The 57671-nt window shown below is 39.4% G+C and carries 48 protein-coding genes; 30 read left to right on the forward strand and 18 right to left on the reverse strand.

What is annotated here, in order from left to right:
* Window positions 1-106: 106 nt before the first annotated feature.
* From panD to HWV58_RS03495, 3 genes are all read left to right on the forward strand, one after another.
* Window positions 107-457, forward strand: a complete 351-nt coding sequence (panD, locus tag HWV58_RS03485) for an aspartate 1-decarboxylase (RefSeq protein ID WP_029274491.1) — start codon at window positions 107-109, stop codon at window positions 455-457.
* Between the two features lie 3 nt (window positions 458-460).
* Complete coding sequence (locus HWV58_RS03490) at window positions 461-1432, forward strand: lysylphosphatidylglycerol synthase transmembrane domain-containing protein (protein WP_175632768.1); 972 nt, start codon at window positions 461-463, stop codon at window positions 1430-1432.
* A 270-nt stretch (window positions 1433-1702) separates the two neighbouring features.
* Window positions 1703-2842, forward strand: a complete 1140-nt coding sequence (locus HWV58_RS03495; RefSeq protein WP_166208354.1) for an acyl-CoA dehydrogenase — start codon at window positions 1703-1705, stop codon at window positions 2840-2842.
* Window positions 2843-2902: 60 nt separating this feature from the next.
* On the opposite strand, the gene HWV58_RS03500 is transcribed toward HWV58_RS03495, so the two are convergent.
* Window positions 2903-3247 (reverse strand): phage holin family protein, encoded by a 345-nt coding sequence (locus HWV58_RS03500; RefSeq protein ID WP_175632769.1) that lies wholly within the window; start codon window positions 3245-3247, stop codon window positions 2903-2905.
* Window positions 3248-3265: 18 nt separating this feature from the next.
* Between HWV58_RS03500 and HWV58_RS03505 the strand changes: the two genes are divergently transcribed.
* From HWV58_RS03505 to HWV58_RS03525, 5 genes are all read left to right on the forward strand, one after another.
* Complete coding sequence (locus tag HWV58_RS03505) at window positions 3266-3697, forward strand: hypothetical protein (RefSeq protein WP_175632770.1); 432 nt, start codon at window positions 3266-3268, stop codon at window positions 3695-3697.
* Window positions 3698-3818: 121 nt separating this feature from the next.
* Window positions 3819-4283 carry a ribosome assembly cofactor RimP gene (gene rimP, locus HWV58_RS03510; RefSeq protein WP_175632771.1) on the forward strand — a complete coding sequence of 155 codons (465 nt, stop codon included), beginning with the start codon at window positions 3819-3821 and terminating at the stop codon, window positions 4281-4283.
* Window positions 4284-4285: 2 nt separating this feature from the next.
* On the forward strand, window positions 4286-5530 hold the full coding sequence (gene nusA / locus HWV58_RS03515) for a transcription termination factor NusA (RefSeq protein WP_124558172.1): 1245 nt from the start codon (window positions 4286-4288) through the stop codon (window positions 5528-5530).
* Between the two features lie 60 nt (window positions 5531-5590).
* The gene (gene infB / locus HWV58_RS03520) at window positions 5591-8671 is read left to right on the forward strand and encodes a translation initiation factor IF-2 (protein WP_175632772.1); all 3081 of its coding nucleotides are present in this window, start codon (window positions 5591-5593) and stop codon (window positions 8669-8671) included.
* A gap of 342 nt (window positions 8672-9013) precedes the next feature.
* Window positions 9014-10102 (forward strand): acyltransferase family protein, encoded by a 1089-nt coding sequence (locus HWV58_RS03525; RefSeq protein WP_175632773.1) that lies wholly within the window; start codon window positions 9014-9016, stop codon window positions 10100-10102.
* A 1-nt stretch (window position 10103) separates the two neighbouring features.
* On the opposite strand, the gene HWV58_RS03530 is transcribed toward HWV58_RS03525, so the two are convergent.
* Window positions 10104-11111 carry a glycosyltransferase family 2 protein gene (locus HWV58_RS03530; RefSeq protein ID WP_175632774.1) on the reverse strand — a complete coding sequence of 336 codons (1008 nt, stop codon included), beginning with the start codon at window positions 11109-11111 and terminating at the stop codon, window positions 10104-10106.
* A 272-nt stretch (window positions 11112-11383) separates the two neighbouring features.
* Here HWV58_RS03530 and HWV58_RS03535 point away from each other — a divergent pair, with 272 nt between their 5' ends.
* Window positions 11384-12367 carry a glycosyltransferase family 4 protein gene (locus HWV58_RS03535; RefSeq protein WP_175632775.1) on the forward strand — a complete coding sequence of 328 codons (984 nt, stop codon included), beginning with the start codon at window positions 11384-11386 and terminating at the stop codon, window positions 12365-12367.
* A 48-nt stretch (window positions 12368-12415) separates the two neighbouring features.
* Here HWV58_RS03535 and HWV58_RS03540 read toward each other — a convergent pair whose 3' ends face one another.
* The 7 genes from HWV58_RS03540 to HWV58_RS03570 form a co-directional block, all read right to left on the reverse strand.
* The gene (locus HWV58_RS03540; RefSeq protein WP_175632776.1) at window positions 12416-13534 is read right to left on the reverse strand and encodes a glycosyltransferase WbsX family protein; all 1119 of its coding nucleotides are present in this window, start codon (window positions 13532-13534) and stop codon (window positions 12416-12418) included.
* Between the two features lie 12 nt (window positions 13535-13546).
* Window positions 13547-14443: a glycosyltransferase gene (locus HWV58_RS03545; RefSeq protein ID WP_175632777.1), complete on the reverse strand. Its 897-nt coding sequence runs from the start codon at window positions 14441-14443 to the stop codon at window positions 13547-13549.
* Between the two features lie 14 nt (window positions 14444-14457).
* Window positions 14458-15465, reverse strand: coding sequence for a hypothetical protein (locus HWV58_RS03550; RefSeq protein ID WP_175632778.1), 1008 nt, complete (start codon window positions 15463-15465; stop codon window positions 14458-14460).
* Window positions 15458-16291, reverse strand: a complete 834-nt coding sequence (locus HWV58_RS03555; RefSeq protein ID WP_175632779.1) for an acyl esterase — start codon at window positions 16289-16291, stop codon at window positions 15458-15460. Before HWV58_RS03555 ends, HWV58_RS03550 begins: the two co-directional genes overlap by 8 nt.
* A gap of 4 nt (window positions 16292-16295) precedes the next feature.
* Complete coding sequence (locus tag HWV58_RS03560; protein WP_175632780.1) at window positions 16296-18116, reverse strand: ABC transporter ATP-binding protein; 1821 nt, start codon at window positions 18114-18116, stop codon at window positions 16296-16298.
* 131 nt (window positions 18117-18247) lie between these two features.
* Window positions 18248-19234, reverse strand: a complete 987-nt coding sequence (locus HWV58_RS03565) for a glycosyltransferase family 2 protein (protein WP_175632781.1) — start codon at window positions 19232-19234, stop codon at window positions 18248-18250.
* Window positions 19235-20113 carry a glycosyltransferase family protein gene (locus tag HWV58_RS03570; protein ID WP_175632782.1) on the reverse strand — a complete coding sequence of 293 codons (879 nt, stop codon included), beginning with the start codon at window positions 20111-20113 and terminating at the stop codon, window positions 19235-19237. It lies immediately after the preceding gene.
* Window positions 20114-20182: 69 nt separating this feature from the next.
* On the opposite strand from HWV58_RS03570, the gene meaB reads away from it, so the two are divergent.
* A complete protein-coding gene (gene meaB / locus HWV58_RS03575; protein ID WP_175632783.1) occupies window positions 20183-21079 on the forward strand; it encodes a methylmalonyl Co-A mutase-associated GTPase MeaB in 897 nt (298 codons plus the stop codon).
* Window positions 21080-21119: 40 nt separating this feature from the next.
* Here the strand turns inward: meaB and HWV58_RS03580 are convergent, their stop codons facing one another.
* Window positions 21120-22409, reverse strand: coding sequence for an aminopeptidase P family protein (locus HWV58_RS03580; RefSeq protein WP_175632784.1), 1290 nt, complete (start codon window positions 22407-22409; stop codon window positions 21120-21122).
* Window positions 22410-22580: 171 nt separating this feature from the next.
* Between HWV58_RS03580 and HWV58_RS03585 the strand changes: the two genes are divergently transcribed.
* The 8 genes from HWV58_RS03585 to HWV58_RS03615 all read left to right on the forward strand — a co-directional run bounded on the left by HWV58_RS03585 (window position 22581) and on the right by HWV58_RS03615 (window position 34693).
* Window positions 22581-23921, forward strand: coding sequence for an OmpA family protein (locus tag HWV58_RS03585; RefSeq protein WP_175632785.1), 1341 nt, complete (start codon window positions 22581-22583; stop codon window positions 23919-23921).
* A 98-nt stretch (window positions 23922-24019) separates the two neighbouring features.
* Complete coding sequence (locus HWV58_RS24565; protein ID WP_317174766.1) at window positions 24020-24157, forward strand: DUF6728 family protein; 138 nt, start codon at window positions 24020-24022, stop codon at window positions 24155-24157.
* 14 nt (window positions 24158-24171) lie between these two features.
* Window positions 24172-24552 carry a RidA family protein gene (locus HWV58_RS03590; RefSeq protein ID WP_175632786.1) on the forward strand — a complete coding sequence of 127 codons (381 nt, stop codon included), beginning with the start codon at window positions 24172-24174 and terminating at the stop codon, window positions 24550-24552.
* A 2-nt stretch (window positions 24553-24554) separates the two neighbouring features.
* Entirely contained in the window at window positions 24555-25457 is a 903-nt protein-coding gene (locus HWV58_RS03595) for an EamA family transporter (RefSeq protein ID WP_175632787.1), read from the forward strand.
* Window positions 25458-25463: 6 nt separating this feature from the next.
* The gene (gene recG / locus HWV58_RS03600) at window positions 25464-27569 is read left to right on the forward strand and encodes an ATP-dependent DNA helicase RecG (protein ID WP_175632788.1); all 2106 of its coding nucleotides are present in this window, start codon (window positions 25464-25466) and stop codon (window positions 27567-27569) included.
* A gap of 498 nt (window positions 27570-28067) precedes the next feature.
* Window positions 28068-31328, forward strand: a complete 3261-nt coding sequence (locus tag HWV58_RS03605; RefSeq protein ID WP_217706945.1) for a SusC/RagA family TonB-linked outer membrane protein — start codon at window positions 28068-28070, stop codon at window positions 31326-31328.
* A 39-nt stretch (window positions 31329-31367) separates the two neighbouring features.
* Complete coding sequence (locus HWV58_RS03610) at window positions 31368-33251, forward strand: RagB/SusD family nutrient uptake outer membrane protein (protein WP_175632789.1); 1884 nt, start codon at window positions 31368-31370, stop codon at window positions 33249-33251.
* A gap of 155 nt (window positions 33252-33406) precedes the next feature.
* Window positions 33407-34693 carry an MFS transporter gene (locus tag HWV58_RS03615; RefSeq protein WP_175632790.1) on the forward strand — a complete coding sequence of 429 codons (1287 nt, stop codon included), beginning with the start codon at window positions 33407-33409 and terminating at the stop codon, window positions 34691-34693.
* A 521-nt stretch (window positions 34694-35214) separates the two neighbouring features.
* Here the strand turns inward: HWV58_RS03615 and HWV58_RS24465 are convergent.
* The 5 genes from HWV58_RS24465 to HWV58_RS03640 all read right to left on the reverse strand — a co-directional run bounded on the left by HWV58_RS24465 (window position 35215) and on the right by HWV58_RS03640 (window position 45324).
* Window positions 35215-35430 carry a PLDc N-terminal domain-containing protein gene (locus HWV58_RS24465; RefSeq protein WP_175632791.1) on the reverse strand — a complete coding sequence of 72 codons (216 nt, stop codon included), beginning with the start codon at window positions 35428-35430 and terminating at the stop codon, window positions 35215-35217.
* Window positions 35431-35448: 18 nt separating this feature from the next.
* Window positions 35449-37200, reverse strand: coding sequence for an ABC transporter ATP-binding protein (locus tag HWV58_RS03625; RefSeq protein WP_175632792.1), 1752 nt, complete (start codon window positions 37198-37200; stop codon window positions 35449-35451).
* A 101-nt stretch (window positions 37201-37301) separates the two neighbouring features.
* On the reverse strand, window positions 37302-40505 hold the full coding sequence (locus tag HWV58_RS03630) for a TonB-dependent receptor (protein WP_175632793.1): 3204 nt from the start codon (window positions 40503-40505) through the stop codon (window positions 37302-37304).
* A 492-nt stretch (window positions 40506-40997) separates the two neighbouring features.
* Complete coding sequence (locus tag HWV58_RS03635; RefSeq protein WP_175632794.1) at window positions 40998-42314, reverse strand: amidohydrolase family protein; 1317 nt, start codon at window positions 42312-42314, stop codon at window positions 40998-41000.
* A complete protein-coding gene (locus tag HWV58_RS03640) occupies window positions 42304-45324 on the reverse strand; it encodes an amidohydrolase family protein (protein WP_175632795.1) in 3021 nt (1006 codons plus the stop codon). Before HWV58_RS03640 ends, HWV58_RS03635 begins: the two co-directional genes overlap by 11 nt.
* Window positions 45325-45436: 112 nt before the next feature.
* On the opposite strand from HWV58_RS03640, the gene HWV58_RS03645 reads away from it, so the two are divergent.
* From HWV58_RS03645 to HWV58_RS03690, 10 genes are all read left to right on the forward strand, one after another.
* The gene (locus HWV58_RS03645; protein WP_175632796.1) at window positions 45437-45880 is read left to right on the forward strand and encodes a cytochrome B; all 444 of its coding nucleotides are present in this window, start codon (window positions 45437-45439) and stop codon (window positions 45878-45880) included.
* Window positions 45881-46671: 791 nt separating this feature from the next.
* Window positions 46672-48069 (forward strand): anthranilate synthase component I family protein, encoded by a 1398-nt coding sequence (locus HWV58_RS03650; protein ID WP_175632797.1) that lies wholly within the window; start codon window positions 46672-46674, stop codon window positions 48067-48069.
* A gap of 11 nt (window positions 48070-48080) precedes the next feature.
* Window positions 48081-48389 (forward strand): isochorismate lyase, encoded by a 309-nt coding sequence (locus HWV58_RS03655; protein WP_175632798.1) that lies wholly within the window; start codon window positions 48081-48083, stop codon window positions 48387-48389.
* Window positions 48376-48954, forward strand: a complete 579-nt coding sequence (locus HWV58_RS03660) for an anthranilate synthase component II (RefSeq protein ID WP_175632799.1) — start codon at window positions 48376-48378, stop codon at window positions 48952-48954. Before HWV58_RS03655 ends, HWV58_RS03660 begins: the two co-directional genes overlap by 14 nt.
* A 213-nt stretch (window positions 48955-49167) precedes the next feature.
* A complete protein-coding gene (gene trpC / locus HWV58_RS03665) occupies window positions 49168-49950 on the forward strand; it encodes an indole-3-glycerol phosphate synthase TrpC (RefSeq protein ID WP_175632800.1) in 783 nt (260 codons plus the stop codon).
* Window positions 49951-50041: 91 nt separating this feature from the next.
* Complete coding sequence (gene hflX, locus HWV58_RS03670) at window positions 50042-51232, forward strand: GTPase HflX (RefSeq protein ID WP_175632801.1); 1191 nt, start codon at window positions 50042-50044, stop codon at window positions 51230-51232.
* A gap of 100 nt (window positions 51233-51332) precedes the next feature.
* Window positions 51333-51710, forward strand: a complete 378-nt coding sequence (gene rbfA, locus HWV58_RS03675; protein WP_039472670.1) for a 30S ribosome-binding factor RbfA — start codon at window positions 51333-51335, stop codon at window positions 51708-51710.
* Window positions 51711-51716: 6 nt separating this feature from the next.
* The gene (gene trhA / locus HWV58_RS03680) at window positions 51717-52346 is read left to right on the forward strand and encodes a PAQR family membrane homeostasis protein TrhA (RefSeq protein ID WP_175632802.1); all 630 of its coding nucleotides are present in this window, start codon (window positions 51717-51719) and stop codon (window positions 52344-52346) included.
* 8 nt (window positions 52347-52354) lie between these two features.
* Complete coding sequence (locus tag HWV58_RS03685; protein ID WP_175632803.1) at window positions 52355-53041, forward strand: peptidoglycan DD-metalloendopeptidase family protein; 687 nt, start codon at window positions 52355-52357, stop codon at window positions 53039-53041.
* Between the two features lie 340 nt (window positions 53042-53381).
* On the forward strand, window positions 53382-54035 hold the full coding sequence (locus HWV58_RS03690) for an energy transducer TonB (protein ID WP_175632804.1): 654 nt from the start codon (window positions 53382-53384) through the stop codon (window positions 54033-54035).
* An 11-nt stretch (window positions 54036-54046) separates the two neighbouring features.
* Here HWV58_RS03690 and HWV58_RS03695 read toward each other — a convergent pair whose 3' ends face one another.
* Window positions 54047-54481 (reverse strand): energy transducer TonB, encoded by a 435-nt coding sequence (locus tag HWV58_RS03695; RefSeq protein WP_175632805.1) that lies wholly within the window; start codon window positions 54479-54481, stop codon window positions 54047-54049.
* 61 nt (window positions 54482-54542) lie between these two features.
* Between HWV58_RS03695 and HWV58_RS03700 the strand changes: the two genes are divergently transcribed.
* Window positions 54543-54935: a hypothetical protein gene (locus HWV58_RS03700; protein WP_175632806.1), complete on the forward strand. Its 393-nt coding sequence runs from the start codon at window positions 54543-54545 to the stop codon at window positions 54933-54935.
* Here the strand turns inward: HWV58_RS03700 and HWV58_RS03705 are convergent.
* Entirely contained in the window at window positions 54922-55788 is an 867-nt protein-coding gene (locus tag HWV58_RS03705) for a diacylglycerol/lipid kinase family protein (RefSeq protein WP_175632807.1), read from the reverse strand. The two genes, HWV58_RS03700 and HWV58_RS03705, sit on opposite strands and share 14 nt — an antisense overlap.
* 57 nt (window positions 55789-55845) lie before the next feature.
* On the opposite strand from HWV58_RS03705, the gene HWV58_RS03710 reads away from it, so the two are divergent.
* Window positions 55846-56820 (forward strand): App1 family protein, encoded by a 975-nt coding sequence (locus HWV58_RS03710; RefSeq protein WP_175632808.1) that lies wholly within the window; start codon window positions 55846-55848, stop codon window positions 56818-56820.
* 387 nt (window positions 56821-57207) lie between these two features.
* Here the strand turns inward: HWV58_RS03710 and HWV58_RS03715 are convergent, their stop codons facing one another.
* Window positions 57208-57576, reverse strand: a complete 369-nt coding sequence (locus tag HWV58_RS03715; protein WP_039472680.1) for a YccF domain-containing protein — start codon at window positions 57574-57576, stop codon at window positions 57208-57210.
* Window positions 57577-57671: the final 95 nt, after the last annotated feature.

Raw genomic sequence — 57671 nt, forward strand, 5'->3', positions numbered from 1 at the left:
CATTTTCCATACTACATCATCCATAATCTATCATCCATTTCCCATATTACATGGTACTTACATTTTACATTTTTTTCATCCAGTGCTTTATTACTAACTTTGCCGAATGGTTATCACAATATTAAAATCGAAAATACACCGTGTTAGGGTAACACAGGCCGAATTAAACTATGTAGGCAGTATTACGATAGATGAAGATTTGATGGATGCAGCTAACATTATTGCTAATGAAAAGGTGCAGATTGTAAATAATAATAATGGTGCCCGTTTTGAAACTTATGTAATAAAAGGCGAGCGTGGTACCGGAACTATCTGTTTAAATGGTGCAACAGCACGTTTGGCACAACTTGGCGACATTCTTATTATCATGTCGTATGGTTCATTGCCAATAGAGGAAGCTAAAAAATATAATCCTATATTGGTGTTCCCTGACGATAACAATCATTTGCTAAAATAAATTGTGACCTTCGACCTTAAAACAGCGCTAAAATATATCATCCTGTTTTTAATAGGAGTGGGCGTTTTATATTTAGCGTTTCGGGGTCAGGATTTAGGTAAAATCTGGGAAGAAATAAAAGAGGCAGATTTCTTTTGGGTAATCGTTTCTTCCTTTGCTGTATGGATAGCCCACGTTTTACGCGCCTTGCGTTGGCAAATGCTTTACCGCTCCATACAATATAATGTTGGTTTCTGGAATGCTTACCACGCCGTAATTATTGGTTATCTGGCTAATCTGGCTTTGCCCCGTTTCGGCGAAATTGGTCGCTGCTCTGTTATAAATAAGGCCGAAAAAGTACCGATGTTCGCATCGATAGGTACTGTAATTACCGAGCGGCTTTTTGATGTGCTGGTACTTTTGCTTACCAGTATGGCCATGCTGGTTTTTCAATACGATATTGTTTCTGATTTTTTATACGATACACTTTATCTCAATCTGGTTAAAAAATTAAGCGCCATCAATTATTTGTGGCTGCTTGCAATTGGCATTGCAATTGTTTTATTAATTGTAATTGCCATTTATTTGCTGCGTCAGAAATTCAGTCAGAAATTTCTACGGATTTTTGTGAGCCTTCGCCAGGGTTTTGGCTCATATAGTAAGTTAAAGCAAAAGGGCTTATTTTTAAGTTATACCCTGGGCATATGGGTTTTTTATTCGCTATCTATGTATTTTGCCTTTTCGTCTATTCCGGCAACATCTGGCTTACACTTTAATGCCGCATTTACCGCAATTGTATTTTCTGGTTTCGCTATGGCAGCTCCAATTCAGGGTGGTATTGGTGTTTTTCATTGGGTGGTTGCGCAAGCGCTGGTATTATATGGTGTATTGTTTAAGGATGGTTTGGCTTACGCTACAATTATACATTCCTCGCAGGTATTGCTTATACTTATTCTGGGCAGTTTAAGTTTAACAAAAGTTGTATTGAAAAAATAATTGTTAATTAGGCTGTAAGGCATTAACTATACTCTATCCATACTTAGGCTATGCTTTAGCCATACTTTAACTATGCTTATACTTATCTGAATTTTATCAGGCTCGAAGAGTGCATTATGGTGTTAGTATTATTTATAGCATGATCGTTAGAACAAATTAGCCTGCTCGACCTGAGGTTAAATATTTTTCAAAATAAAATACTATGCAGCCATAGTATTTTTAATCTATAAATCATACATTTGATTTACTAACCTTTTATACATAATTGTTATGCATTTTGAATTAAGTGAAGAACAGATCATGATACAGCAGGCTGCGCGCGATTTTGCACAGCATGAATTAAAACCCGGTGTTATTGAAAGAGACGAGCATCAGAAATTTCCGGCCGAGCAGGTGAAGAAATTGGGGGAGCTCGGCTTTCTGGGGATGATGGTTGATCCGAAATACAATGGTAGCGGTTTAGATGCCATTTCCTATGTTTTAGTAATGGAAGAGCTGTCTAAAATAGATGCTTCGGCTTCTGTTGTTGTTTCGGTAAATAACTCGCTGGTATGTTACGGTTTAGAGGCTTATGGAAGTGAAGCACAAAAGGAGAAATATTTAAAGCCACTTGCTGCCGGCGAAAAAATCGGGGCTTTCTGTCTGTCAGAACCAGAAGCCGGATCTGATGCCACTTCACAGCGCACCACAGCCGAAGATAAAGGCGATTACTATTTACTTAACGGTACCAAAAACTGGATTACCAATGGCAGTACGGCTTCAACTTATCTGGTTATTGCACAAACTCATCCCGAATTAAGACATAAAGGAATAAATGCCTTTATTGTTGAAAAAGGAATGGAGGGCTTTACGGTTGGGCCAAAAGAAAATAAACTGGGGATTCGTGGGTCTGATACACATTCTTTAATGTTTAACGATGTTAAAGTACCCAAAGAAAACAGGATTGGGGAAGATGGCTTTGGTTTTACCTTTGCCATGAAAACCCTCGAAGGCGGGCGTATTGGTATTGCAGCCCAGGCCCTGGGTATTGCGCAAGGTGCTTTTGAACTGGCTACGCAATATGCGAAAGAGCGCAAAACCTTCGGTAAACCGATTTCTGAGCACCAGGCAATTGCTTTTAAGCTGGCCGATATGGCCACGCAGATTGAAGCCGCACGTTTATTAGTGTATAAGGCGGCCTGGTTAAAAAGCCAGGGACTTCCGTACACGCAGGCAGGTTCGATGGCTAAATTATATGCTTCAAAAGTGGCTATGGATGTAACCATAGAGGCGGTGCAGGTACACGGCGGTTATGGTTTTGTAAAAGAATACCATGTAGAACGTTTAATGCGCGACGCAAAGATTACCCAGATTTACGAAGGAACATCTGAAATACAGAAGATGGTGATCTCGAGAGAGGTGATTAGGTAGTTTAAAGTGATCAATTTTCAGTTGGCAGTTCGAATTGCAAACCGCCAACTGAAAACTAAACTAGTCTTTCTCTCCTACTATAGCGCCGAAAATAGCTTTCAATAGTGCTACAATTATAGCCAGGAAGGCGGCGGCGATAAAGCCTGAGGTATTAAATGAGGTCATCATGTTATCAACCAGTAACACCATTAACACGGTGATGATAAACGAAACCAGGCCCAGGGTTAGGAAATTAACCGGAAAAGTTAATAACCTTAAAATAAATCCAATGGTGGCGTTGGCCAGCGCAATTAAAATAGAGGCAATAATAGCACTGCCATAGCTATCGATATGGACTCCCGGTACTATTCTGGCGCCGATAAAAAAAGCCAGTCCTGTTAAAAGGATTTCGATAATAAATCTCATAATTGTCTATTTTTGTGAATGTTAAAATGCTTCCCTAAATATTTAGTCTTGTTTATTGTCGCTTTTTTGGCGATTTCCTGTTCAAATACAAACAACAGGCCAATTATTCAGTTTTCTGCCGATAGTACTTCAATAATAATTAAAAATATTGATGAGGCCAGCCTTTTTCAGGTTAAAAATGCCCATAAAGACAGTTCCAATACATTTAATCTGGTTACAGTGTTGCTTAAGCCAGAGGAGCTGGATAGTGTACAAGACGAACTTGAGGTGCCCGGAAAGATTAACATTGCCGGCGATTCGCTTGTTTTTAACCCCGATAGCTCATTTGTTAAGGGTAAAACTTATGTGGTAGAAAGTTATATCGGCGTAAAATTCGCTACCGTGGGCAATCTGATCTCAGGTAATGCAAAACAGAACTTACAGGCACAGCGACAAACACTTAGGCGGTAATAATCAGCATAATAATTGCTGCAGGTGTTTGATTTTTTCTAAAAAATTACTACATTTGCATCGTAATCGAAGAAAAGAGAAGGGGACAGTGTCCCCTTTTTCTATGAAATCAGGTTAAAATATGCAGGTAGAAAAGAGAGTTGCAGCCCTCGTAGAGGAAAAAATTGCAGATCGTCCGGAGTTGTTTCTGGTTGATGTGAAAATGTTGCCAAACAACAAATTAATTATCCATGTTGATGGCGACGAAGGCATTAGCATACAGGATTGCGTGGCCATTAGCAGGCACGTTGGTTTTCATCTCGAAGAAGAAAACGCAATAGAGCAGGCTTATAATTTAGAAGTTTCTTCGCCAGGTGTTGGCGAGCCTTTAAAGCTTGTTCGCCAATACAGCAAAAATGTTGGACGTACTTTAGGCATCAAGTTAAAAGATGGTCTGAAAAAAGAAGGTAAACTGCTTGCGGTTACAGAAAATGATTTGCTGATTGAAGAATCGGTAAAAGAAAAAGGGAAAAAGGCGGTAGCGGTTCAAACAACTGTTCCGTTTAATGATATATTAGAAACAAGTGTGTTAATTTCATTTAAGTAAGAATGAGTACTACAACAATTAATTTGATCGACTCTTTTCAAGAGTTCAAAGATTTCAAAAATATAGATCGCCCTACGGTGATCAGTGTGCTGGAAGAGGTTTTTCGTAGCATGTTGCGTAAGAAATACGGAACAGACGAAAACTGTGACGTAATTGTGAACCCGGATAACGGGGATTTGGAGATCTGGAGAACAAGAAAAGTAATGGAAGATGGCTTTTCTGAAGATGATGATTTAGAAATCGAACTTGCTGATGTACACAAACTTGATCCAACCTTAGAAGTTGGCGATGATTATATCGAGCAGATTACTCTCGAAAGCTTCGGTCGCAGAGCAATTTTAGCGGCACGCCAAACACTCGTTTCTAAAGTATTGGAATTAGAGAAGGATGAAATCTTCAAAAAATATAAAGATCGCGTTGGTGAAATTGTAACCGGCGAAGTTTATCAGGTTTGGAAAAAAGAAACTTTGGTTTTAGATGATGAAGGTAACGAACTTTTAATGCCTAAAACAGAGCAGATCCCAGCTGATTATTTCAAAAAAGGTGATTCTGTAAAAGCAGTAATCTCTAAAGTGGAAATGATCAATGCCAATCCGAAAATTATCATTTCGAGAACTGCGCCTGAGTTTTTACAGCGCTTGTTCGAGCTTGAGGTACCTGAGATTTTTGATGGTTTAATTACCGTTAAGAAAATTGTTCGCGAACCAGGAGAACGTGCTAAAGTTGCAGTAGAATCGTACGATGATCGTATTGATCCGGTTGGTGCATGTGTGGGTATGAAAGGATCGCGTATTCATGGTATCGTTCGCGAGTTGAAAAACGAAAATATTGATGTGATTAACTTCACAAACAACATCTCATTATATATTACCCGTGCTTTAAGCCCGGCTAAAATCACATCTATTAAATTGGATGACGAAACCAAACATGCATCGGTTTACTTAAAACCAGATCAGGTTTCGTTGGCAATCGGACGTGGCGGACATAACATTAAACTGGCCGGTAAATTAACCGGTTACGAAATTGATGTTTACCGTGAAGCTGGAGAAGAAAGCGACGAGGATGTGGATTTAGAAGAATTCTCAGATGAGATTGATAGCTGGATTATTGATGAATTAAAGGCTATCGGGTGCGATACTGCTAAGAGTGTTTTAGCACTTACAGTAGAAGATTTGGTAAAACGCACCGACTTAGAAGAAGAAACCATTAAAGAAGTGGTTCAGATTTTACAGTCAGAATTTGAATAAGTGGTGTAATTGCCAAATAAACACTACTTTTGTTTTATTATAAAAAATAACAGGAGCTAAATGTCAGACGACAAACCAATCATTTTAATTAAAGCTATTAAAGAACTTAATATAGGCATGGGTACGGCCGTTGAGTTTTTAAACAAAAAGGGATTCTCTGCCGAGAAGAGCCCTATGTTTAAACTTACGGGTGAGATGTATAATGCCTTATTAAAAGAGTATCAGGGAGATAAGATCGTAAGAGAAGAAGCCAAACAAATAGTGATTGGTAAAATACGTCGCGACGAGCCTGAAACTGAGAAGCCAGTAGAAGCGCCGAAGAAAAATACCGATTTTGAGAAAAATGAAGAGATTTTAATTAAAAATGCTCAGTCATTTACTCCTCCGGTAGAAAAACCAAAGGTGGTTGAAACACCTAAAGTGGAAACTCCGGCACCAACCCCTGCGGCAGCAGCGCCGGTTGCAGCACCAAAGGCTGAAGAAAAAGCTGATGAAAGCGCTTTACCAGGTGTTAAAATTGTAGGAAAGATCGATTTAAACGATCTGAACTCAAAAACACGTCCGGTTAAGAAAGATGAAACTCCGGCACCAGCAGCTCCGGCAGCGGCAACACCAGTTGAAAAAGCACCAGAGCCGGTAAAACCGGTAGAGCAGTCTAAAGCTGAAGAGAAACCAGTTGAGGTTAAAAAAGAAGAAACTTCTGTCCCGGCACCAACACCTGCTCCAGTAGCAGCTGCACCAGTTGCAAAAGAACCAGAAAAACCAGTTGAACAGCCTAAAGCAGAAGAAAAACCAGCAGAAGTTAAACCGGTAAGTAATGAGCCTGAAGTAATTAAGGCACGTACGGTTAAATTAACCGGTCCAAATATTATTGGTAAAATTGTTTTACCAACTACGCCTGACCGCAGAAACGGTCCGGTAGCTTCATCTAGCGATAGTGAAGCCGCTAAACGTAAGCGTAAACGCAAAAAGACTCCTGGAGCACCAGGGCAGCCAGGTCAACCTGGTGGTCATGGTCAGCAAGGACAAAATAATCCTGCAGGTCAGGGTGGGGCACCGGGTCAACCTCGTCAGCCTTACCAGGGCAACAGACCAGGTGGCGGTACGCCATACCAGGGTAACAGACCAGCCGGACAGGGCGGGACTCCTTATCAGGGCAATAGAAATAACAACAGACCAGGTTTCCAAAATAGAAATGCTACACCAAGCGGACCTAAAGAAGAGCCTACAGAGAAAGAGATTCAAGATCAGATTAAAGCAACACTTGCCCGTTTAAGTGGAGCAGGTAAATCTGGTAAATTTGCGCAACGCGCTAAATTACGTCGTCAGAAACGTGATGATGTAGCCAGTAACGCTGAAGAAGCAGCAAACGAGCTTGAATCGCAATCGAAAATATTAAAAGTAACAGAATTTGTTACGGCTAATGAGCTGGCGAACATGATGGATGTACCGGTAACCAAAATTATTGGTACCTGTATGAGCTTAGGTATGTTCGTTTCCATTAACCAGCGTTTAGATGCTGAAACCTTAACCATTGTTGCTGATGAGTTTGGTTACGAAATCCAATTCGTTAAACCAGATGAAGAAGAAGATAATGTAATTGAGGAAGAAGATAACGAAGAAGATTTAATCGAAAGAGCTCCGGTTGTTACGATTATGGGGCACGTCGATCACGGTAAAACCTCATTGCTGGATTATATCCGTAAAGCAAATGTGGTAGCTGGTGAGGCGGGAGGGATTACCCAGCACATTGGTGCTTACATGGTAACTACCCCTTCTGGTAAAAAAGTAACCTTCTTAGATACGCCAGGTCACGAAGCCTTTACCGCGATGCGTGCACGTGGTGCTAAGGCGGCCGATATTGCCATTATTGTTATTGCTGCGGATGATGCGGTGATGCCTCAAACAAAAGAGGCGATTAACCATGCACAGGCAGCAGGCGTACCATTGGTATTTGCTTTTACCAAAATTGATAAACCAGGTGCAAACGGAGATAAGGTTCGTGAGCAGTTATCAGTAATGAATATTTTGGTGGAAGACTGGGGCGGGAAATATCAATCGCAGGAAATTTCGAGCAAAAGCGGCTTAAATGTAGATTTACTTTTAGATAAAGTATTATTAGAAGCTGAGTTATTAGAACTAAAAGCCAATCCGAACAAACGTGCTACAGGTACGGTAATCGAATCGGCATTAGATAAAGGACGTGGTATTGTAACTACAGTACTGGTTCAAGGCGGTACTTTAAAAGTTGGAGATCCAATTTTAGCAGGTAGTTACAGCGGACGTGTAAAAGCGTTAACCAACGAGCGTGGTGCTAAAGTAGATTCGGCAGGCCCTTCACAACCGGTACAGGTTTTGGGTATGCAGGGCGCACCTACAGCTGGCGATAGGTTTAATGCTTTAGAAAGTGAAACTGAAGCCCGTGATATTGCAAACAAACGGATGCAGTTACAGCGCGAACAAGGCTTACGTACGCAGAAACACATCACTTTGGATGAGATCGGTCGTCGTTTAGCCATCGGTAACTTTAAAGAGCTTAACATCATCGTTAAAGGTGACGTGGATGGTTCTATCGAGGCCCTTGCCGATTCATTGTTAAAACTATCAACTGAGCAGATCCAGATCAATATCATCAGTAAAGGTGTTGGTCAGATTTCAGAATCTGATGTATTGTTAGCTTCGGCTTCGGATGCGATTATTATCGGTTTCCAGGTTCGTCCATCAACAGGTGCACGTAAGTTAGCTGAAGCAGAGCAAATCGATATCCGTTTATATTCTATCATTTACGATGCAATCAACGAGATTAAATCGGCAATGGAAGGTATGTTAGATCCGGAATTTGAAGAGAAAATTGTGGCTAACGTTGAGATTCGCGAAACATTCAAAATCACCAAAGTGGGTACCATTGCAGGTTGTATGGTATTGGATGGTAAGATTACCCGTAACAGCAAAATCCGTATTGTTAGAGATGGTGTTGTAGTTTACACAGGAGAGCTTGCATCATTAAAACGCTTTAAAGATGATGTGAAAGAGGTGAACAAAGGTTACGAGTGTGGTTTAAATATCCAGAACTTTAACAACATCGAAGTTGGCGATATCGTTGAAGCCTACGAACAAGTAGAAGTAGCAAGAAAGCTGTAATCAGTTTTCTTCAAATTATAAACGAGGGCATCAATAATATTGATGCCCTTTTTTGTTGTGGAGAGCAATTGTTTGTTCTTTTTGGAAATCTGATTGAATGATTATCTGATGAATCGGGATATTGTATAATTCAGCAATTTTATCAAGTTGCGATATGGCAAAATCTACTTCATTAATTTTAACAAATGGAAATGCTCCAGTAAATATGATTAAGAAAAGATACAGAAAACGAAATCAATGACTGTAATATTTTACGTACATAAATGTTAAAAGAGTCCGGGGTTAATTCTAGACTCTTTTTTTTAGCGGATATTTGCCAGTTCATCTACCAAGACATATTTAATGGATATTGAAGTAAAGAAAGAAGCTACGCCTGTAAAAAAGAATTTTGATTTTGTTAATACCATCCGGTGCATATCCATGATGGGTATTGTATTTGAGCATAGCCACATTGTTCAGGCTCCTATGTATAATACGATGGGGGATACCATTGTGGAAGCAGGAGTTATACAGTTTTTTAAGTTCTCTACTGTAGCATTTTTTTTGATAGGAGGTTTCCTGATAAACCATAAATTTCAAGAATATTCGGCAGGCCAATATCTAAAGAACAGATTCAAAAATACAGTAAGTCCGTGGCTTTTTTGGATGTTTATCTTTATTGCCATTACGATGCTGGATAGGTGCGTTGCTTTTCTTAAAGGAAGTGATGGTGGCTTAATGTTTACCAATTTCTGGGCTTATATCTCAGATTTTGTTTACCGGGTATTGTTCTTTAGCCTATATTGGTTTATCCTTAATTTTTTAATCTGTATTACCTTATTGCTCGTATTTAAAAAATATCTTTATAAGTATTGGCTTGGGGTATTTTTCGGACTGATTTCGCTTGTGTATAGTGTGAATTTATATTTTAAGTGGTTTGAAACCACGCATACTTCTGCTCTTTTTGGCTTTGTGTTCTATTTATGGCTTGGTGTATACTTAAACAGATATTATGCAGAGGTAAAGAAGTTTGTAAAAGAAACACCATGGTTAATCTGGATATTTTGTTTAGTATTAACCTTTGCGCTGGGCATTGGAGAATCTGTAATCCTTATTAAATTGGGAAGTAAAGATGCTTACAATACGCTTCGTATAACAAATATTATTTATTCATTTGTAGCCTTTGGAGTTTTACTTAAAATAGGAAGTATTAAGGTACTTGATCGCCTTAAACCTCGCGAAACTACATTTGGGATATATCTGTTGCATAGTATTGTAATCGAAAGACTTTTGCCTTTAATTTTTCAGCCATTAAAATTAGATGTGGAACATTATAATGTTTACGAAAATACAGGATTGTTAGTCTTTAGATTTTTAATAGCTTATTCTATCAGCTATTTATTATCTGCAGTACTTATCAAAACCAGAATGAAATGGACTGTTGGGCAGTAATCTAGTCTAAAATTTGTTTAAGACTGTTTTTTGCTGCCCTTCTAAATTTCTTAAAATTGAAATAGTTCCTTTCGAATATCTCGGTTTTAAAGTACCATTTTAAGTTCAGACCATTAATCTGGTCAGATATTAAAATCTCTATCCATTTATTAAACAGAAAACGATTAAATCGTTCTGGGTTATATCTTTTAGAAATATTGTTAGCTAATTTAAGCTCATGGAACAGGTTTAAATAATCACCTAAGTGTGTTTTGCTGAGACTCCAGTTAAACAATTCAACATGTAAATTAATCCACTTTGGATGATTGGTTAAGCCAATACGCTCTTGCATACTACCGATAATTTTTCTCTCATTTGCGAGTCTTATATCTAGGTTTAATGAAGAGGTATTATTGCTATGGATACGATAATCGACAAGTGTTTCATTCAGGTTTGCAACCTGATACTTCTCTGCCATTCGTATAAAGAGGTCAAAATCTTCGGATATTGTATAGTTTTGGTAACCCCCAAGTTCGGTAAAAACATTGGTTTTAAACATCGTTGTAGAATTAACGAAAGGATTTCCAAACAACATAAATAAATCAACCGTATTATCTATCGGTACCATTAGTTTTGTTCCTTTTTTTTCGCTGTGCTCATTAATTATCGCTGCATGACCACCACATAGTACTACATCTGGATTAGCCAGAAGATACTCGTACTGAAGTTTAAGTCTATTGGGATAAGCAATATCATCTGCATCCAATATCGCAATATATTCGCCCTTGGCCAAAGTTAACAAGAGGTTTCTTGTATAAATCAAGCCTTTATTACCTTCATTCTGTATCAGTCTTATTCTTTCATCATTAAATGATTTAACAATCGAAACAGTATCGTCAGTAGAACCGTCATCTACAACAATCAATTCAAAATCAGGGAAACTTTGGATTAATATGCTATTTATGGAATGTTTGATAAAATCTGCCTGATTGTAAGCAGCCATAAATACAGTTATTTTTGGTTGTCCCATTATTTGCAAAATAGATAAATTTGAACTTAAGTAATTAGTTCCAAATATACCAACAAACTAGTGTGGTGTAAATGCAATTACATTATTTATGCTTTAATTTGCATATCCTGTAAAAAAAATAAGGTTACTTTTATAACGGAGATTAGATGAAGAAAATATTGTTTATAACGCATAACCTAGGTAGAACAGGTTCAGAAATGTTGCTTTGGTACTCTTTAACCAATTTAAACAAAGAGAAGTTTTTGCCCCTTTTATTTACCAAAGATAAAGGTGTGCTTGTTGATGAACTGCCTGGTGAAATTAAACATTTCTTACCCTATAAAAAAAATCCGAAAAGATCTTTAAGGCTTTTGAGGTCTATTTTAAAGATCTTTAAAATAGATTCTTTAGCATATCAGCTAAGCCAGATACATAAAAAAAACAAAGTGGATTTTTGGTATGTAAACACGATTGTAATTCCTGAGGTTTATCCAATAGCGAAGAAATTGGGGGTTAAAGTGATCACGCATGCGCATGAGTTACCATTAGCTTATAACTTTGTTTCTTATACCGATTTAGAAACAATTGTATCTTCATCAGCAGCTTTAATTGGCTGTTCGGAAGCTGTATGCGAAAAGATTAGTAATATGGGTAGGCCTGATGTGAACTTGCTGTATGGATTTATCGATAAATCTAAAATAGTTTGTACAAAAACTGCCGAGGAAGTAAAAGCAAATACTGGTTTTAAGGATCAGGATTTTGTTTGGGCAATTTCTGGTAAAACATCTTTGATAAAAGGGGTTGATTTTTTGGTTTTATTACTCCGGGAACTTCCAGAGGATATAAAAATTATCTGGATTGGCGGAGAGGAAAATACCGGAATATACTATTATGCTAAAAAGGCAGTTGAAAATATATATCCTGGTAGAGTTAAATTTTTGGGTGCGCAGAGTACAGAATACTATAACTACCTTAATTCTGCCGATGGCTTTTTATTATTGTCGAGGGAAGATTCATTCCCTTTGGTAATGTTAGAAGCGGCATCGCTGGGCAAGCCAATTGTTGGTTTTAATTCTGGAGGAATCAGCGAATTTGTAAAAGAGAACACCGGGATTGTTGTAGATTCATGGAGGGCAAAAGATTTAGCAGAAGCCATGATGGCGGTTAAAAATAACCCCGAAAGGTTTAACGTAGAAGAAATAAAGCGGCAAGCCTCTGGTTATGAAGTAAAAAAACAGGTGTCGATTTTGGAAAATATACTGGATAGTGTAAGTTAATATTATTCCGGATCGATCACCGGTATTTTTAAATTATTATGTTTCGGGTTATGCGGATTCCAGTCCGTTTTTTAACGCCTGTAAATAACGGTGACCATATTGCTGATCGGGTTCTAAATGACAACCTTCTGCCCATTCGTTCCAGGCGTTTACAAAAAATAATCGCTCTTCGCCATTAAAATGCTCATTAGTATATTGGGCAGTTTTTGTAACCCATTCCTGGAATTTATCAGGACTTGAGTTTACAAAAACAGTTGCATCTTTAGCCCTTCTTGCCGAATTATCCCAGCTCGGAAAAATAGAACGGAAGTATTTATAGGGTTTGGGCGCTTTTTTCTCCATTTTATCAACTATTTCTTCATAGTCGAATACTTTATTGGCAAGCAGGCCATTCTCCTTTATTGCGGTTTTGTGAAGTAGTTTTCTGAAAAAATGGTTAACCGGTTCTTTTTTACTGTATTTCTGTAAAGGGATTGAAAAATCGGGTGCAAATTCCATACTGGCATCAAAATCATGGCCTTTAGGATCGAAATCTCTCTTGAAGTTTTCTACCCTGATCAGGTAGAGGTCTTCAAAACCAGCTTTTTTTGCCTCTTCCCGCCATATTTTTACTGCCTCATTGATATTTGGATGAAGTTCTGACCGATACATTAAATAAACGGGCTTACCATCAATTTTGATATATCTCTCATCCTTGAAAAATGGCATCAGGTATTGGATATGTTCAAGGTCGTCTTTTAAGTCATATTCCTGCTTAATTAAAACATCTGCTTCCAATCCATCCCAGCGTCTTGTCCAGTTTTCATTCGCCCAACATAAACAAAAAGGGAAATCAGGTTTTTTCGATTTTAACATTTGTTCTAATGGGCTTTCCATTAAAAGTTTTCCATTAAACCAGTAGTGGTAAAAACAGAAACCATAAACCCCATAAGCTTTTGCAAGGGCAGCCTGTTCAATCATGGTATCTAATAACCTAAGGTCGTAAAAGCCTAAATCTGTTGGCAGATGGGGTTGATAATGCCCTTTGAATTTTGGTTTCGATTTGGTAACGTTCGTCCATTCTGTAAATCCTTTTCCCCACCATTCGTCATTTTCTTTAAAAGGGTGGAATTGTGGCAGGTAAAGCGCTATGGCCTTCAGGTTATTTTTGCTGGTAGAATTTTGCATAAACTATTGATGTTAATGTCCCATTTTTAAAGCGAAATTAAATCGGCTGATAAGATTTCTCTTTTTTAAATCGGGGAAAAAATATGGGTAATTTTTGATCATCTGAGCGACCAGAAATGTATTGTATCTGCTCTTTTTTGTAAAGCTTTTATATAATCCATTAATAAGCTGTCTATCTTCTGTACTAAGGTTTGCATAATCTTTTAAAATTTCCAGATTTTTTGTTTTTTCTAAAAAACGGGCCTCATTTTGTTTCTCGGAATTGGCCTGTTCTTCTTTATTCATCACAGAACTGCTGTGGATTCTGTGCCGCGTTAGATTTTTATTTAGATAAGCAATTTTTTGGTGATATAATGCAATGAAGCCCATCCACCAATCATAATAACCCTCATTAGGAATTGGTAATATATAGGTAGTTAAGGTGCGTTTAAAAAGCACAGTATGGCCAGTAACAAAGTTATAAAAAAGTAAGCTCCTGAAATCTCTCTTACCAAGCTCAAAATTTTGTTGAAGCAATGTTTTATCTAAAAGATTATTCTGCTCATCTACAAATACCGAATTGGAAAAAATAAGCCAGTTTTCTCCGATGTGGTTAAGCAAGAGTTCCAGTTTATTTAATTCCCATATATCATCCTGATCGCTGATTGCGATGTAATCGCCTGTGGTTAGGGCTATTGCTTTTTCAAAATTCTTGTTAAAACCTAGATTTTTCTCGTTTTGATATAATTTAATTTGAGGGTAGGATTTTTCAAAGGTTTTTAACATACTTATGGTATCGTCTGTTGAACCATCATCAACTATAACAACCTCAATATTTTTATAGGTTTGGTTTAAGATGCTTGTTAACTGCTCATGCAGGTATTTAGCTCCGTTGTAGGTGCATAGTGCTATCGAAATCAGCGGTTTCATTGGCAGAAATGGATTTAAGCATGTATGAAAACAGTTTTAACTGCAGCTTCAAATTCTTGCTCCTCCCGGTAAAGTGCATCGCGGTAGGGCATAAAGTTCTTAATTTCTTCGTCGTAGTTATTTAAGCAGGTATTTATCGTTTCTATAATTGCATCGATATTATCGTCGGTTTTATGGAAGCGATATTTATTCAGGATTGGCATATCCTCATCAAAGGCAGCCGACCCCTCCCGTCCAATAATCATACAGCAACGCATAATACAGGCTTCCCTTGGCATTCTTTCCTTGCCAGGGTGATAACCAAAATCAACATAAAGTTTTGCCCTGTTCATCCGATCTGCTACTTCTTCTGGAGTTAACCCTTTTAATGCAATCCATTTAAGGTTAGGGGTTTTGGCTATAATCTTCTGCAAATATTCGCCGTTTTTTACCGGATTATAAATAATGATATTTTCTTTTGCGATCTGATTATCTACCCGCTTAAAGAACTGGTGGTTCATATAATCGGATATTTGGCCAATTGGTTTTATTCCGGCTTTGGCCAGGTGATCCATAGAAAAATAAGAATGCCCGATATTGGCAACATCCATCTGTTTTAGTTTTTCCAAAGTTGCAAACTCGATGGGATTATATAACTTTCTTAACCAATAAGAAGGTTTACGCCTAGTTCTTCTTATTACGGGGGCCAGCATTTTGTAATAATTGGTAACGCTTAACCACCAGATTACCTTTTTAATATTGCTAAACTCCTTTTTGAAAATAATTTCGGGTGAAGTTTCTGGTAAGATCAGGAAATTGGATGCCGAGTTTTCGAGCGCTGTAACGTAAGGAACGTTATAGCCTTTATAAAATGGATGAACCGGATCTTCCTGAGGATTTACAACCGGAAAATAGTACATTTTCGCGTCCATGCCCATTTTAATAAGCTGATATGCCAATTGATGCAAGGCCTCTGGACCGCCGGTTGCAAAATTCGGTGCACAGAAAATATATATGGTTGAATCTTTTTTTATTTTAAGCATCTTTTTTAACCTCTAGTACATATAATTTCTTTGGCTTAAAGGCTTTATAATACTGCCTGACGAAAAATTTTATAGGTTGTAAATTATAAAACCAGGCCGTAAACCAATTACCTGATAAATAGTAACGTGTAATGGTTGTCGTCATAAAACGACTTCTAAAAGCGTGGTTATACTTTTTAATAAATGCCTTTCTCAATCTAAGGAAGGATTCATCAGGATTGCCGTTGCTTTTATGTATGATGTTAAAATCGATTACATAAGCGCTAAAGCCCAAAACATCGGCTATTAAACATAAATCAGGGCCATACATATGAAAACCTGATAAGTTATGCGAAAGTGCAAGGTTAGCACTGTTTTTAACGACCATGAAATTCTCATCAACTGTTTTTGTTTTTAAGGGCAATTTAGGTTCCTTAATTACTTTACCCGATCCCTGCGTGATGTTGGTGGCAATCCATTTAAGGTTTATGCCCCCGGCATTGGCCAATATAGCCCAATTGGGATCGTTTTGTTCGATCTCGAGGATCCGTTCGGATAAATGTTTCCTGTCGTGATCGTGTATGATAATGTCCTGATGGCACAGGATGATGTATTTGCCCTTTGCCTGCTGTAGAAATTCATTTAAGCCCTTAAAAGCTTCAAATCCGGATCCTTCTGTATTATCGATAAACAAATACTCACAGCCTTTTTCATCAAATCCTTTGCTCAGAAATGAATCTAACATTTCTTCATACTCTGCCTTTCTGGTTACGAGTGTACATATCGAATATTCGTATTCGTAGGCAGGGGAGGAGATTGATCGGGCTATACTTAAGGCTGTACTCATAGAATTAATCTGTAAAGGCCTGCATATCAATTAAACGTTTGTATAAACCATTGGTGGCCATTAATTCGTTGTGACTACCCGTTTCTACAACACTGCCTTTATCTATCACAATAATTTTATCAGCGTGCTGTATTGTGCTTAAGCGATGCGCGATTACAATTGAGGTGCGATTTTTCATTAAATTATTGAGGGCCTCCTGAACCAGTTTTTCCGATTCAGTATCCAATGCAGATGTAGCCTCATCCAATAGCATAATTGGCGGATTGGCCAATACAGCCCTGGCAATACAAACGCGCTGACGCTGACCACCAGAAAGCCTATTACCGCGGTCGCCTACAAAAGATTGATAACCATTTTCTGTATTTTCGATAAAATCGTGCGCATTGGCGATTTTTGCTGCGGCTACTACTTCTTCCATCGTAGCATTCGGATTGGCAAATGCAATATTGTTAAAAATAGTATCGTTAAACAGAAACGATTCCTGATTTACTGTTCCCATTTGTGCCCTGATGCTTTCAGCGGTAAGGCTTTTATAATCATGCCCGTCAATTAAAATGGATCCAGATTTAGGATCGTGGAAACGTGGAATTAAATCCATTAGCGTACTTTTTCCACCTCCTGATGGCCCTACAAGCGCAACGGTTTTTCCTTTTTCAATGTCAAAGTTAATTCCATTCAGAATCTGTTTTTCGCCATAACTGAAAGATACATCTTTAAAGTTTATGGCATGGTTAAAGTCTCCAAGTACTTTTGCATCAGGCGAGTTAACCAGTAACGGTTTGGTATCAATTAAATCTAAAACGCGTTCGCCTGCAGAAATTCCGGAATGAATCCCGCTAAAAGAATCTGTTAAAGCCTTAATCGGTTGCATTACCTGAGAGAATGTGGCAAGGTAAACTACGAAATCTGCGGCTTCAAGATCACCTTTTCCACTCAAAATTAAAGTTCCGCCATATATTAAGATGAAAACAACTACCAGCACGCCCAATGTCTGCGAAACAGGAGAGGCTAATTGTTGTCTTCTGGCCATCTTCCTGTTTAAATAAGAATAGAATTTATTTTCATCATGAAACTTCTCTTTCATCCTGTTGGTGGCGTTAAAAGCTTTGATAATTTTTATTCCACTAAGTGATTCATCTAAAAATCCAATCATTTTAGCAAAGGATTCATGCGATTGGGTTGCTTGCTGTTTTAATCGTTTAACTATTTTACTGATAATAAACCCTGAAACCGGGATAACAAGCAATGAAAATAATGTTAATTTTAGCGAGATGGAGATTAAAACCGCAACAAAGAAAATAAGCTGGAGTGGTTCTTTAAAAACAACTTGTAAGGTATTGGTAACTGTAAATTGAACTACCTGAACATCAGATGCTACCTTCGAAATAATATCGCCTTTACGTTCATTGTTAAAGTAGCCAACTTGTAAATTCATTACATTGTTAAATACTGTTTTTCTTAAGTTTAATAAGGTATGCACACGTAAATCTTCCATGAAACGCTGAGAGAAATACCTAAATAAATTGGATAAGAATACTGTAGCGACAATAACTATACAGATAATTTGTAGTGCGTGTATTTTGTCATGCGCAATTACCGTATCCATATAATCGTTAAACTTTCCGAGAAAATTTAGTGAGTCTGTAGCTTTATCAGACTTTAAGTTGGTAACACTTTTGCCCAAAAATAAAGCCTGCATAAGCGGCCCCAGTAAAGTAAACAGAAAGGTATTGAAAATAATAGCGAAAAGTGTTGCAATAATATAAGGTATTGCAAATTTTTCTATGGGTTTGGCAAAAGATAATAAACGAAAGTATGTCTTCATTTTATGTGAAAAATGGAATATGTAAAATGGAGGATGATCAGAAACACCTCCAAAAAAATCTAATTAAAACTCAGCAAATGTACGTTTTTCAAAGAGACCTTTGCATAATAAGGCTTTTAAAGCCGCTAAAATTACAATCGCTTAATTTTCTTGCTGATAATAGATTGGTTAATAATTTTTATCACATCGTCGATTTTTAATAACGATTGGTGTTTCTGTTTTAGTCTAGCTAATCTTTCCCGGCTTGCCAGAATATGTGGTTTATGTGTTAAATAATCGCGATAGCTGCTCCAAACCCAGGTTTTTCCGGTTAATAGTTTTGGAATTAGTTCAGTGAAGATTTGTTGTAGCGGATACAAAGTCTTTCTGGCCCCATGCAGGTGTATGCCTTGAAGGATATACCGGTTACGATAATAGATCTTTTTGATGAAATTGGATTTGATCTGCGTTTTAGTGCTTCCGCTAACATGGTGAAAACAGACCGACTGATGTTCATAATAACATTTCCAGCCCAATTGCCATGCCCGGAGACTTAAATCAAAATCTTCGGAAGAGAAAGGTGAATAAATTTCATCGAAACCACCCAGTTCTTTTAGCTTTTTTGCATCAACTAAGGCATTGGCACCCGAAAGGTAGGCAGTATAAACTTCTTCGTCAGACTGATTTTCGCTATAATAAAATTTGTTCGCTTTTATTCTGCATCCTCCGTAATACAATAAACGGGCGGCATCTTCTATTCTGGTTTCATCAAAACTCATGATGCGGGCCATTACCCCAAAAGTATCTGGCTTGCTAAAATACTTCCATTGATGTTCAAAATAATCTGGAGTAAGTTTAACGTCGGAGTTTAGCAATAAGATTAATTCATATTTCGCTTCGCGTATGCCGTGGTTGCATGTATAAGAAAAACCTCTGTTCTTATCGTTAACGAGTAGCTTTACCTGCTGATAATTCGTACTGATAAATGAAAGGCTATCGTCCTTAGAGCCATCGTCGATAACAATAACTTCAAATTCGATTCGGGCATTTTGGGCCGCTGTAAAAACCGAAGGCAGGTACTTTTCGAGCAGGTGCTTGCCATTATAATTGGGGATGACGATGGAAACGCTTTTCTGCATCTACTTAACAATTTTATAGTTCCGGTATTCGAACAGGCGCAACCCGGTTAGGTCTTCAATTTTTTGCAGCACTTTTCTCCTGAAATTCATTTTTGGCGTTTCTTTGGTCAGGTCTTTATCGAATTTCCAGTTTGCTGCTGCAATTCTTGATTGCATTACTTTTGGATGGCTTCCTTTAAAATGAACCAACCGATCGGCATTGTGCATGTCATAAGTATCCTGAACGGGATAATTTTCTTCAATCCACTCTGGTGTTTGATAAAACTGATTAAAGTTACGAACCTTGCCCTGCAAGCCTTTTGGCGGTTTTACCCAACCATAGTGATAAATGTAAGCATCAATTAATTTAACCTTTAACTTTCTATCGTTAATCCTGAAACCCTGGGCATCGCGATAAGAACGCACTCCAGGAAGGTTTTTGATTATCCGAACCTCCCTTCTATACCATCTTCTCGATTCGGCCAGGTAATCATAAGAAGCGTAAAAGTGTTTATATTTTAAAAGAAGGGCCTCAACATTTGGATTGTTGAGCTCCTGCTCCATTTCCTTTTTAATCAGTTGTAAGTATTCTTCATGAATGGCTTCATCTCCCTGAATATAGATCATCCAATCAGTATCTGCAGGGATTTGAGCAAGTGCTTTATTGGTTTCATCGGCAAAAACACGTCCGCCTTCGCGTATGCTATCATCCCAAACGGTATCAATTGTTCTGATCTTTTCGGGGTCGATCTGTTTAACCATTTCAGCAGTTTCATCGGTAGAATTTCCTAGGGCAACAATAAAATCATCGCACAAAGGGAGTACAGAAAGTATAGCTTCTCTTGCTGGGTAATCGTTAACAATAGCATTTCGTAAAAAGGTAAAGCCGGTTACTTTCATTCAGTTTTGTTGTTGATGGCCTTTTGTGGCTAATAATTTTTGTTTATTTGTACAAAGATAGTTTTATTGATGAATACGCATCTATCCATTTTAAACGAAGTAAAGGCTGGCAATTACCGGATTCTGGCAAGGGCTTTAACCCTTGTTGAGAATGATATTGAGCCATCGGCTGCGATTTTAAAAGGTTTGGATAGTCATGTTAGTGTTCCTGTTTTGGGTATTACAGGCCCTCCCGGAGCCGGTAAAAGTACTTTGGTGAATGCCATTACCAACCATTTTACTACTGCGGGGAAGCGCATTGCCATATTGGCCATTGATCCTACTTCTCCGTTTAATTTCGGCTCTTTACTTGGCGATCGCATCAGGATGGCAAGCCAGTTTAATAAGCCTAATGTATTTATCCGTTCGCTGGCTACACGCGGAGCACTGGGTGGGATTTCTGCAAAAACCATTGAGATGGTAGATGTTTTAAAGGCTTCGAATTTTGACCTGATCATTATTGAAACTGTTGGTGTGGGACAATCGGAAGTAGAGATTGCCGGCCTGGCCGATAAAACTGTTGTAGTACTGGTGCCCGAATCGGGAGATGAAGTTCAGAACATCAAATCAGGACTAATGGAAATTGCAGATTGTTTTGTGGTTAATAAAGCTGATCGGGAAGGAGCCGATACTTTTGCAAATAATTTGAAGAAAGTAGTGCATCAGGGCATTAAAACAATCCCGGTTTTAAAAACTGTTGCCGATAAAAATACGGGTATTGATGCTTTATGTGAATGGATAGCGCAACCGACAATTTTTGACAATAATAAAAGAGCACTCTTATTCGCAGAAAAAGCCTGGAAAATTATTCAGCATCAAAAAATGCAGCATATAGATAAAGTAAGGCTGCTTGAAAAAATCCAGGCAGCCTTATTACAAGGTGATTTTAATATTTATCGCTTTGCAGATAGCTTTAACAAGGGTTAACTTGGAAAGGTAAACTGTTAACTAAAAACTGCGAACTGAATTAACTGTTCATAATATCTTCTATCTCTTCTGCTTCGAGCGGAATATCGGCCATTAAATCTATATTCCCGTTGGCTGTAATGAGGATGTTGTTTTCTAAACGGATACCTAAACCTTCTTCGGGGATGTAGATGCCTGGTTCAACAGTTAATATATTTCCTGCAGCAAATGGTGTATATCTGCCAGCAAAATCGTGTACATCGATACCCAGGTGGTGTGAAGTACCATGCATGAAGTATTTTTTGTAAGCCGGCCATGCAGGGTTTTGGTTTTTTACTTCTTCAGCAGTAATTAATCCCAGTTTAATCAGTTGTTGTGTCATAATTTCCCCAACCTGTTCGTGGTAATTATTCCATACTATTCCTTCACCAATTAAATTAACAGACGCTTTCATTACCTGTAAAACCGCATTATAAACCTCTTTTTGTCGTTTGGTAAAATGACCGTTAACCGGAATCGACCGGCTCATATCTGCATTATAATTTGCGTATTCTGCGCCAAAATCAAAAAGAATTACATCTCCATCTTTGCAGGTTTGGTTATTGTCGTTATAGTGAAGGATATTGGCATTATGGCCGGAAGCGATAATAGGAGTATAAGCATGCCCAGTGCCTCCCTGGCGAATAAATTCGTGGATAATTTCTGCCTCGATTTCATATTCCTTTACGCCGGGTTTTGTAAATTTCAACACCCTTACGAAGGCATCGCGGGTTATTCCACATGCTTTTTTGGTAAGCTCAATTTCTACATCAGATTTAACTGCCCTTAGTCCTCTCATAATCGGTGCCGAACGCTCAAAATGATGCAGCGGATATTTCGATTTTATTTTTTCAATGAAACGCAAATCGCGATATGGCACTTCTGGCGAATAGCGGTCATTTTCATTTGTGTTTAAATAAATATGATCGGCATAGTTAACAATACTGTGTAAAATGTTGTCAAAATCTTCCAGCCAGTAAATAGCCTGGATGCCGGATGCAGCTTTAGCCTGCTCTTTGGTATACTTGTATCCTTCCCATACTTTAATATGGTCGTTGGTCTGTCTTAAAAACAGGACTTCCCTGTACAAAGGATTAGGACAATCGGGGTATAACAACAATATTGTCTGCTCCTGATCAATTCCAGATAAATAAAATAAATCAGGATTTTGCTTAAAAACAAAGTTCTGATCGCCGCTTCTGGGAAATTCATCACTAGCGTTGAATATAGCTAACGAATTGTTTTTTAAGTGTTTATTGAAGTTTTTTCTGTTTAAAATAAATAAAGACTGATCAATAGTAGGATATTTCATGAAATTGGTATTTTTATACTGGAAACGGCCAAATGTAAGAAAATCATCATTGACTGTGAAGTTTGGAACGGAGTTTGTATAAAAGTTTGAAAATTTAAAATTTTGTTTAATTTTGCGATTACTAAAAAATTAATCAATTAAATTGTTTAACCCTTAAAAAAGAAAAAGATTATGAATTATTCTACTTTAAAGAAAAGTGTTGCGCTTTCTTTAGTGGCATTAACAGGAGTTGCTTCTCTTGCTGTCGCTCAAGATGCTCCTGCAACCTCTTCTGCTGTCAAGGTATTTGGCGGTAGAGGTCAGTACAGAACTTGGTCTATCGGTGTACACGGTGGTGTTTTAATGCCAGTTGTAGCTATCGGTGGTTCTAACGACTTCAACAAATGGGATGCTAACTTAGGTTACGGTTTAAATATCCGTAAACAACTAGGTCACTCTTTCGGTTTAGAATTAAACGGAACTCGTGGTAAACTTTCAGGTAACAACGACGGTATCACTTCAACAGTTAAAGAATTCGAAACTCAATTACAATATGCAGTAGATTTACGTGGTGTTGTAAACTTAGGTTCTATCGATTTCTTACGTCGTGAAAACTCTGTAGGTTTCTTCTTAACAGCTGGTGCTGGTATGTTGGCTTACGCTCCTAAAGTAACTACTACTTCAGGTGTAATCGACTGGAAAGGTAAAGCTACTGGTCCTGCTGATGACAAACACGATGCTAAAGACTACGTAAAAGGTTTCTATATTCCAGTTGGTGCTGGTGTTAAATTCAAAGTTTCTGAGCGTGTTAACTTTAACTTAGGTTACACTATGAACTTTGTTGATGCTGATAACTTAGATGGAGTTTATGCAAAAGGTCAAACTAAAGATAAATTCTCTTACGGTTACGCTGGTTTAGAATTCTCTTTAGGTTCTTCTGCAAAACCAAGCTTAGAGTGGACTAACCCATTAGCTACTATGTACGATGAGTTAAAAGATCCAACTTTACGTCAAGAAGTTGAAGCATTGAAAAACCGTGTTTCTGCTGTTGAGAAATCTGTTGAAGATTTGAAAAAAGATACTGACGGTGACGGTGTTGCTGATCAATTCGATAAATGCCCAGGTACTCCTGCTGGTACTGCTGTTGATGGTTCAGGTTGTCCTCTTCCAAAACCAGCTCCAGTTGAAACTCCTGCATCTAACGTAACTGGTTTTGAGAAAATCGGTTTCGATTTCAACTCTTCAGTTTTAAAAACTGAGTCTTACCCTACTTTAGATAAATTATCTTCAGTGTTACGTGAAAACGGTGGTAAAGTAACTGTAAATGGTTACGCTTCAAGCGAAGGTACTGCTGCATATAACTTGAAATTATCTAAAGACAGAGCTAACTCTGTTAAAACTTACTTAGTAAACTCTGGCGTTAACGCTAGTCAAGTTGCTACTAAAGGTAATGGCGAAGCTAACCCAATTGCTTCTAACGATACTGAAGAAGGTCGTATCCAAAACCGTCGTGTTGAAACTGCTAGAAACTAGTATTTCAATATAAAATTTTAAGAAAGTCCCGATGCAAATCGGGACTTTTTTTATGCCGTTTAGTTTTCTGTGTTGTGCTTTTTCGCTAAATTTGTACTATGTACTTCTTTCGAAAAAAGGATCCCAACAGGCCAACCAATGTCAACATTAGGATTATGCATTTTATTAATGCATTGGCCATATCTATTTTTCTCGCAGGTATCATTTACAAGCTAATTCAATGGCTTGCTAAGTAATCTTAAAAAAACTTATGAAACAAATTATTAAAACTACAAATGCTCCAGCACCCATTGGACCATATAGTCAGGCTGTACAAGCCGGAAACTTTTTATTCGTATCTGGACAGGTAGCCATTAACCCTGAAAGCGGAGAATTAAATATTGGCAGTATCGAAGAAGAAACACACCAGGTAATGCGTAACCTTAAGGCTGTGCTACTCGAAGCAGGATTAACTTTTGATCATGTAGTAAAATCGACCATCTTTTTAAGCGATATGGACACTTTTGCTCAGGTGAACGAAGTTTACGGTCAGTATTTTTCAGCTAATTTCCCTGCCCGCGAAACTGTTCAGGTTTCTGTATTGCCTAAAAACGTAAACGTAGAAATTTCTGTGATTGCCATTGTAGGATAATTTTGGCTGCAGGCAAAAGCAAATATTTTATTGCTGGCATTGTTCCTTACATTATATGGGGAACAATGTCAATCCCTTTACGTAACATAAAAGGCTTTCCGCCGCAAGAAATTCTATATTACAGGATATTTATATCCATCTTAATGGTATGGGCTACCATAGTTCTGTTTAGGAGGGCTGCACTCAAGAATGACCTTACTTTTCTTAAAAGCATCCCTAGGTCTAAAAAAATCAGGTTGTTTTTATTAACTCTACTTGCAGCTTTTTTAATTACAGGAAATTGGTTTACTTACATTTATGCGGTAAATAGCGTGAGTTTAAAGGCAGCTGCCTTTGCTTATATGGTTTGCCCACTGTTAACAGCCCTCTGTGGTTTTGTTGTCTTAAAAGAGCATTTAAGCAGAGAAAAAATCATTGCGCTCATTGTTGCACTAATCAGTATCCTCCTTCTGGCAACAGGTTCCCTGCACGAGGTACTTTGGGCTATTTTAATCGCATCATTTTATGCTGTTTATGTAATTGTTTTAAAAGTAATTAAGGGGGTAGATAAATTTAATTTTCTGGGTGTACAATTAGTCTTGTCGGGCTTAATGATGCTACCGATGTATCTGGTTAATTCAGATCCGTTTCCAACTGAAACAATCTTTTGGTCGCATATCTTTTTAATTGCTATTGTATTTACCATTATACCTTTATTTTTAAATTCTTATGCGCTGTTGGGAATGCCCTCATCGGCGTTGGGTATATTAATTTATCTTAATCCTATTGTTGCTTTTGCGGTTGCATTTTTCTATTTCAAGGAAGAGATAGATAGCCATCAGCTTTTTGCCTATTTGCTTTTGCTATTGTCTATCGTTATTTTTAATGCGCAATTACTAAAAAACATAGTTTACAAGAAACAATAATCAATTTTGTTCAATTCGATTTTAGATACTCCTGTTGAATTTATAAAAGGCGTAGGGCCTAGTCGTGCCGATGTTTTGAAAAAAGATTTAGGTCTTTTTACTTTTCAGGATATGTTGGCACATTATCCCTTTCGCTATATCGACCGTACCAAGTATTTTAAGATCAATCAAATCAACATTGATTCGCAGTATATTCAAATTGTTGGCCGGGTAATTGGCAAAAAGGTAATCGGCGATAAAAGGGCAAAGCGGATTGTTGCTGTTTTTAAAGATGAAACAGGAATTATGGAACTGGTTTGGTTCCAAAGCTTAAAATGGGTTGATGATAACATTAACGTGGGTACTGCTTATGTTGCATTTGGGAAGCCAACATTCTTTAATGGTACTTTTAGCATTTCCCATCCCGAAATGGAGCTGTATCAAAATAAGCCAGTTGGCAGAGGGAATTTAACTTTACAGCCCGTTTATAATTCTACAGAAAAGCTAAAAAAATTCAATCTCGATTCAAAAGGTATTCAGCGGTTAATTGCAGGGTTGCTTGATCAGGTAATTCAGCAGGTGACTGAAAATTTACCGCCCTACATTATTGATAAATATCAGTTGCCTGATAAAAGAAAGGCGTTGCTGGATATTCATTTCCCCAAAAACCAAAAGGACTTAAATGCAGCCGAAAGACGCTTGAAATTTGAGGAATTATTCTTTATTCAACTTCAGCTCTTGCATAACAAACAACTTCGCCAGCTAAAATTTAAAGGAGCAACTTTTGATAAAGTTGGTGAGAAAGTGAATCGTTTTTACAAAGAATTTTTACCTTTCGAGCTTACCAATGCACAAAAGCGTGTAGTTAAAGAAATCCGGATTGATACCCAGCGTGGCGTTCAGATGAATCGTCTTGTACAAGGTGATGTAGGGAGTGGTAAAACCGCTGTTGCGCTGATGAGCATGCTGCTGGCTAATGATAACGGTTATCAGGCTTGTATGATGGCTCCGACAGAGATTTTGGCCCGCCAGCATTATGCATCCATTACCGAACTGGTAACTGGTGAGCTGGTGAAGGTGGCTATTCTGACTGGTAATACCAAAAAGAAAGAACGTACAATTTTACATGAACAGCTGGAAAATGGTGAAATTGATATACTAATCGGTACCCACGCGCTGATAGAAGATAAAGTTAAGTTTAAAAACCTGGGTTTGGTTGTTATTGATGAACAACACCGCTTTGGGGTGGAGCAGCGTGCCAAGCTTTGGCGCAAAAATATTATTCCGCCACATATTCTGGTGATGACGGCAACACCTATTCCCAGGACCCTGGCGATGACGCTTTATGGCGATTTGGATGTCTCTATAATTGATGAATTGCCTGCCGGAAGAAAGCCTATTGAAACAAAGCATCTTTTTGAGGGCCAACGTTTAAGGATGTTCGGCTTTATGAAGCAGGAGATTGCCAAAGGCAGGCAGGTTTATATTGTTTATCCGCTGATAAAAGAAAGTGAGAAACTCGATCTTTTGCATCTGGAAGCAGGAATAGAGCAATTGAGTTATCAGTTTCCGCGGCCTGATTACCAGATGAGCATAGTGCATGGGCAAATGCCAAATGCAGATAAACAGTTCGAAATGGAGCAGTTTATAGCAGGTAAAAGCCAGATAATGGTAGCCACAACTGTAATAGAAGTAGGTGTAAATGTACCCAATGCTTCTGTTATGGTGATCGAAAATTCGGAAAGGTTTGGTCTTTCTCAGCTCCACCAGTTGCGTGGCAGGGTTGGTCGTGGTGCCGAACAATCTTTTTGTATTTTAATGAGTGGGAATAAGTTAAGCAAAGAGGGGAAAGTTCGTTTAGAAACCATGGTAAGGACCAACAATGGTTTCGAAATTTCGGAGATTGATTTGCAGCTCCGTGGGCCAGGTGATATTACCGGAACCCAGCAAAGTGGGGTGCTCGATTTAAAACTTGCAGATCTGGCAAAAGATCAGATCATTTTGAGTGAAGCCAGAAATACCGTAATTGCTTTATTTGAAGATGATCCGCAATTAATTAATCCCGAAAATGCAATGCTAAAAGCTTATCTGAGAAAACTCGAAAGGGGAATCTCTTTTGATAAAATAAGCTAATTTCAAAAGGCCCATCCCACTGCCGTCTTAAATTTAATCCCCTTCCTCCGTTACTTCACCGAAAGCTTGAGTCTGGAAAGCCATATTAAACAACAATTTTTGTGTTTGTATGTTTTAATCTACTTTGTGTAGATTTTGAGGTTTGTTTTTACCAATACATCCCTTATAAATATCAATTTACCCCGTTTCTTAATTCATTAAATTTTCTATATTGCGGCTGACCAAATATAAATTGTCAAACTGACAAGTCCGCGTCTCAGGAGGGCTATGTACAGTTGCTTTAAATCCTTTTTTGTGCTTTTTATGCATTTTTTGAAGGTTTATGGATGGTTAACGATAGTTTCTTGCTGCTATTGATGATGTTGGATGCCTGTATGGTGTTAACTACTTAGTCATCTATTTCGGTATTTAACAGTCTACATTGATATTGTGTTTAATAAATACATATAATGCATTAAATATTTACAATCAGTATCTAACCAAAATAAATTGAAAACTATGAAAAAAAATCTATTGAAGACTTTTGCCACAAGTAGCATGTTTCTTTTTTGCGGCAGTTGTCTTGTTTTTTCTCCTCCTGCAAGCGCTGCAACGCGGAAAAAAGAGCCGCTTCATCTTTACAAATTTCCCTTTCAGGATATTATTGTAAAGGGAGAGGTAACTGATGGCAATGGCCCAATACCTGGGGTAAGTGTTAAATTGAAAGGTGGAGCAGCTAGTACTGTAACCGATGGTGCAGGTAAGTTTAGCATTAAAGTGCCTGAAGATGGTATACTGGTTTTTACTTATGTAGGCTATGTAGATCAGGAGGTAGCAGTGAAGAACCAAACCAGCATTAAAGTGCGCCTGGTAGAAAACAATCAAAACCTATCGGAAGTTGTTGTAGTGGGTTATGGAACTCAAAAGAAAGCCGTTGTATCTGGAGCAGTAGCAGCAGTTAAGGGAACTGAACTGGCCAAATCATCGTCGGTAAACTTAACCAACTCGTTGGCCGGACGTTTGCCAGGAGTTACTGCGCTACAGGGCAGTGGAGAACCCGGATATGATGGTTCTACTATCCGAATCCGTGGTATCAATTCGTTAGGAAACAACAATGCATTAATTGTGATAGACGGAATTCCGAACCGCGCCGGTGGTATGGAACGTTTAAATCCGAACGATATCGAAAGCGTATCGGTTTTAAAAGATGCCTCTGCTGCTATTTACGGATCGCAGGCAGCTAACGGTGTTATTCTTATCACCACTAAATTGGGTAGATCGGGCAAACCGCAATTCTCATACGATTTTAGTTATGGTTTGCAACAGCCAACGCGGACCCCAAAAATGTCGAACTCAACCCAATATGCCGAGATATTAAATGAGTTGAATATTTTTGGCTCAGATCTGAACCCTGGTGAGTGGGGGGCAGCCTGGAATAGTTTTAAAACAAACGGAACTTATACTTCTACAGGAGGAAAGGTAGTTAATGCGGCTTACAAACCTGATGAAATCAGAAAATTAGGTGATGGCTCAGATCCATTAAGATATCCGAATACAGATTGGTTTAAAACCGTTTTCCAAAACTGGTCGCCACAGCAAAAACACAATGTTCAGATTAACGGGGGAAGTGAAAATGTAAAATATCTGGCTTCGCTTGGTTACCTCGATCAGGATGGATATTATAAAAACTCTGCTACCGGCTATAAACAGTATGATTTGCGTTTTAATCTGGAAGCCAAATTAAGTAAATACATTACCGCAACATTAGGCTTAAATGCACGTGAAGAGGACCGTAATTTCCCGACTGTAGGTGCAGGTGATATTTTTAGGTTTTTAATGCGCGGCCGACCAACTGAAATAGCGATCTGGCCAAATGGTTTGCCTGGAAGAGATATTGAATATGGATATAATCCAGTTGTTTCTACTACCGATTTAACCGGCTATAATAAAGATGTGAGGGATTATTTTCAAACTACCGGTAAGGTTGAAATTAAAATACCTGGCGTAGATGGATTAAAAGTTACCGGAACTGCAGCTATAGATAAATATTCGGGCCGGCAAAAGAACTGGCAGTTACCATGGACGCTTTATGACTGGGATAAGAAAACCTTTCAGGCTGATGGTGTAACTCCGGTGTTAACTGGTACGGTACGTTCGCAATATACCGACCCAAGGTTGAGAGAAACAGCTGGAGGTCAGTTGGCCACGAATTTAACCGGAATGATTAATTATGATAAAAAAATTGGCGACCACAACATTGCTTTAATGGCCGGTGTAACCCGCGAAAAAGTGGCAAATGATGGCTTTACTGCATTTAGAAGATATTTTTTATCATCAGCAATTGAGGAGTTATTGGCTGGAGATGAGAAAGAACAATCGTTGGGTAACAATCCCGGCGACCCCAATAACTTGTATAACAGAGCCCGCTTAAGTTATTTCGGAAGAGCAGGTTATAACTATAAAGAAAAATACCTGGCCGAATTTCTTTGGCGGGTGGATGGTTCTTATATCTTCCCAACCAACAGGCGTTTTGGTTTCTTTCCAGGTGTGTCGTTGGGCTGGCGTTTATCAGAAGAAGATTTCTTTAAAAACAATGTCAGTTTCATCAATAACTTAAAAATCAGGGCTTCTTATGGTCAGATGGGAGCTGAAGCCTACTTTGGCGACGCTTTACAAGAATACCAATACCTGAGCTTAATGAATTTCGGAACCTATATTTTCAACGATTTGGTTACCAAATCGATTACTGAAGGCAAGGTTCCTAATTTAGATTTTGGATGGGAAGTAGCCAATAATGCAAACATTGGTTTAGACGCTTCTTTCCTGAATAACAGGCTATCCTTAGAATTCGATTATTTCTATAATAAACGCACCAATATTCTGATTAGCAGAGGTAGCTCGGTTCCGGAAAGCTCTGGTATAACCGACCGTTTGCCACCTGTTAACTTAGGAAAGGTAAACAATAAAGGTTTCGAGTTTAAATTAAGTTATAATGATAAGGTTGGCGATTTAAATTTCGGCGTGAGTGTAAACGGAGGTTATGCCAAAAACAAAATCATATTCTGGGATGAAACCCCTGGTGCTCCTGATTGGCAACGCTCAACCGGCAGGGTTACCAACTCCTGGTTAGTATACGATTATGACGGCGTGTTTAAAGATCAAGCTGAAATTAGTGCCAATAAGTTAAATTATAGCGCTTTAACCAATAATCTGCGCCCTGGTGATATGAAGTTTAAGGATATTAACGGCGATGGTAAAATCAATGCAGATGATAAAATCCGTCTGGATAAAAACGGTACACCAACTTTTACTGGTGGTGTAAATTTTAACCTTCAATACAAAGGGTTCGATTTATCGGTGCTTATTCAAGGGGCTACAGGCGGGATGCAGATTGTGGGCTTAACCGAATCGGGTGACATTGGTAACTTCCTGGAATGGTCGTACCTAAACCGCTGGAGCATAGATAATCCAAGCTCGGTAAATCCACGCCTATCAAACAGGGGTGCTACCTATTATACCGATAGCAACAATGCATTAAACAATACTTATTGGTTGCGAAGCAATAATTACATCAGACTTAAAAACGTGGAGTTAGGTTATACTTTGCCGGTAAACTGGATTGAAAAGGTTGGTTTGAGCAGTGTAAGGGTTTATGCCAACGGATTAAACCTGTTTACCCTTGATAAAATTAAGGTGTGGGATCCTGAGTCTACAAACTCAAGTGGCCAGTACTATCCTCAGGCCCGCGTAATTAACATGGGTATTAAAGCCGCCTTTTAAATAAATGTATAGCTGTTTATCAATAACGACGAAAAAGAGATGAAAAATATAAAAGCAATAATTCAAAATAAAAACCTATACCTTTTGGTTTTGGTCACCTTTTTTGCATTGGCATGTAAGAAAGATTTTATGGATGTGGCACCACCTGATAAAATATCTGCAGATTTAGTATGGAAAGATCCGGCGCTGGCACAAGCCTTTGTTAACGATATTTACAATGGACTGGGTAATGGCGGTTTTTCAGAGCAAATGTTGGCATCGGTTTCTGATGAGGCCTTATTTACACACCCTACACGTGGTATCGATTTGGTTAATAATGCGACAATTAACCCATCAACATTAGGTTGGGTAGATGATACCTGGGCCTACAAACAAATGTATAACCGCATTAGGGCATGTAACACCACAATTGAAAGGATTGTTGGCGGAGATAACGGGTTAAGTAGCCAGGGATTAAAAGATCAGTTGCTTGGAGAAGCCTACTTTTTAAGGGCTTATTTTTATCAGCAACTGGTACGCTATTATGGTGCTGTGGCCATTATTACAAAAACCTATGCATTAACCGATAACTTTAACATAAAACGCAATACTTATGAGGAGTGTATCAACTTCATTATTAAAGATTGCGATGAAGCCAATAAGTTATTAGCGGGTAAAACATTAGACAAAGGCCGTACCAATGCACTTGCTGCTTTGGCACTAAAATCACGCGTATTGATCTATGCCGCAAGTGACTTGCACGATCGTGCTAAGCTGACTGCAAAAATTACCGGAATACCAGCGCAGAAACTGGATTTTCTTTCTTACGCTTCAGGTAACCAAACAGACCGTTATAAGCTTGCACAAACAGCAGCAAAAGCTGTAATTGATGCGGGTACCGGATACAAACTGACGTTTTCAGTCCCGGCAACAGCAACAGAAGGGCAACTAAACTTTAAAAGTATTGCTATGGGGGGCGGAAGTAAGGCTCCCGGTATCGACGCAAGTGCTGCCTCTGAGTTAATTTTTGCCCGTTATTTTATTACCCAAAGCAACAACAGGCACGCACAGCAGAACGGACCAAATGGTTACCACAACTGGGCAGGTAACACACCAATAGGTTTGTTGGTTGATGATTATGAAATGAATGACGGTAGCAAGTTTAGCTGGACCAACCCTGTTCAGAAAGCTAACCCATATCAGAACAGAGATCCCCGTTTTTATGCTACTATTTTATACGATGGTGCAGGATGGAAGCCGCGCGATAAAGCATCTGGTAACGTAGATCCCGCCAGTCAGATCCAAACGGGTATATATGATTTATTGAGCAGCGGAAGTGTAACAGATTTTAAAGGACTGGATACAAGAGGTAGCTCTATCGAAAACTGGAATGGTAGCTGGACTGGTTATTACTACCATAAGTTTATCGATCCGGATCCAAATATTGTTGATGCCTCTGCACCTCAAACTATTCCGTGGCCATTTTTCAGATACACCGAAGCCGTATTTAATTACATTGAAGCCAGTATTGAGTTGGGTGAATTAACGAATGCTACAAACTGGTTAAATAAAATTCGCTTTAGAGCGGGGATGCCGGCAGTTACTGCTACCGACCAGGCTGGGTTGAGGGAAGTGTACCGCCACGAACGCCGCATTGAAATGGCTTATGAGGAACAGCGTTACCATGATACACGCAGGTGGCTAATTGCAGGCGAAACTCTGGGCAGGAAAGTTACCTATATTAAAGTTACTGGTAAATTCAAAGCTGGTAAAACCATGTCGGCTCCTTACCATTACGATCCTACTGTTTACGACTATACTTATAGTCCGGTAGAAGAGAATGCACAGGAGAACAGAAGCTGGGACAATAAACTTTATTTCAGACCATTTAGCAGGGATGAAATAAATAAAAATAACCTGCTGGAGCAAAATCCAGGTTATTAACATAACTGATTAAAGAAGCCCGGTGAGTTGATACTCATCGGGCTTTATTTTTTATGCCATGGTAATTTCATAAATAAAAAAGAGGCAGCATAAAATTTAAAGTAGGTGGCAGATTTAAATTTTCATCACGTAGTTTTGCAGGTAAACTTTTTTCAGTGGCAGATTCAGACCCCAATCCCGTTATCGTAAAGCCCGACCCTTTTGCCGCCTTGCGGTATAAAGAGTTCAGATCTTTTCTGGGCATGCGATTCTTTTTTACATTGGCCTACCAAATGCAGGCTGTTGTTATCGGTTACCATATTTACGATTTAACGCACGATGCACTAAAACTAGGTCTTGTTGGCTTGTGTGAGGCCATTCCTGCTATCGGGATTGCGCTATATGGTGGTTATATTGCCGATAAAAGTGAAAAGAGAGGGCTACTGATTAAAATTTTTGCTGGTGTTTGGCTCGCTTCGGTCCTCATGCTGATTATGACCAGTAAATACCTTCATCTTAAAGAAGATGTGATTGTATTGATCATGTACGGACTGGTGTTTTGCATTGGTATTGCACGTGGTTTTTTTGGTCCTGCAACCTTTTCGCTGATGGCTAAAATCGTTCCCAAAGAACTTTATCCAAATTCGGCAACCTGGAATAGCAGCAGCTGGCAGCTGGCTACTATTATTGGCCCGGTTGCAGGTGGCTTTGTAAATTATTTATGGGGCATTACAGCTGCTTATGGCTTTATTGTTGTGCTGGTTTCGATTTCCTTAATCTGTATTTTTAATTTCAAGAAGCATCCCTCAACCTATGTGCCTAAAGAAAATATATTTCACAGTTTGAAAGAAGGGATACAATTTGTTTTTAAAACCAAGATGATGGTTTGGGCCATGAGCTTAGACCTTTTCTCTGTATTCTTTGGTGGCGCAGTGGCGTTGTTACCCATGTTTGCGAAAGATGTTTTCCATTTGGGTTCTTACGGCTTAGGCATGATGCGTGGAGCAGCATCGTTAGGTGCTGTAGTTACCATGCTGGCCATGACCCGCTTTTCGCCGATGGGTAGGCCATGGCGCAATTTGCTCATTGCCGTAACCGGTTTTGGTTTAAGTATTATCTGCTACGGACTATCTAAAAATTTTTATCTTACCCTGTTCTTCTTATTTCTGGAGGGCTCATTTGATAGTGTGAGTGTAATCATCAGGCAAACCATTATGCAGTTGCTTACACCAGACGAAATGCGCGGACGGGTATCGGCAGTAAACAGCATGTTTATTGGCTCTTCGAACGAGATTGGTGAATTTGAGTCGGGTTTATCGGCTAAACTGTTAACCTTAGTGCCTGCGGTTGTGTTTGGAGGCAGTATGACCATTGCCATTGCTGGTATTACCTGGTTAAAAACGAGATCTTTAACGAAGTTAAGTTTGCAGGATATTAACGAACAAACCACTAAAGTTGTTTAATGATATTTGAAATGGTTCGTGTGGACACGGACCATGGCGGTATGGGATGTTTTGTAATAAATAATTTGGGGATGCCCCAAGCTACGCAAGGGTCGTTCTATTCGTTTCAATCTTTTTTTGAAGAAAAATCAAAAAAAGGATTTACACTGCTATCCCTCACGCAAAACCCACAGCCGCAAAAAAAAATATGCCGGTTATCCATTTGTCCTAGACACCTAAACCCGATGGCACAGATGCCGGTATAGCATCACCTGTTTTTTAAAGCCAATTACCGGCAGGAGGTACAGCGGGACCAGAGCTGACCTAAGTATTACTGGACTTGATTTCCAAAATAATATAATGAGTCTGGAAAATCTACCTCGAGATAGCTCTCTCAACTATACTATGTTCTGGTTGAGATGACGGCGATGAAAAGGACAGCATGATGTAAAATCAGCGTTTATCTGTGGCAAAAAATAAATGAAATCGATAAAAAACAAAAGGTCCGTGGCGACACGGACCTTTGCTGTAATTCAAGTTGTTTAAAACTGCTTATTCTTGCCCCACATTAGGTAAATAATTGAACCTAGAAAAGGAGCCAACAGAATAATGATGAACCAAAGTACTTTTACACTAAAACCCATCGAGCTATTTCTGGATATATGATAAAGGGCTATCAATATTAAAGCTAACCATAAAATGGCCGGTATAATTATAAATAAGGCTACCTGATTACTACTGATTTCTGCTAATAACATTTTAAAACATTTAATTCCTTAAGCTTCAACAACTCTTTCGCCAATTTGTTGGCGCCACATGGCCTGGTACAAGCCATTTTGTGCAATTAGTTCTTCGTGTCTGCCCTGCTCAATAATGTGGCCTTTTTCCAGCACATAAATCTGATCGGCATGCTTAATTGTCGATAAACGGTGGGCAATTAAAATGGTAATGTGATCTGTTAAATCGGAAACCGAGCGGATGGTTTTGGTTATTTCTTCTTCGGTAATCGAATCCAGTGATGAGGTTGCCTCATCGAATACGAGGATATCAGGTTGGCGTAACAAAGCCCTGGCGATAGATAAACGCTGTTTTTCGCCACCAGAAACCTTCACACCACCTTCGCCAATTAGCGAATCCAAACCTTTATCGGCACGTGCCAATAAGGTTTGACAAGCAGCCTGGTTTAGTACTTTATAACATTCCTCATCGGTTGCAGTAGGGTTTACAAATAGCAGGTTTTCTCTTATTGTACCCGAGAACAGCTGTGTATCCTGAGTTACAAAACCGATTTTTTCGCGTAAGGCATCCAAATCAATTTTGTTGCTCGAAATGCCATTGTATAAAATTTCTCCTTCTTTTGGTGGGTACAGTCCAACCAGGAGTTTTACTAAAGTTGTTTTTCCGGAACCCGACGGACCAACAAAAGCAATGGTTTGGCCGTTGTGGGTTTTGAAGGAAATGTTTTCTAAAGCATTTCTGTTCGCCGTTTGGTGTTTAAAGCCAACCGCATTAAAAGTTAAATCTTTAATTTTTTGAATCGAAGTTGGGTTTTCGGGTTTCTTGTCAATTGGTGTACTTAAAATCTTTTTAAAATTACCCAGCGAAACTTCGGCTTCTCTCCAGGCTAAAATTACATTGCCCAATTCCTGTAAGGGTCCGAAAAGGAAGAAGGAATAAAATAAAAAAGTCAGGTACTGCCCTGCAGAAATGGTGTTGTCGAAAATAAGTAACAACAGCACCAGCACCATGGTACTGCGTACCAGGTTTACCGTAGTACCCTGAACAAAGCTCATACTGCGCACGTACTTTACTTTTTTAAGCTCGAGACCTAAAATCTTGTAAGTGGTTTTGTTTAAACGTTCAATTTCCTGATCGGCCAGGCCTAAACTTTTTACCAGTTCAATGTTTCTTAACGATTCGGTAGTAGAACCGGCTAAAGCAGTGGTTTCGCCCACAATGGCTCGCTGAATGGTTTTGATTTTACGGCTCAGAAACCAGCTTACGAAACTGATAATCGGGATAGCTGAAAAGTAAACCAGGGTAACTTTGTAGCTCACCGTAAATGAGTACACAATTACGAATACCATTCCGATTAAGCTTACAAAAAGGATGCTGATAAATGCGGTGATAAACTTCTCTGAATCTAAACGTACTTTTTGCAAAATACCTAAAGTTTCGCCACTGCGCTGATCTTCGAAAACCTGATAAGGTAGTTTTAGCGAGTGCTGCAAACCATCGGCATACATTTTTGCACCAACCTTTTGTACAATAACGCTTGTAAAGTAATCCTGAAAGTTTTTGGCAATACGCGATACCATTGCTGCCCCGATAGCGAGGCCTATTAACCCTACTGAACCCCAAAGGTATTCGGCATAGGTTAATGTGTCTTTTTTGTTGATGAAGCGATCTAAAATCTTTCCGGTAATAAGCGGATCCATTAAAGAAAAGCCAATATTTAAACCCGCAAGCAATAACGCTAAGGCCACAATCCATTTGTGGCTTTTCAGGTAATTGAGTAATAATCCCATTAAGTTTTGTTGTTTTATCTACAAACATAAAAAAAGGGAACGGATAAAAATCCATTCCCCTTTTTTATGACTTTAAGCTAAGAAAGTTAGCTAAATGTAGTTTAGAAACCGTAGCGTAAACCGATTTGTATCTGCCATGGATTGCCTGATGGTGTAACAATACCGGCGTTGTTTACACGGTAATTGAATGATTTGGTAGCTGAATCGTAGTTCGGAACCGCAGGAATTTCGGGGGAGGTAGCGGTTGCGGGAACTCTTGCTGAACCATTTAATGCATATAATGCCTGGTTACCCATTGTTTCGTTTACACCCCATTTTTTCTTAATCAGGTTACCCAAATTAAAAATATCGCCCGAAACCTCTATTGCATGCGATTTATAAATTTTTATTTTTTTAGAGATTCTTAAGTCTACAATACCATAAAAACCATTTATCCCACCATTACGCTCTGCAATTTGACCAGAGTATTTGTTGATGTAATCTTTCAGGCTTTGGCTGGCTTCGGGATTATCTAATAAAGCTTGTAAGCCATTGCGTACATTTGCAGGTACATTAGGGTTGTTTCTGTCGAAAACAAAAGCCAAATCGTTTGTAGCTACGAAATCACCATTATTGTTGGTGCCAGATAATAAGCTGTATCGTGTACCTCCAATGCCAGAATAACGAACGGCAATAGTTACTCCGTAAAAGCTTGGAAGGGTTCCGTAAACTACTACTTTGTTGCGGAACTGGCCATCAGAGTATGACATTTTGGTTAAATCTCTCGGATCGTCTTTTACGGGTAACGATAAAGTGGCGGTGTTAGCCACGTTGCCATTATATGAGGTGTTATCTTTAGTATCGTTCCACGTGTAACTAGCTGAAATCTCTCCATCTTTAAAGTAGTTCCAGGTTGCGTCTAAAACAACAGCGAACTGGTTCACTTTACCTTGGCTATTTAATTCTAAAACACGACCAAAACTATTTGTCAAACGGCCGGTTTTCCAATCTGGCGTACCATTATCTGGCATACTTGGTACAAACACCCCTCTATTGCCCTCGTTTGGTAGGGTAAAGAAAGGATTAGCTACCATATTTCTATCTACATACATATAGTTGTTTCGACCCAGTGTGGCATAGCCAGTAATTCCAACCTTTAATTTGTCGGTAATTAATCTGGAGTACGATAAGTTGGCTTTATACACCATCGGTACTTTGGCATCAGGTGCATAGGTATTAATAGTTGGCACCTGTAGTAGCGGTAAGGTAGGGGTTTGTGCTGTTCCATTTCTATAGCCTATAAAGTTGGGGGTTGGAACATCAGCACCAAAAACATCAACAGTGGCAAAGTGTTTACCATCAAAAGTCAGGTTATTAATAGTCATGTAGTTGTTAATGTCAGATCCGAAGATACCTGCACCCAGGCGCACAAAATCGGTATGATTTTCATTAACATCCCAGTTAAACTGGATTCTTGGTTGAATTAAGAACTGCTTTAATTTGTTATCGGTTCTTACACCAATAGCATCAAATAACTGTTGGTTAAGCGGCGATTTAGGGTAGGAACTGTAATCAATACGCAAACCTCCTGTAAACTCTAAGCCCTTAGCCAGCTTGGTTTGCATTTGTCCGTATACAGCGGTGTTCCAGATGCCTGCTTTTACTGTAGGATCTGCAACTAAAGGCACTTCTCTGTAAAACCTGTTTGCAATAAGGTTATTAAAGTTCTGAAGTGATGAAGCAGTGGTTGAGTTTGTATATTCGAATCTCCCGTTTACCTCGCTGCCATAAAGTGATTTGGCATTTGTATACTGCAAATCAACGCCAAATGTATACTTGATGTTATCGGTGTTATAGTAGAAGTTATCTACCAATTGCAGCACGTTGTTGGTAAATCCTTCCTGTCCGAAACGATGCCCCCCAATTTGGATACTGGTATTTCCTGTGGTTCCATCTGAAAGTGTAGAGCGAACATTACCTACAATAGCTCGTGGAATAGCACCGGTTAATTCATCATTTTGTGTGCTGGCCTGGAAAGTGTATAAGTGTTGTACTTTTAACTCATTGGTAACCTTGCTGCTGATTGTCGAACGTAGTGTAGCTAACAAACTGTTGTCAACATTTTTATCGTTACCGTAACTTTCGTAAAAGTTAATTGCGGTATTATCGGCTAATCCGAGCGGGTTTCTATCGTTGGTATAGTTATCGCGTACAGTTAATAAATTCTTTTCATCAATCTGCCAGTCTAAACGGGCAAATGCAGCATCTGATCCACGCTTTTTAGGAAAAGAACCGTATTGAGGTGTATTGGCTAAGCCATATTTATTGCGGGCATAACCTGCAAACTCCTCTAAAGTACTGTTGGTAACCCTGAATCTTGCTTCATCAGCAGGACCGTTTACATCGGCAATAATTAATGGGCGTGAATCTTTCTGATGATCCCAACCTACAAAGTAATGCAGCTTATCTTTAATGATCGGACCACCTAAGGTAAACCCATATTGATAGGTAGAGAAATCATTGTCGCGTCTAACCCCTCTGATATCGTATCGGCTAGCTAACCAATCGGCACGGCCATAGCCAAATGCACTCCCGGTAATGGTGTTGGTACCCGATTTGGTAACGGCAGTTACAGTACCACCACCTGCACGACCTAAGGTAACATCGTATTGGTTGGTTACTACCTTAAATTCACGCACCGCTTCAATCGAAATAGAATATGGAGCTCCACTACGGCTTGTTGTGCTTCCTGCAGATGTTGGGTTTTTGGCATTCATCCCATCAATGGTATAGTTGGTAGATGATCCCAGCTGACCAGAAATACCACCACCTCGACTCAGGGGTGATAAGTCCATCAGGTTAGAGAAGTTACGCCCATTAACCGGTAATTGGTTCATGGTTTTTGCTGAAATTTCTGTAGAAGCTCCGAAATTCTGTACTTTATTTCTCAGGCCTGAAGCAACAACCTGCACAGCTTCCAGGTCCTGCGAAGCTTCTTGCATAGTAATATTTACCCTAACTACATCACCAAGGTTTAGCATGTAACCATTTCTGGTTTGCTCGCCAAAACCCACATAAATGGCTTTAACAGCGTAAGGCCCACCTAAAGGCAGCTCTTTAAATGTATACTCGCCCTGGGCGTTTGTTGATGTTTTAGTGGTAAAACCTGTTGAGTTATTTCTGATCTGTACCGATACCCCAGGGATAGGTTTCTTTTGCTGGTCGGTAATGATACCTGAAATAGATGCCTGTGTGGTTTGCGCCAACGCTGCATTATGGATACAACACAGCAGTAGCAACACTGCAATAAGTAAATTTTTCATCATCGTTTTTTTAAGAATTTGATGTCTGCCAGGCAGTTCATCATGATTAGTTTTCTGATTTTTTATGATGACAAAGATGTTAATGTAGTATTAAGCAGAATTGGATTCTATATTATGAAATGGTTTAGGAATGGTTAGGTTTTAAGGCAATTGTTAAAATAAAACTCATTTGGTAAATTAATAAGGTGGCCTGGTGTTAAACTAATGTTAGTATTATTTTTCTTCAAGGGGATATTGTCTTCGTTTGCAACGAGGACATTTGAGCGTTGCAGTTGTACCGTATGCACTATAAGTGCATATTTTATTCATCCTCGTTACAAGCGAGGACTAACGCTGCTCAAACAAAAAACGGCCGATAAATGAATATCGGCCGTTGTATTTTTAGGATCGAACAGTTAACTGTATGCACAGTTTTCAGTTAGCAATTGGCAGTTTGCAATGCAGCAATCCAACAATTAACCGATTTAAACAATTAACCAGTTAACTCAACAACTGCTATTTTTTATCCGCTGTATATTTATCGCTAAACTTCTTATCCAGCTGTTTGTGCAGGTTATCGAGGTTTATATCTCTGCCCTGAATAAAAGCCTGCTCAACTTTGTTGGTGCGCATATCCAATGCATCTCCGGCAGAAATAAAGAAGGTAGCATCTTTACCTGTTTCGATACTTCCTGTGGTTTTATCAACCCCCATGGCTTTTGCTGCATTTAAGGTAATGGTTGATAAGGCTTTTTCCTTATCCAGTCCCCAGGCAGTAACAGTACCGGCCATAAAAGGCAGGTTGCGTTGTTGCCAGTAACCATCGATACTTAATACCACATTTAAGCCCGCATTGGCAAGCACGGCCGCATTTTTATAAGGCATGTTAACATCGTCATCATTATTGTTAGGCAAGGCATGAGGCTGCTTAACTATTAAGGTGATGTTGTTGTCTTTTAAGAAATCGATTACCAAATAAGCTTCGTCAGCACCTGTAATAACCGGAGTAATACCGAATTTTTTGGCAAAGTTTACTGCGGCTACAATATCTTTCTGACTTTCGGCTGCAATAAATAACTTTTCATCGCCTTTAAAAACCTTTTTCATGGCTTCGAAACGCGTATTAATTACCTCTGGCTTGCTGATTTCAGCATAGGCTTTTGCTTCTGCAAAGAAAGAAGTTAACTGTGCAACTGCTGCCTGGGTTCTTTCTGTTAAAGCTTCGGGCGATTGCTGCGGGCGGCCGAAACCACCAAAACCACCTCTAAAACGTGGGGTAACCGGCCAGGTAACGTGCATCGCATCATCAGTTTTAATCGCTGCATCTTCCCAGTTCCAGGCATCGAGCTGTACTACCGACGAACTTCCTGAAACGGTTCCGCCTTGCGGTGTTGGCTGCGCCATTAAAATACCGTTACTACGCAATGTTGCTGGTACTTTCGAATCGGTATTGTAGGCCACAATAGAGCGGATGTGCGAATTGAAATCGCCAATTTCCTGAAAATCTAAAGTTGCTTTCACCGCTTCAATTTCTGTTAAACCTAAGTTGGTAGTAGCGGCAATAAAGCCCGGGTATATGTGTTTGCCTGTAGCTACAATACGCATTACATCGTCTTGCGGCACTTGTCCGTTGGCTGTAACGGAAATAATTTTACCATTGCCAAAAAGAATGGTGCCATTTTCGATTACTGTGCCATTGCCCACGTGCACAGTAGCACCCGTAATGGCAATGGTTTTGCTTTGTTTTTTTGCAGGCGAAATGTTGGCCTGGCCAAAGCACATCAGACTTGTTGCCGATAAAGCCAGGCTGAATAAATATTTTTTAGTGTGCATGTTCTTTCTCGGTTAATTCTGCTGAATAATTTTCTAAGGTTTCGCAATTGTAAAGGCGTGGTGCATCGCCCATTGGACGTTGTGTACGGCCACCTTTGCTTTTGCTCTCTAACATTTTCTGGATTAAACGGGCTTTTTCTACCTGTTGTGCTTTAATTACCTGTGCATCTTTATCAAGGTCCCAATAAGCAACGCCATCAACAAAGGTTTTTTCTGCCTTGGCATATATTGAAAGCGGGTTAGCCGTCCAGATTACCACATCGGCATCTTTACCAGCTTTTAAACTGCCCACTTTATCATCAATGTGAAGCATTCTGGCCGGATTTAAGGTTACAAATTTTAAAGCTTCCTCTTCTGGTACATTACCGTATAATACTGATTTTCCAGCCTCCTGGTTTAAGTGACGCGCCATCTCAGCATCATCAGAGTTAAAGGCAGTGGTAACGCCAACATTGTGCATGATTTTTCCGTTGTACGGGATCGCCTCAGCAACCTCATTTTTATAAGCCCACCAGTCGGAGAAAGTAGAGCCCGCAATACCATGCGCTTTCATTTTATCGGCCACCTTATAACCCTCTAAAATGTGGGTAAAAGTGTTGATTTTAAAACCTAAGCTATCGGCTACGTGGATAAGCATGTTGATTTCGCTCTGCACATAAGAGTGGCAGGTGATAAAACGCTTGTTATTTAAAATTTCTACAATCGCATCTAATTCTAAATCGCGCCGTACGCTGTTACCTTTTACCGAAAGGGCTTTGGCATATTCTTTTGCACGGGTAAATTCATCAACAAAAGTTTGCTCAACACCCATACGGGTAACCGGGAAACGTGCGCCTGTACCAAAGTTACTTTGTTTCACGTTTTCGCCCAGTGCGAATTTGATGAAACCATCAGCACCGGCAAATTTCAATTCCTCAGGCGATTTACCCCAACGCAGTTTAATCAGCTGCGACTGGCCACCAACCGGATTTGCCGAGCCATGCAGAATGTGCGAAGTAGTTACTCCACCTGCTAACTGGCGATAGATATTTACATCTTCAGAGTTAATGATATCAGCAATGCGCACTTCGGCCGAAACCGATTGTGCCCCTTCATTAATACCGCCGGCACCTGCAATGTGTGAGTGCTCGTCAATAATACCTGCAGTAATGTGTTTGCCGGTAGCATCAATTACTTTAGCTCCGTTTGCCGATAGGTTTTTACCCACGGCCTTAATTTTTCCGTTTTCTAAAAGTACATCCGCATTTTGCAGAATGCCATCTTTCTCATTCGTCCAAACGGTACCATTTTTAATCAATACCGTTTCTTGTTTAGGCAATTCTGTTGCGCCAAAAGCAGTAAAGGGATAAATGATCGGGCCATTGGCTAATGTTGGCTTAGGCTCATCTTTTTTAGACGTTTCTTTTGCAGCTTCTTTATAAGTTGCGGTAAACTTTCCGGTAGTACCATCGGCAAGTGCCGATTCGCCTTTTATGGTAATGGGATTGGCCGAAGTAATGTAACCACTTAAGCGAACATCGCCTTTAGGGTTTTTCTTTAGATTAAAGTTAATGCTTACCCAGTCGCCATTTCTGGTAAAGGTAGCAGTGGTTTTTACACTATCAGCACCGGTTCTTTCAATGGCTGCGGCCGAACCACCAGCTGTGCCGGTAATTTTAAGGGTTAATGCACCCACTCCGTCAACATTTAAGTTGTAAGTACCACGCACATCGCTCACATCCATTTTGTTTACGATGAAACGTTTGCCCTGCACCCAGTTTTCGAAGATAATATTGGTGTTTTTAAACAGGTTATCGGATGAGATTAAAAAGTTGGCCACTTTTCCTTTTTCGAGCGAGCCTACTTTATCGCCAATGCCCAAAAGGGAAGCTGGTATTTCGGTTACCGATTGCAAAGCCTGCTTTTCGGTTAAGCCGTTTTCGATCGCGGTTCGGATGTTAGCCCAGAAGTCGCGGCTGTTTTCTAAGCCAAAGGCGGTTAAAGCAAATTTAATCCCTGCTTTTTCTAATGCAGCAGGATTGGTAGGCGCCAGTTCCCAGCCCTTCATTTGTGATAAACTCACATTTCTGGTCTCGGCAGGGTCTTCCACATCGTACGCTTTCGGGAAAGTTAAAGGGATAATTAAACTCGCGCCGGTAGCCTTAACTTCATTAATGCGCTGATATTCATCGCCTGTTGATTTGATGATATAACTCTTGCCAAATTCCTTGCCTATTTTATTGGCGCGGAGGATATTTTGCCAGCCATCTACCTCAAAAATTTGTGGAATAGTTTGCTGCTTGCCGAATTCATCTAAAGAGATGTTGTACTCGTCTTTTTGTTTGCCATACCATTGGGCATCGTAATAAGTTTGACGCAATAAGGCAATCGAACCCATTAACGAAGTGGGGTAATCGTTTGATGAGGTACCCTTATTGAATGAATAATTAGCTGCGGTCTGATCTTTCAGGATTACATTGTTATCAGCACCTTCGTTTAGGGCTACTGCTGCAGAAACACCGCGGGCAATGCCATCACGGTTAATTACATTTACACTCCCGAAACCAACTTTGCGCAGTTCATCTGCTTTTTTACTGTCGGTTGAGAAAATGTTTTTGACATAAGTTTCCGGTCTGATGGCTTCGTTCCAGCCGTAAGCACCTTTTTTAGTCGAAACAAAAATAGATTGGCGCTGTCCACCAAAACCGCGTTGTGCAGCAGGCGTTTCGCTAATGCCATAGCTGGTAAAGGCATCTACCAGCGAAGGATAAATAAATTTTCCTTTCAAATCGATCACCACATAACCTTTGGGGACGGCTAAGCCGGCTCCAACAGCCTGAATGGTTTGTCCTTTAATTAAAAGGGTCGCGTTTGTTAGGGTTTGGTTAGCATTTACTACTATAGTTGCGTTCGTAAAAGCAAACATTCCAGGTCTGGTGTCAAAAGAGCCGTTAACAGGGAAGGAGGTTTGCTGTGCAAACAGAAATGTAGCAGAAAATACCAGCCCAAGGGCAAGTAAAATTTTCTTCATAATAAGTTTAGATTTTAATTTGTTTAAAACTAATATAAATAAGCGTTCGTTTTGCAGAATATCCTATTTTTTACAATTATTGCCTACTTTTGATCAAACATATTTTAGAAAAATGTACAATATCTTAAAATCTGCGCACTCCGGATGGCGCTACATCGTATTAATTTTATTGGTTATCGCGGTAATAAATGCATTATCGGGCTGGTTTGGGAATAAAACATACACAGAAGGTAACCGCAAACTAAATGTATTTACTTTGATTAGTGCTCATATTCAATTGTTGATTGGTTTGGTGTTGTACTTTTTAAGTCCTTTAACAAAATTGCCCATGAGCGATGCTATCGGAAGGTATTTTAAAGCGGAGCACACTGCTATGATGATTATTGCAATCATTTTGATTACGGTAGGTAATGCCAGGTCGAAAAAAGTAGCTGATGCTGTTGCCAAACACCGCACTATTGCTGTGTTTTTCAGCCTGGCCCTGATTCTGATTATTGTGGCTATTTTATTAATGGTTAAAGCAGTTCCGGGAAGATCGTTTTTTGGCGTTTCTTAATAGGATATTTCTTGCGAATAAAATATAGAATCCTGCTTGATAAGAGCGGGATTTTTTGTTTTTAACATGTGCTTTTTACCGCAAAGTGCACAGAGGAAGGCACGAAGGTCGCTGAGCCAACATTTATAGTAAAGCTTCCCTCAAAGCCGTCATTTCGAGCGAAGTCGAGAAATCTTTAAAAGTAAACCACTACGTTTTTGTTAAGCCGTCATGCTGATCTGATAGCCATTGGATGAAATGAAGTATCTGAAAGGGAAGAACTTTACAGGCGAACATTATATCTTTACTATGTTTAGATCCTTCGCTGCGCTCTGGATGATAAATTGAAGTAGGTTCCCGCAGATTTCACTGATTTCTGTGCAGATAGCTTACCACTTATATTTCCTTCTATTTCTTAAATGGTGAAAAATTAATTTTGCGTGCTTTGCGTATTCCTTAGCGCCCTTTGCGGTTAAAATGATTAGGCTTATGTTAAAATGATTAGTCTCATAAAGTATCAATCTCTCAAAATAATTAACCGTTTGCTCAATTATTTTTATAAATATTTCCATTTTTCAAAATTCTTTATATTTTTGTGGCTCATGATCAACAATATACATACATGGCTTTGGCAAAGTAATTCGAAAACGGATTGCGCTGGCTGCGTATGAAAAAAATATAGTTTATCAACCTAAACCTTATTAAAGAACCATTAAAGCCCGGCGTAGAACCACACGCCGGGCTTTTTATTGTTAAAAAAAATAATTTAACCGTTGTTGCTATGCACGAAGCAACGACAACACAGTAAAATCATGTATAAAATAAATACAACTTACAAAAAACTACTTGCCGATACCACCACGCCAGTAAGCATTTATCTGCGCTTGCGCGATGTATATCCAAACAGCATTTTATTGGAGAGTTCGGATTATCACAGTCGCGAAAACTCGATGAGTTTTGTATGCGCCGATCCGGTTGCAGGTATCATTTTAAAAGGTTCACGCCTGGAAACGTATTTCCCTGATGGCGCTGTTGAAATTACCGAAAGTAAGAATCTGATTGATGAAATCGCCGATTTTAAAGACAAGTTTAAAGCCGCTGAACTGCCTGAAATCAAATTCATTTCGAGCGGCCTGTTTGGCTATTTTACCTGGAATGCCGTGCAGCATTTTGAAGATATTAAGTTTACTTCAGAAACTCCAGAAGGAGAAGAGATCCCCGAAATGCAGTATCACCTGTACCGGTATATCATCGCCATCGATCACTTCAAAAACGAAATTACCCTGTTCAAAAATACTTTCGAAGGTGAAGAAGAAGGTGGTTTGGAGAAAATGGAATACCTGATCCAGAACAAAAACTATCCGGAATATAAATTTCAAACCAGAGGTAATGAATCTTCAAACCTAACCGATAAAGGGTTTATGGAACTGGTAGAAAAACTGCAGAAGCACATTTACCGGGGAGATGTTTTTCAAATTGTGCCATCTCGCGCATTTAAACAAGCCTTTTCGGGTGATGAATTTAACGTTTACCGTTGCCTGCGTTCAATAAACCCATCGCCGTATCTGTTTTATTTCGATTATGGAAATTTCAAGCTTTTTGGTTCTTCGCCCGAAGCACAGATTACCATTAAAAACAATTCGGCTAATATTTTCCCGATTGCCGGAACCTTTAAACGGAGTGGAAATGATATTGAAGATGCAGAACAAGCCAGAAAATTAGAGCAAGATCCGAAAGAAAGTGCCGAGCACGTAATGCTGGTTGATTTGGCCAGAAATGATTTGAGCAGGCATTGCAACCGGGTGGAAGTAAAATCGTTTAAAGAAGTGCAGTACTATTCGCACCTGATCCATTTGGTAAGCAAAGTTAGTGGCCATTTGCAGGAAAACGTGAGTGCTTTTAAGGTCGTGGCCGATACCTATCCGGCAGGTACTTTAAGTGGTGCGCCAAAATATAAAGCCATGCAGCTAATTGATGAAAACGAAAAGCTGGGTCGGAATTTCTACGCAGGGGCCATTGGTTTTATGGGTTTTAACGAAGATTTTAACCACGCCATCATGATCAGGACTTTTATGAGCAAGAATAACGAACTGCATTACCGGGCAGGGGCAGGCATTGTAGCCGATTCGGTACCTGAAACCGAAATGCAGGAAGTAAACAATAAAATTGCTGCTTTACGTAAAGCGGTGCAAATGGCAGAAAATATTTAACCAGGGTAAAAATGATAGGTTCACCAGAAAGCTGTAAAAATATAAATGAGATCCGCTTAGCTATTGATACTATCGACCAACAGGTTATTCAATTGATTGGGGAAAGATTTAAATATGTAAAGGCAGCCTCCAGATTTAAGGCAAACGAAGAGGCGGTTAAAGCTCCCGAAAGATTTAAAAATATGCTTTTACAAAGGCGGGATTGGGCAGAAGTAGCAGGTTTGAACCCCGACATTATTGAAAAAGTATACAGTGATCTGGTAAACTATTTTATCAGTGAGGAAATAAAAAATTGGAATATTGAAAATGGAAACAAATAATAAAGTTCTGGTAATCGATAATTACGACAGTTTTACCTATAATTTGGTTCACTTAATTAACGAAGTTGGTTATGAAGCCGAAGTTTGGAGAAATGATAAATTCGAATTGGCAGATGTAGATAAATACAATAAAATCTTACTTTCGCCTGGTCCGGGTATTCCGGAGGAAGCAGGTTTATTGCTGGATGTGATTAAAACCTACGCGCCAACCAAAAGTATTTTTGGGGTATGTTTAGGGCAGCAGGCTATCGCCGAAGCATTTGGAGGTACACTGTACAATTTAGGTAGACCGATGCATGGCATTGCTACTCCGGTTACTGTTGTAGATGGTGATGAACCCTTATTTTGGGAATGTCCGCAAACTATAAATGTTGGACGTTATCACAGCTGGGTGGTAAGTAAAGATAACTTCCCGTCGTGCTTAAAAATTACAGCCCGCGACCACAAGAACGAAATTATGGCTTTAAGGCACGAAACGCTTGATGTGCGTGGTGTACAATTCCACCCTGAAAGTGTACTTACTGAGTACGGCAAACAGATGATGGAAAACTGGTTGACTAATTAAGAATTTTCCTGCCGGTCGTCATCCTGAACTTATTTCAGGATCTCAGTTGACTGGAATTAGTTAAATTTTAGATGAGGGTATATTATAAGCTTTTTTCTTGAATTTTTGTCACGTTGAGCCTGTCGAAACGCCTCGCAGGAAGTTAATTAAGGTCCTTCGACAAGCTCGGGATGACAATTATATATTTATGATGCCTTCTTAACAGATTGATAGATGAACATACTAGATAAAATCGTACTACGTAAAAAAGAAGAAGTTGCTGCGGCCAAAGCACTTGTTTCGATACAGGATTTGGAAAATGCGGTGCATTTTAAAAGAACGCCGCATTCTTTTAAAGAGTTTTTATTGGCAACAGACCGGACTGGGATTATTGCTGAGTTTAAACGCCGTTCGCCCTCAAAAGGACTGATTAACGGTGTGGCTGATGTAGCGGAAGTTACGCAGGCTTACAATAATGCTGGTGCATCGGCACTTTCGGTATTAACTGATGTTGATTTTTTCGGTGGAAAAACTGCAGATCTTCTGGCGGCACGGGCAGCAAACGATATCCCGATTCTGAGAAAGGATTTCATGATTGATGAATATCAGATTCTGGAAGCTAAAGCCTGGGGAGCAGATATTATTTTATTGATCGCCTCGATTTTAACGCCACAACAGATTAATGATTTTGGTCAGTTTGCTCGTAATTTAGGTTTAAATGTGCTTTTAGAAGTGCATAATCTCGAAGAACTGGAAAGAAGCATATCACCTAATTTAGATGCTATTGGCGTAAATAACAGAAATCTTGCCGATTTTACGGTTGATATCCAAACCTCGTTCGATTTGGTGAATAAGATCCCGAATGAATTTTTGAAGATTTCGGAAAGTGCAATCAGTAATCCGGAAACCATTAAAGATTTAAAAACAGCTGGTTTTAATGGCTTTTTAATCGGCGAAAACTTTATGAAAACCGAGAATCCGGGCCTTGCCATTCAGCAATTTGTAGCGCAGGTTTAGTCTGCGCTGACTTCCGAAGTTTACGGGGCGTTGGACCTTAGAAACTTCGGAATTTTTACGGACGCAAATTTTGTATCTTTGCATCAATTACATGGGAAGACAAAAATTTTATAATACTGCCGTTGTGCAGGAACGGGCAATTTTAGTTGGCGTGGTAACGCCCGGCGAAAAGGAAGCCCAAACAAAAGAATATTTAGACGAGCTGGCCTTTTTAGTGGATACAGCCGGAGGGAAGGTGGAGAAGGTTTTTACGCAAAAAATGCTCAAGCCAGAGCGTGCCACTTTTGTGGGCACAGGTAAGCTGGAAGAAATTAAAGCGTATGTAAAATCAGAAGAAATTGATACTGTAGTGTTCGATGATGAATTATCGCCATCGCAACTGCGCAATATAGACCGGGAGCTTGGAGTTAAAGTTTTAGACCGGAGCAATTTAATCCTCGATATTTTTGCCAACAGGGCCCAAACTGCTCAGGCCAAAACACAGGTAGAGCTGGCCCAGTTACAATACGTATTGCCACGCCTAACAGGTATGTGGACTCACCTGGAGCGCCAAAAGGGTGGTATCGGGATGCGTGGACCGGGTGAAACCCAGATTGAAAGTGACAGAAGGATCATTTTAAATAAAATATCCTTATTAAAGGAACGCCTGAGAAATATCGACAGGCAGAACGAAACGCAACGTAAGAACCGTGGTCAGCTGATTCGGGTAGCCCTGGTAGGGTATACCAACGTAGGCAAATCGACCATTATGAATATGCTGTCGAAATCGGAAGTGTTTGCAGAGAATAAACTGTTTGCTACTTTAGATACAACTGTGCGTAAAGTTGTGATCGAGAACCTGCCTTTCCTGTTATCTGATACGGTTGGGTTTATCCGCAAACTTCCTCACCATTTGGTAGAGTGTTTCAAGTCTACACTGGATGAGGTTAGGGAAGCCGATTTGCTGGTTCACGTGGTAGATGTTTCGCATCCAAATTTCGAAGATCAGATCAATACGGTTAACGAAACTTTGAAAGATATAGGCGCAATTGATAAAGACATGATCTTGGTTTTCAATAAAATTGATGCTTATGTTTCGCCAGAAGTAGAGGAAGGCGATGAAGACGGAAGACTGACGCTTGAAGATTTTAAGAACAGCTGGATGAGTCATGGCAAAGTGCCGGTGTTGTTTATTTCAGCCACACAAAAAGAGAATATAGAAGAATTTAAAACGTTATTGTACGATAAGGTTAAAGCTGCGCATGTGGCAAGATATCCTTACGATAGCAATTTACTTTATTAGATAAAACCCCGTAATTGCGGTGGACAAAATAAACCTTGCAGGTTTTTAAAACCTTTAAGGTTTGGTTCGTAAAAGCGCAATAACGATAGACAAATACAATATGGAAAGTAAACGTCAGCAGAAATTTGCAGGAGTATTACAAGAGGAGTTAGCACAGGTTTTTCAGCGCGAAGGGGCTTCATTTTTGCCAAATACATTGGTTACCATTACCCGCGTAAGGGTTTCGCCCGATTTGGCAGTGGCAAAGGTTTACCTGAGCTTTTTTAATACCAATAATACCACGCTTTCGATCAACACGGTTAATGCACATGCAGGTGAGATCAGATATAAACTGGGCAGCAGAATCCGCCATCAGGTAAGGGTTGTGCCCGAGCTGACTTTCTTCGTTGATGATACCAACGAATATGTAGAGCGTATGGATCATCTTTTTGATAAGATTGCCAAAGAACCTAGACAAAAGGACGAAGACAGCGAATAATTTTCTGTGAGGAGGCTAAGGGAACCCGTTAATTTCTTCACACACTTTGTACCGGCTTTGATTGCAATTCCGGCAGGATACTTTTTGCTTCAGAAATGCCATACGCCCATTGAATATACTGCCGCCTGGATTTACAGCATTGGCACTTTTATCCTGTTCGGAGTAAGTGCAATGTATCACGGTTATCCGGCTACGACATATGGTGTGCGGTTTTGGCAGAAATTCGACCATTGCTGTATTTACCTCATGATTGCAGGCTCTTACAGCCCCACGGCCTTACTCGTTTTTGATGACTGGCTAAGCTGGAGCCTTTTCGCTATCGTATGGATTATTGCAATTGTAGGCTGTCTGCTAAAAATCTTTAACCGTTTAAAAAGTACAGCAATATCTTTGTCAATCTACATTTTAATGGGGTGTTTAATTGTGCCTTTAATTCAAAAAATGTTGGGTACACTGCCTATTGGTGCTGTAGGTTGGTTGCTTTTAGGTGGTGTTTTTTATATTGGCGGCACCTATTATTATGCAAAAGACAAACCATTATCCCGTTGGATGCACAGTCATGAGCTTTGGCATTTGTTTGTAATTGGTGGTGCATTATCGCACTACATTTACAATTACGTTTATATTTTTAAATAAACTTTCCGATGCATATGCTTAAACAGGTAATTGCAACCAACCGTGACTTGATCCACAAGGTTGTGGATTTCGATCCGGCATACGATCAACTTCTAGCCCTGGATTTTACTGCAACAAATACGGAACTCAGTAATGATATTTTAGACGATATTGATCGGTTCTCGTCTTGGGTTGAAGGAAAACTTGCAGTAGACAATGCAAAGTATGGCATTGGTGGTTATAACGAGCACCGTAACATATATTCGCGGAGTGCACACTTTGATGCTGGTGAGGAGCCCCGGAGGCTGCATTTGGGGGTAGATATTTGGAGTCCCGCTGGAACACCTATATACAATTTCTACGATGCGACCGTTCAGAGTTTTGCCAATAACAATAACTTCGGCGATTACGGTGCCACCATCATTTTAGCTTATGATATTGCGGGGTGTAAATTCAACGCACTTTATGGTCACCTGAGCCTCGATTCTCTAGACCAACTGGAAGAGGGAATGTTTATTAAAGGAGGAACGAAATTCGCCGAACTGGGCAACAAAGACGAAAACGGTTGCTGGCCACCACATCTTCATTTTCAACTGGTAAAAGATATGCAGGGTTTAAAGGGCGATTATCCGGGGGTGTGTAAGTTTAGCGAAAGGGAGAAGTATTTGGCTAACTGTCCTGATCCGGAGCTTATTTTGAAATCTACGTTTTCTTAACGCAAAGATTTTTAACCACAGAGTGCAAGGAGAAAGGCACTGAGCACACAGAGCAGATTTTAAGGTAATCGCCATTTCGAGCGTAGCCGAGAAATCTATATTTAAATGCCAGGCCACGGATTCACGGAAGGCACGGATTTCCCTCCCTTTTGTCGTCACCCTGATCCGATAGCTATCGGATTTATTTCAGGGTCTTTCATTATTCTGTTTTAAGATAAGAAGGCAATCAAGCGCAAAGAGATTTTTACAATAGTAGAGGTGCTGAAATAAATTCAGCATGACGGTTACGAGTAGGGCAAAATAGATAAGCCTTTCAGCATTTTTTTAGTAAATTAGTAATATGAAATACCTGTTCACCATTTGCTTGTTTTTCTGTTGTTCGTTGGGTATGGCCCAGGTGCAGTTTAAATCGGGTAAAAGCGGTTTTACCAATTTCCTGAGAGATAATACCATTTATCCGCAATTTTCGAAAGATAACTGTATTCAGGGGACTGTGAATGTAAGTTTTAAACTGGATGAGAAAGGGAAAGTATATTTTTCGAAAATAAGTAAAGGAATCCTTTCCGAACTGGACGAAGAAGCTTTACGTCTGGTGCGGTTAAGCAGTGGTAAATGGCAGGTGCCTGCAGGTTACGACACTACTGTTTCGATTGTTGCACCGGTTAATTTCAGGCTTTCGGGCTACAATTGCGAAGGCAAATCAAACGAGGAAATCCAAGAAGCCATTCGCAATTATCAGGCTGAAGAAGGTTTAACCAATTCGGTTATTAATTTCTATAAAAATATTGATCAGGCCAAACCCGGGCAGGAAATCCAGATTATGGCCATTAAAAGCCAGTTGGGCATCGACGATGAATACCTCGACGACCGCATTAAAATGGGTTTAAAAAAAATCAAACAAGGCGATAAACAAGGGGCTTGCGAAGACTTTCTTTTTGTTAAGTACATGGGGAGCAAAAAGGCCGATGACTATCTGGCCAAATACTGTAAATAATAACAAGATCTTTATTGCAAGCAAATCCGTGTGGAGAGCGTGGTTATTGTAGCCACTTTTTTGCCATTACACATTGCCGGTGTCCATTTAAAAGATTTAGCAATCTTTAACATCTGCTCGCCAACTTTACCAACTTCATCTTTTACTATCCGTTCTCTGGAAACGTGGCCATCTACATCTACTAAGAAAGATATTGTGAATTGGGTTGTAGCGCCATTGGGGATGGAATCTAATTTTACGTTAGACATTGCTTTATAAAGTTTAGCCGGGCCTCCTTCATTTATGGCGGGTTCATCATAACTGGTATAAATTACCTTGCCTGTTATAAGGTCTTTTTTACTGAGACAATCCGTTTTGCTGGTAGCAGGGGTGATTGGATTCTGATTAATAAAATAACCGAAAACAGTGCTTACGAGAATTGAAACCGTTAACCCTAATTTGAACATGGAGCAATGAATTTGAATAATGGCTAAACCAAGATAACAAAATTGATTAATTTAGCCAACAATGAAGAACACCACCCGATTTTTTGCCTTATTGGATATCATCAGTATCGTTTTGCTGGCCAAACAATTTTGGCAGATTTTAACACACTTAAACGAAATTCCCGATCAGGTACTTTCGCAGGCCAAAGTGGTATTGCTGCTACCCTTATTCGTTTCGTTATTTATCTCAGCGGCCGGTTTAATCCTGGATAAGAAATTTGGCTTCATTACTTATTACATCCAGTTTCCTTTGCGTTTGGTGGTGTGGGTGTTTTCTATCGGTTTCATTACTTTTTTGCCTGAAATGTTAAACCTCAGTGAGCGCTGGTTCGACATTTTATTCCGAATCTGCTTTATTGCCGAATTCTTCAGACTGTATTTTACCATCAGGATTCATCGAGCTACATTTCGTTAGGTAGGATAACGGTAATGGCTGCAGGTATAATGTTGGCTTCAACTGTATTTACCCGACCAATATATTCTCCATCTACCTGAAAATGGGCTTTGTGTTTAGAAGCTATTTTTACGGCTGCTGTTTGAAATACTTCTATTTTCTTCGGGTTGAAAGGTAGTTTGGTGATCCATATCTTTAAAATCTCCAGGTAAGAATAATCTTTAACCAAAACTACTTCAAATAGTTCATCATCTAGCTTTCCGTCTGGATTAATTTTTAATCCCGAGCCATACATAGTTGCATTGGCAATTGCCACCATGGCTGCTTTAGAGGTGACGGTTTCGTTTTTAAGCTTTAGCTGTACTTCCATTCTGCGGTGGTTCCATAAGGCATGCCATGTGGCTTTTGCATAGCCCCACATGCCGCGTTGAGGCAGCGTATCAAATTTTTTAACCAGATAGGCATTAAAACCTAAATCGGATAAGTGGATGCAGATTTCATTGTTGAGTTTAACTACATGGATTTTCTGTTGTCTGCCTTCTGCCAAAATAGCCAGTGCCTGCTCCATATCTGTTGGGATGCCCAACTCTTTGGCCATGCCATTGGCCGAACCTGCAGGAATAATGCCTATGGGTGTACCGGTATTCAATAAACATTCGGCAACCAGTTTCAGCGTTCCGTCGCCACCAACGGCTATCACACGGTCTGCCTGCGAAGTGGTTATTTTTTGTTTAATCTTTGCTATAGAACAATCTTTAGGCAATTCGAAAAGATCGGTTTCAGTAGTTTTTTCCTTAAAATAAGCAGAAATTACTTCCTTTAAGTTAATGTCGTGACTGCCAGATCCCGGATTGATGATAAATAGTAATTTCATTTGATAGCGATGCTTTTAGATCACAAACAACTTTTAATAAACTCTGTTTTAATAACGATGAATAAATCTGTTAGTGTAAAAGTATATCACGGTTATGGGCATGCACATAATCTGGTTGTTTACGGCCATATTTTTAAACGTAAGGCCAAAACCAGGCAGATTTTCAGCAACAACATCTTCGTTAATATGGTACATCTTTTAAAGCTTTTTATTTTAAAGCCTTATGCTTTTGTTGATGTACGGCTGCAGTTTTTTGATCAAACCATTTACAATAAAACGGAGCGCGATGGCTTTTTTAAATTCGAATGGAAAGCTGGACGGGAAATTCCGGCCGGATGGCATTATGTAAAAGTAGAAGCGGTTGATGGGAACGGAAAAGTTTTGAACGCTGGCGAGGGAAAGGTTTATGTGCCACACCTTACGCAATACGCTTTTATTTCGGATGTGGATGATACGGTAATGGTTTCGCATTCGGCCACTATTGGAAGGAGGTTGAGGGAGCTGTTTATCAAAAATCCGCATACCCGGAAAACTTTTCCTGATGCAGCCAGTCATTACCAGCAACTGGCCCTTTCACATACCGAAGCACAACAGCCAAATCCTTTTTTTTATGTAAGCAGCAGCGAATGGAACCTGTACGATTACCTGCTCGAAACTTTTAAATTCAATAAATTACCCGAAGGAGCTTTTTTGCTCAATACATTAAAAAAATGGAAGGATTTAATCAGGACTGGTAAAACAGGTCACGAGGCTAAACTACTGCGGGTGATGCGGATTCTGGATGCTTTCCCGAACCAGAAGTTTGTGTTTTTTGGTGATAATTCTCAACAGGACCCCGAAATTTACACCGCTATAGTAGAAAAATACCCTGAAAATATCGAGGCAGTTTATATCCGTAACATTCGTCCTGAAAAGGAGCTAGATACCTTGCAGCTGCTTAAAAAGGTTGAAGATAAAAATGTAAAAACCTGTTTGTTTAACAACAGTAAGCAGGCGATTGAACATTCGAGGTTAATAGGCTTGATTCAATAATTTTTGGAGCGCAATTGCGGCGCTGGTCGGTTTCAACAGTCCCGCTTTCCTTCCTGCCCCGATGAAATATCGGGGGCATCCATCCAATCGGGGCTAAGTACAGCGTCATTTGCCAATGGCAACAGGCCATAGTTTAAATAAACGCGGCAGCCCCGAATTTTTTATGAGGGCTATAGCGGATGGCGGGACTTTCGGGGCCGATGAACACAGGAACCTGCTTTTCAGACAAGGTTACAGATTTTTCTCCTTCTATTTACATAGTTGCAATTCCTTTTGCACTATGCGTCATTGCTAGCTCGGACTGAGCTTGGCGAAGCAATCTTTTATATTAATTGGCGATTAAGATTGCTTCGTCGGCTGGAAAAAGCCTTCTTGCAATGACGGAAGCTACGAAATCGATTTCCCGAAAGGTGTGAAGGCTAAATTCATTAATTTAAAATGCTGGCGGCCAAATGGAATGCCTACAATGGTGATGCAGAGTAAAATGCCAAAGAACAAGTGGGTTAATGCAATCCAAAAGCCTCCGCAGAAAATCCAGATCAGGTTCATGATGGTAGAAAGACAACCGGTATTGGATGAAGTATCGGTTATTTTAACGCCAAAAGGCGCCAGGCCTACAATGGCAAATTTAAAGCATTGAATACCGAAAGGAATACCTACAATGGTTAGGCAAAGGATCAGCCCTCCGATAATGTATTCGAAGAAAATAAAGATGCCACCAAAAATAATCCAGATAATATTGCCTAAAAAGTTCATTGTGTTTTTTAGGTTAAGATTTAAAAACAGGCTTTTTGTTACAGGCCATTTTATGAGTAATCGATCATTCTTTGTAATTTAGAATACACACAAAA

Source organism: Pedobacter ghigonis (assembly GCF_903166585.1).
In the GTDB taxonomy this organism is placed as follows: domain Bacteria; phylum Bacteroidota; class Bacteroidia; order Sphingobacteriales; family Sphingobacteriaceae; genus Pedobacter; species Pedobacter ghigonis.

What these genes read in the sequence shown, in the direction of transcription:
- rimP (WP_175632771.1), top strand. Translation starts at nt 3,819, where the DNA reads ATGCAGGTAGAAAAGAGAGTTGCAGCCCTCGTAGAGGAAAAAATTGCA.
- meaB (WP_175632783.1), top strand. Translation starts at nt 20,183, where the DNA reads ATGAATACGCATCTATCCATTTTAAACGAAGTAAAGGCTGGCAATTAC.
- HWV58_RS03555 (WP_175632779.1), bottom strand. Translation starts at nt 16,291, where the DNA reads ATGAGTACAGCCTTAAGTATAGCCCGATCAATCTCCTCCCCTGCCTAC.
- HWV58_RS03660 (WP_175632799.1), top strand. Translation starts at nt 48,376, where the DNA reads ATGGAAACAAATAATAAAGTTCTGGTAATCGATAATTACGACAGTTTT.
- HWV58_RS03505 (WP_175632770.1), top strand. Translation starts at nt 3,266, where the DNA reads ATGTTAAAATGCTTCCCTAAATATTTAGTCTTGTTTATTGTCGCTTTT.
- HWV58_RS03685 (WP_175632803.1), top strand. Translation starts at nt 52,355, where the DNA reads ATGCATATGCTTAAACAGGTAATTGCAACCAACCGTGACTTGATCCAC.
- HWV58_RS03650 (WP_175632797.1), top strand. Translation starts at nt 46,672, where the DNA reads ATGTATAAAATAAATACAACTTACAAAAAACTACTTGCCGATACCACC.
- HWV58_RS24565 (WP_317174766.1), top strand. Translation starts at nt 24,020, where the DNA reads ATGTACTTCTTTCGAAAAAAGGATCCCAACAGGCCAACCAATGTCAAC.
- HWV58_RS03715 (WP_039472680.1), bottom strand. Translation starts at nt 57,576, where the DNA reads ATGAACTTTTTAGGCAATATTATCTGGATTATTTTTGGTGGCATCTTT.
- HWV58_RS24465 (WP_175632791.1), bottom strand. Translation starts at nt 35,430, where the DNA reads ATGTTATTAGCAGAAATCAGTAGTAATCAGGTAGCCTTATTTATAATT.
- HWV58_RS03655 (WP_175632798.1), top strand. Translation starts at nt 48,081, where the DNA reads ATGATAGGTTCACCAGAAAGCTGTAAAAATATAAATGAGATCCGCTTA.
- HWV58_RS03495 (WP_166208354.1), top strand. Translation starts at nt 1,703, where the DNA reads ATGCATTTTGAATTAAGTGAAGAACAGATCATGATACAGCAGGCTGCG.
- HWV58_RS03570 (WP_175632782.1), bottom strand. Translation starts at nt 20,113, where the DNA reads ATGAAAGTAACCGGCTTTACCTTTTTACGAAATGCTATTGTTAACGAT.
- HWV58_RS03640 (WP_175632795.1), bottom strand. Translation starts at nt 45,324, where the DNA reads ATGAAGAAAATTTTACTTGCCCTTGGGCTGGTATTTTCTGCTACATTT.
- HWV58_RS03605 (WP_217706945.1), top strand. Translation starts at nt 28,068, where the DNA reads ATGAAAAAAAATCTATTGAAGACTTTTGCCACAAGTAGCATGTTTCTT.
- HWV58_RS03630 (WP_175632793.1), bottom strand. Translation starts at nt 40,505, where the DNA reads ATGATGAAAAATTTACTTATTGCAGTGTTGCTACTGCTGTGTTGTATC.
- panD (WP_029274491.1), top strand. Translation starts at nt 107, where the DNA reads ATGGTTATCACAATATTAAAATCGAAAATACACCGTGTTAGGGTAACA.
- HWV58_RS03705 (WP_175632807.1), bottom strand. Translation starts at nt 55,788, where the DNA reads ATGAAATTACTATTTATCATCAATCCGGGATCTGGCAGTCACGACATT.
- HWV58_RS03580 (WP_175632784.1), bottom strand. Translation starts at nt 22,409, where the DNA reads ATGAAATATCCTACTATTGATCAGTCTTTATTTATTTTAAACAGAAAA.
- infB (WP_175632772.1), top strand. Translation starts at nt 5,591, where the DNA reads ATGTCAGACGACAAACCAATCATTTTAATTAAAGCTATTAAAGAACTT.
- trpC (WP_175632800.1), top strand. Translation starts at nt 49,168, where the DNA reads ATGAACATACTAGATAAAATCGTACTACGTAAAAAAGAAGAAGTTGCT.
- HWV58_RS03545 (WP_175632777.1), bottom strand. Translation starts at nt 14,443, where the DNA reads ATGAAACCGCTGATTTCGATAGCACTATGCACCTACAACGGAGCTAAA.
- HWV58_RS03500 (WP_175632769.1), bottom strand. Translation starts at nt 3,247, where the DNA reads ATGAGATTTATTATCGAAATCCTTTTAACAGGACTGGCTTTTTTTATC.
- hflX (WP_175632801.1), top strand. Translation starts at nt 50,042, where the DNA reads ATGGGAAGACAAAAATTTTATAATACTGCCGTTGTGCAGGAACGGGCA.
- HWV58_RS03695 (WP_175632805.1), bottom strand. Translation starts at nt 54,481, where the DNA reads ATGTTCAAATTAGGGTTAACGGTTTCAATTCTCGTAAGCACTGTTTTC.
- HWV58_RS03525 (WP_175632773.1), top strand. Translation starts at nt 9,014, where the DNA reads ATGGATATTGAAGTAAAGAAAGAAGCTACGCCTGTAAAAAAGAATTTT.
- HWV58_RS03645 (WP_175632796.1), top strand. Translation starts at nt 45,437, where the DNA reads ATGTACAATATCTTAAAATCTGCGCACTCCGGATGGCGCTACATCGTA.
- HWV58_RS03585 (WP_175632785.1), top strand. Translation starts at nt 22,581, where the DNA reads ATGAATTATTCTACTTTAAAGAAAAGTGTTGCGCTTTCTTTAGTGGCA.
- rbfA (WP_039472670.1), top strand. Translation starts at nt 51,333, where the DNA reads ATGGAAAGTAAACGTCAGCAGAAATTTGCAGGAGTATTACAAGAGGAG.
- HWV58_RS03590 (WP_175632786.1), top strand. Translation starts at nt 24,172, where the DNA reads ATGAAACAAATTATTAAAACTACAAATGCTCCAGCACCCATTGGACCA.
- nusA (WP_124558172.1), top strand. Translation starts at nt 4,286, where the DNA reads ATGAGTACTACAACAATTAATTTGATCGACTCTTTTCAAGAGTTCAAA.
- HWV58_RS03530 (WP_175632774.1), bottom strand. Translation starts at nt 11,111, where the DNA reads ATGGGACAACCAAAAATAACTGTATTTATGGCTGCTTACAATCAGGCA.
- HWV58_RS03635 (WP_175632794.1), bottom strand. Translation starts at nt 42,314, where the DNA reads ATGCACACTAAAAAATATTTATTCAGCCTGGCTTTATCGGCAACAAGT.
- HWV58_RS03610 (WP_175632789.1), top strand. Translation starts at nt 31,368, where the DNA reads ATGAAAAATATAAAAGCAATAATTCAAAATAAAAACCTATACCTTTTG.
- HWV58_RS03550 (WP_175632778.1), bottom strand. Translation starts at nt 15,465, where the DNA reads ATGCTTAAAATAAAAAAAGATTCAACCATATATATTTTCTGTGCACCG.
- HWV58_RS03700 (WP_175632806.1), top strand. Translation starts at nt 54,543, where the DNA reads ATGAAGAACACCACCCGATTTTTTGCCTTATTGGATATCATCAGTATC.
- HWV58_RS03560 (WP_175632780.1), bottom strand. Translation starts at nt 18,116, where the DNA reads ATGAAGACATACTTTCGTTTATTATCTTTTGCCAAACCCATAGAAAAA.
- HWV58_RS03565 (WP_175632781.1), bottom strand. Translation starts at nt 19,234, where the DNA reads ATGCAGAAAAGCGTTTCCATCGTCATCCCCAATTATAATGGCAAGCAC.
- HWV58_RS03690 (WP_175632804.1), top strand. Translation starts at nt 53,382, where the DNA reads ATGAAATACCTGTTCACCATTTGCTTGTTTTTCTGTTGTTCGTTGGGT.
- HWV58_RS03540 (WP_175632776.1), bottom strand. Translation starts at nt 13,534, where the DNA reads ATGCAAAATTCTACCAGCAAAAATAACCTGAAGGCCATAGCGCTTTAC.
- HWV58_RS03625 (WP_175632792.1), bottom strand. Translation starts at nt 37,200, where the DNA reads ATGGGATTATTACTCAATTACCTGAAAAGCCACAAATGGATTGTGGCC.
- HWV58_RS03710 (WP_175632808.1), top strand. Translation starts at nt 55,846, where the DNA reads ATGAATAAATCTGTTAGTGTAAAAGTATATCACGGTTATGGGCATGCA.